General features: G+C 65.0%; 51 protein-coding genes, 2 tRNA genes and 1 pseudogene (1 of these 54 running past the window's edge). 24 read left to right on the top strand and 30 right to left on the bottom strand.

All coding sequences use genetic code 11. The features are described from left to right. Window positions 1–18: 18 nt before the first annotated feature. From SC1_RS06885 to SC1_RS06850, 8 genes are all read right to left on the bottom strand, one after another. Entirely contained in the window at window positions 19–354 is a 336-nt protein-coding gene (locus SC1_RS06885) for a hypothetical protein (protein WP_152682318.1), read from the bottom strand. 40 nt (window positions 355–394) lie between these two features. Then, window positions 395–1177: an SDR family oxidoreductase gene (locus tag SC1_RS06880; protein ID WP_062179320.1), complete on the bottom strand. Its 783-nt coding sequence runs from the start codon at window positions 1175–1177 to the stop codon at window positions 395–397. Continuing rightward, the gene (locus SC1_RS06875) at window positions 1170–2387 is read right to left on the bottom strand and encodes a zinc-dependent alcohol dehydrogenase (protein ID WP_062179317.1); all 1218 of its coding nucleotides are present in this window, start codon (window positions 2385–2387) and stop codon (window positions 1170–1172) included. The genes SC1_RS06880 and SC1_RS06875 overlap by 8 nt, the downstream gene beginning before the upstream one ends. Window positions 2388–2425: 38 nt before the next feature. After that, window positions 2426–3100 (bottom strand): SRPBCC family protein, encoded by a 675-nt coding sequence (locus SC1_RS06870; protein WP_238586600.1) that lies wholly within the window; start codon window positions 3098–3100, stop codon window positions 2426–2428. A 228-nt stretch (window positions 3101–3328) separates the two neighbouring features. Beyond that, window positions 3329–3985 (bottom strand): DUF6766 family protein, encoded by a 657-nt coding sequence (locus tag SC1_RS06865; protein WP_056350125.1) that lies wholly within the window; start codon window positions 3983–3985, stop codon window positions 3329–3331. Next, complete coding sequence (locus SC1_RS06860) at window positions 3966–4640, bottom strand: PRC-barrel domain-containing protein (protein WP_310256151.1); 675 nt, start codon at window positions 4638–4640, stop codon at window positions 3966–3968. The genes SC1_RS06865 and SC1_RS06860 overlap by 20 nt, the downstream gene beginning before the upstream one ends. A gap of 199 nt (window positions 4641–4839) precedes the next feature. Further along, entirely contained in the window at window positions 4840–5037 is a 198-nt protein-coding gene (locus SC1_RS06855) for a hypothetical protein (protein WP_062179314.1), read from the bottom strand. Beyond that, window positions 5034–5783, bottom strand: coding sequence for a Crp/Fnr family transcriptional regulator (locus SC1_RS06850; RefSeq protein WP_062179311.1), 750 nt, complete (start codon window positions 5781–5783; stop codon window positions 5034–5036). Before SC1_RS06850 ends, SC1_RS06855 begins: the two co-directional genes overlap by 4 nt. A 398-nt stretch (window positions 5784–6181) precedes the next feature. Here SC1_RS06850 and SC1_RS06845 point away from each other — a divergent pair. From SC1_RS06845 to SC1_RS06810, 8 genes and pseudogenes are all read left to right on the top strand, one after another. Next, window positions 6182–8257 (top strand): annotated as a pseudogene (locus SC1_RS06845) (catalase); the annotation flags it as partial. 119 nt (window positions 8258–8376) lie between these two features. Continuing rightward, window positions 8377–9495, top strand: coding sequence for a glycosidase (locus SC1_RS06840; RefSeq protein ID WP_062179308.1), 1119 nt, complete (start codon window positions 8377–8379; stop codon window positions 9493–9495). Then, window positions 9488–11710, top strand: a complete 2223-nt coding sequence (locus tag SC1_RS06835; RefSeq protein WP_238586599.1) for a hypothetical protein — start codon at window positions 9488–9490, stop codon at window positions 11708–11710. The genes SC1_RS06840 and SC1_RS06835 overlap by 8 nt, the downstream gene beginning before the upstream one ends. A gap of 130 nt (window positions 11711–11840) precedes the next feature. Next, window positions 11841–12128, top strand: coding sequence for a hypothetical protein (locus SC1_RS06830; RefSeq protein ID WP_152682317.1), 288 nt, complete (start codon window positions 11841–11843; stop codon window positions 12126–12128). A 10-nt stretch (window positions 12129–12138) separates the two neighbouring features. Beyond that, entirely contained in the window at window positions 12139–12459 is a 321-nt protein-coding gene (locus SC1_RS06825) for a hypothetical protein (protein WP_062179299.1), read from the top strand. After that, on the top strand, window positions 12456–13211 hold the full coding sequence (locus SC1_RS06820; RefSeq protein WP_062179296.1) for an SDR family oxidoreductase: 756 nt from the start codon (window positions 12456–12458) through the stop codon (window positions 13209–13211). Before SC1_RS06825 ends, SC1_RS06820 begins: the two co-directional genes overlap by 4 nt. Before the next feature lie 19 nt (window positions 13212–13230). After that, complete coding sequence (locus tag SC1_RS06815; RefSeq protein WP_062179292.1) at window positions 13231–13809, top strand: hemerythrin domain-containing protein; 579 nt, start codon at window positions 13231–13233, stop codon at window positions 13807–13809. Between the two features lie 121 nt (window positions 13810–13930). Continuing rightward, window positions 13931–14191, top strand: coding sequence for a hypothetical protein (locus SC1_RS06810; protein WP_054728047.1), 261 nt, complete (start codon window positions 13931–13933; stop codon window positions 14189–14191). A gap of 12 nt (window positions 14192–14203) precedes the next feature. Here SC1_RS06810 and SC1_RS06805 read toward each other — a convergent pair whose 3' ends face one another. Beyond that, complete coding sequence (locus SC1_RS06805; protein WP_062179289.1) at window positions 14204–15511, bottom strand: glycoside hydrolase family 130 protein; 1308 nt, start codon at window positions 15509–15511, stop codon at window positions 14204–14206. Beyond that, on the bottom strand, window positions 15465–17813 hold the full coding sequence (locus SC1_RS06800; protein ID WP_083435715.1) for a glycosyltransferase family 4 protein: 2349 nt from the start codon (window positions 17811–17813) through the stop codon (window positions 15465–15467). The genes SC1_RS06805 and SC1_RS06800 overlap by 47 nt, the downstream gene beginning before the upstream one ends. A gap of 384 nt (window positions 17814–18197) precedes the next feature. Here SC1_RS06800 and cphA point away from each other — a divergent pair, with 384 nt between their 5' ends. From cphA to SC1_RS06785, 3 genes are read left to right on the top strand one after another with little or no spacing between them, the layout of a single operon-like run. After that, complete coding sequence (gene cphA, locus SC1_RS06795) at window positions 18198–20927, top strand: cyanophycin synthetase (protein WP_152682316.1); 2730 nt, start codon at window positions 18198–18200, stop codon at window positions 20925–20927. Continuing rightward, a complete protein-coding gene (locus SC1_RS06790; RefSeq protein ID WP_062179286.1) occupies window positions 20920–21783 on the top strand; it encodes an isoaspartyl peptidase/L-asparaginase family protein in 864 nt (287 codons plus the stop codon). Before cphA ends, SC1_RS06790 begins: the two co-directional genes overlap by 8 nt. Beyond that, window positions 21773–22564, top strand: a complete 792-nt coding sequence (locus tag SC1_RS06785) for a cyanophycinase (protein ID WP_062179283.1) — start codon at window positions 21773–21775, stop codon at window positions 22562–22564. Before SC1_RS06790 ends, SC1_RS06785 begins: the two co-directional genes overlap by 11 nt. A 15-nt stretch (window positions 22565–22579) precedes the next feature. Here the strand turns inward: SC1_RS06785 and gntA are convergent, their stop codons facing one another. Beyond that, on the bottom strand, window positions 22580–23266 hold the full coding sequence (gene gntA / locus SC1_RS06780) for a guanitoxin biosynthesis heme-dependent pre-guanitoxin N-hydroxylase GntA (protein ID WP_062179280.1): 687 nt from the start codon (window positions 23264–23266) through the stop codon (window positions 22580–22582). Between the two features lie 197 nt (window positions 23267–23463). Further along, entirely contained in the window at window positions 23464–24015 is a 552-nt protein-coding gene (locus tag SC1_RS06775) for a type 1 glutamine amidotransferase domain-containing protein (RefSeq protein WP_062179277.1), read from the bottom strand. Between the two features lie 311 nt (window positions 24016–24326). Between SC1_RS06775 and SC1_RS06770 the strand changes: the two genes are divergently transcribed. The 5 genes from SC1_RS06770 to SC1_RS06750 all read left to right on the top strand — a co-directional run bounded on the left by SC1_RS06770 (window position 24327) and on the right by SC1_RS06750 (window position 31766). Beyond that, window positions 24327–24995 (top strand): thermonuclease family protein, encoded by a 669-nt coding sequence (locus SC1_RS06770; RefSeq protein WP_062179274.1) that lies wholly within the window; start codon window positions 24327–24329, stop codon window positions 24993–24995. A gap of 287 nt (window positions 24996–25282) precedes the next feature. Further along, complete coding sequence (locus tag SC1_RS06765; RefSeq protein WP_083435714.1) at window positions 25283–25864, top strand: RNA polymerase sigma factor; 582 nt, start codon at window positions 25283–25285, stop codon at window positions 25862–25864. Continuing rightward, a complete protein-coding gene (locus SC1_RS06760; RefSeq protein WP_062179268.1) occupies window positions 25861–26769 on the top strand; it encodes a FecR domain-containing protein in 909 nt (302 codons plus the stop codon). The genes SC1_RS06765 and SC1_RS06760 overlap by 4 nt, the downstream gene beginning before the upstream one ends. 78 nt (window positions 26770–26847) lie before the next feature. Continuing rightward, entirely contained in the window at window positions 26848–29784 is a 2937-nt protein-coding gene (locus tag SC1_RS06755) for a TonB-dependent receptor (RefSeq protein WP_062179265.1), read from the top strand. Beyond that, entirely contained in the window at window positions 29778–31766 is a 1989-nt protein-coding gene (locus SC1_RS06750) for an Atxe2 family lasso peptide isopeptidase (RefSeq protein ID WP_062179262.1), read from the top strand. The genes SC1_RS06755 and SC1_RS06750 overlap by 7 nt, the downstream gene beginning before the upstream one ends. Before the next feature lie 88 nt (window positions 31767–31854). Here SC1_RS06750 and SC1_RS06745 read toward each other — a convergent pair whose 3' ends face one another. From SC1_RS06745 to SC1_RS06690, 12 genes are all read right to left on the bottom strand, one after another. After that, complete coding sequence (locus tag SC1_RS06745) at window positions 31855–33474, bottom strand: asparagine synthase C-terminal domain-containing protein (RefSeq protein WP_137892486.1); 1620 nt, start codon at window positions 33472–33474, stop codon at window positions 31855–31857. Window positions 33475–33560: 86 nt separating this feature from the next. Continuing rightward, on the bottom strand, window positions 33561–34220 hold the full coding sequence (locus SC1_RS06740) for a lasso peptide biosynthesis B2 protein (protein ID WP_062179257.1): 660 nt from the start codon (window positions 34218–34220) through the stop codon (window positions 33561–33563). A gap of 42 nt (window positions 34221–34262) precedes the next feature. Then, window positions 34263–34397 (bottom strand): hypothetical protein, encoded by a 135-nt coding sequence (locus tag SC1_RS22535; RefSeq protein ID WP_274520227.1) that lies wholly within the window; start codon window positions 34395–34397, stop codon window positions 34263–34265. Window positions 34398–34494: 97 nt separating this feature from the next. Beyond that, a complete protein-coding gene (locus tag SC1_RS06735; RefSeq protein WP_062179254.1) occupies window positions 34495–35100 on the bottom strand; it encodes a GntR family transcriptional regulator in 606 nt (201 codons plus the stop codon). Window positions 35101–35114: 14 nt separating this feature from the next. Further along, entirely contained in the window at window positions 35115–36020 is a 906-nt protein-coding gene (locus SC1_RS06730) for a phytanoyl-CoA dioxygenase family protein (protein ID WP_238586598.1), read from the bottom strand. Between the two features lie 10 nt (window positions 36021–36030). Continuing rightward, window positions 36031–36645, bottom strand: a complete 615-nt coding sequence (locus SC1_RS06725; RefSeq protein ID WP_062179248.1) for an acyl-homoserine-lactone synthase — start codon at window positions 36643–36645, stop codon at window positions 36031–36033. 90 nt (window positions 36646–36735) lie between these two features. Continuing rightward, window positions 36736–37461 carry a LuxR family transcriptional regulator gene (locus SC1_RS06720; protein WP_193749120.1) on the bottom strand — a complete coding sequence of 242 codons (726 nt, stop codon included), beginning with the start codon at window positions 37459–37461 and terminating at the stop codon, window positions 36736–36738. 243 nt (window positions 37462–37704) lie between these two features. Then, a complete protein-coding gene (locus SC1_RS06715) occupies window positions 37705–38640 on the bottom strand; it encodes a DUF2493 domain-containing protein (protein WP_062179242.1) in 936 nt (311 codons plus the stop codon). Between the two features lie 313 nt (window positions 38641–38953). Continuing rightward, window positions 38954–39988: a toprim domain-containing protein gene (locus SC1_RS06710; protein ID WP_062183721.1), complete on the bottom strand. Its 1035-nt coding sequence runs from the start codon at window positions 39986–39988 to the stop codon at window positions 38954–38956. 1213 nt (window positions 39989–41201) lie between these two features. Next, window positions 41202–42797 (bottom strand): hypothetical protein, encoded by a 1596-nt coding sequence (locus tag SC1_RS06700; RefSeq protein WP_062179236.1) that lies wholly within the window; start codon window positions 42795–42797, stop codon window positions 41202–41204. A 786-nt stretch (window positions 42798–43583) separates the two neighbouring features. Continuing rightward, on the bottom strand, window positions 43584–44783 hold the full coding sequence (locus SC1_RS06695) for a site-specific integrase (RefSeq protein ID WP_062179233.1): 1200 nt from the start codon (window positions 44781–44783) through the stop codon (window positions 43584–43586). Between the two features lie 198 nt (window positions 44784–44981). Then, window positions 44982–45067: transfer RNA gene (locus SC1_RS06690), tRNA-Tyr, on the bottom strand. An 81-nt stretch (window positions 45068–45148) separates the two neighbouring features. Here SC1_RS06690 and rlmB point away from each other — a divergent pair. Further along, window positions 45149–45916, top strand: coding sequence for a 23S rRNA (guanosine(2251)-2'-O)-methyltransferase RlmB (gene rlmB / locus SC1_RS06685; protein WP_062179230.1), 768 nt, complete (start codon window positions 45149–45151; stop codon window positions 45914–45916). A 3-nt stretch (window positions 45917–45919) separates the two neighbouring features. On the opposite strand, the gene SC1_RS06680 is transcribed toward rlmB, so the two are convergent. After that, the gene (locus tag SC1_RS06680; protein ID WP_062179227.1) at window positions 45920–46237 is read right to left on the bottom strand and encodes a 2Fe-2S iron-sulfur cluster-binding protein; all 318 of its coding nucleotides are present in this window, start codon (window positions 46235–46237) and stop codon (window positions 45920–45922) included. A gap of 101 nt (window positions 46238–46338) precedes the next feature. On the opposite strand from SC1_RS06680, the gene SC1_RS06675 reads away from it, so the two are divergent. The 4 genes from SC1_RS06675 to SC1_RS06660 all read left to right on the top strand — a co-directional run bounded on the left by SC1_RS06675 (window position 46339) and on the right by SC1_RS06660 (window position 48932). Next, complete coding sequence (locus SC1_RS06675) at window positions 46339–46956, top strand: DNA-3-methyladenine glycosylase (RefSeq protein ID WP_062179223.1); 618 nt, start codon at window positions 46339–46341, stop codon at window positions 46954–46956. A gap of 112 nt (window positions 46957–47068) precedes the next feature. Further along, entirely contained in the window at window positions 47069–47467 is a 399-nt protein-coding gene (locus SC1_RS06670; protein WP_062183719.1) for a ketosteroid isomerase-related protein, read from the top strand. Beyond that, window positions 47464–48051 carry a GNAT family N-acetyltransferase gene (locus tag SC1_RS06665; protein WP_062179220.1) on the top strand — a complete coding sequence of 196 codons (588 nt, stop codon included), beginning with the start codon at window positions 47464–47466 and terminating at the stop codon, window positions 48049–48051. The genes SC1_RS06670 and SC1_RS06665 overlap by 4 nt, the downstream gene beginning before the upstream one ends. Then, entirely contained in the window at window positions 48048–48932 is an 885-nt protein-coding gene (locus tag SC1_RS06660) for a carbon-nitrogen hydrolase family protein (protein ID WP_202966787.1), read from the top strand. Before SC1_RS06665 ends, SC1_RS06660 begins: the two co-directional genes overlap by 4 nt. Window positions 48933–49019: 87 nt before the next feature. Here the strand turns inward: SC1_RS06660 and tig are convergent, their stop codons facing one another. Continuing rightward, on the bottom strand, window positions 49020–50627 hold the full coding sequence (gene tig, locus SC1_RS06655) for a trigger factor (RefSeq protein WP_062179217.1): 1608 nt from the start codon (window positions 50625–50627) through the stop codon (window positions 49020–49022). Window positions 50628–50714: 87 nt separating this feature from the next. Next, window positions 50715–50799: transfer RNA gene (locus SC1_RS06650), tRNA-Leu, on the bottom strand. Window positions 50800–50990: 191 nt separating this feature from the next. On the opposite strand from SC1_RS06650, the gene SC1_RS06645 reads away from it, so the two are divergent. The 3 genes from SC1_RS06645 (at window position 50991) to SC1_RS06635 (ending at window position 53845) form a co-directional block, all read left to right on the top strand. After that, entirely contained in the window at window positions 50991–51188 is a 198-nt protein-coding gene (locus tag SC1_RS06645; protein ID WP_062179215.1) for a hypothetical protein, read from the top strand. A 153-nt stretch (window positions 51189–51341) separates the two neighbouring features. Continuing rightward, window positions 51342–53024 carry an amidohydrolase gene (locus SC1_RS06640; protein WP_062179212.1) on the top strand — a complete coding sequence of 561 codons (1683 nt, stop codon included), beginning with the start codon at window positions 51342–51344 and terminating at the stop codon, window positions 53022–53024. A gap of 53 nt (window positions 53025–53077) precedes the next feature. After that, on the top strand, window positions 53078–53845 hold the full coding sequence (locus tag SC1_RS06635; RefSeq protein WP_062179209.1) for a hypothetical protein: 768 nt from the start codon (window positions 53078–53080) through the stop codon (window positions 53843–53845). Here SC1_RS06635 and SC1_RS06630 read toward each other — a convergent pair. The 3 genes in view from SC1_RS06630 to gatA are tightly spaced (at most 2 nt apart) and all read right to left on the bottom strand, a layout consistent with a single transcriptional unit that may run on beyond the window. After that, window positions 53842–55182: an amidohydrolase family protein gene (locus tag SC1_RS06630; RefSeq protein ID WP_062179206.1), complete on the bottom strand. Its 1341-nt coding sequence runs from the start codon at window positions 55180–55182 to the stop codon at window positions 53842–53844. The genes SC1_RS06635 and SC1_RS06630 overlap by 4 nt on opposite strands. Window positions 55183–55184: 2 nt before the next feature. Beyond that, window positions 55185–56651: an Asp-tRNA(Asn)/Glu-tRNA(Gln) amidotransferase subunit GatB gene (gene gatB / locus SC1_RS06625; RefSeq protein WP_062179202.1), complete on the bottom strand. Its 1467-nt coding sequence runs from the start codon at window positions 56649–56651 to the stop codon at window positions 55185–55187. Between the two features lies 1 nt (window position 56652). Beyond that, window positions 56653–56797, bottom strand: partial view of an Asp-tRNA(Asn)/Glu-tRNA(Gln) amidotransferase subunit GatA gene (gatA, locus tag SC1_RS06620; RefSeq protein ID WP_062179199.1) — the 3' portion only. The gene runs 1337 nt beyond the window's last position; the window shows 145 of its 1482 coding nt (coding positions 1338–1482); the start codon falls outside the window, past its right edge — the gene reads right to left on this strand; its stop codon occupies window positions 56653–56655.

Raw genomic sequence — 56797 nt, 5'->3', positions numbered from 1 at the left:
CCCGACCACCGCGAGGGCCTAACGGCTCCCGCCAACCGGCGCGTCCGCCCCCTTGCCGGGCGGGGGCGTATCGGGTTCGGCGGCGCGCCCGCCGCCGCCTTGCGGGTCGCTGTCATAATCCTCCGCATTGCCTTTGCCGCCGGCACCCGCGCCGCTTCCGCTGACAGGACCGCTGCCGGTGCTGCGCCGATGGCCGCGGTTGGCGGCGCCCGATACGTCGCCGGCCTCGCGCTCCCCGGCGGGATAGCGGTCGGGCGTCGTCTTTCCGACATTCTCCCGGCGTTCCATGGGCTCTTGCGGCAGCGACCCGTCCCCGGCGGAGCCCCCATCCCTGCTGTCATTGCGATTGTTCATGATCGTCTCCTCTTCACCAAATGATGCCGGATCGGCCAGATCAGCCTTGCGTCCCCGACCCCGGCTCGGCCAGCTTTCGGTGCATCTCGGCTGTCGCCGCTTCGCTGAGAACGCCCGATACGAGGACCTGCGCCTTGTTCTTGAGCCCGTGAACGACCGCATGCTCTCCTGCGAGGAGCGCGTCCCATCCGGTTTTCGCCACATCGGCGGGATCGTCTTTTTCCGATTGCCCGACCTTGGTGTCGAGCATGCCGGCCCGCTCGAAAAAGCGCGTCTCGGTCGCGCCGGGTTTGAGACAGGTGATGGTGACGCCGCTGTCCTTCAATTCATTGCCAATCGCCGCGGCGAAACTGTCGACGAAGGCCTTGGTGCCGTTGTACACCGCCTGGAAGGAGCCGGCGAGATGCCCGGCGATCGAGCCGGTGATCAGTACCTTGCCTTCGCCGCGCGCGACCATCGCCTTCAGGACCGGCTGAAGCAGCAACAGCGTGCCGGTGATATTGGTGTCGATGACGTGACGCCACGCGTCGACGGGCTGGTCGAGAAAACCGTGGCCGAGGCCATGACCCGCGTTGGCGACGAGAATGTCGATCGGCCTGCCGCCCGCAGCGGCAAGAAGACGTTCGACCCCGGCAGCAGTCGCGAGGTCGGCTTCCACCGCCTCGACCTCGACGCCCTTGGCAAGGAGGCCCGCGGCAGCATCGACGAGCGGCTCGTCGGCCGCGACGATGAGGTCGTAACCATCCTTCGCGGCGAGTAGGGCGATCTCGCGGCCGATACCGCTCGAGGCGCCGGTGACGACAGCGAGTTTGCGATCAAGCATGTTCCATCTCCTGCCGGGCCGAGACGGCCCCTTTTGCGAGGCCGGGCTTGAGTACGATCTTCGTGTAGAGGTCCTGCTCGTCGTGCCAGTGCCGGTACATCTCGGCCGCGTCCTCGAGCGATGCGTGATGCGAGATGAGCGAGACGGTGTCGAACTTGCCGCCCTGGATCATATCGAGAAGCTCGCCTGAATAGCGCTGGACATGCGTCTGTCCGCTCTTGACAGTGAGGCCCTTCTCCATGAGCTGACCGAGCGGGAATTTGTCGGCGAAACCGCCGTAAACCCCGGGAATCGAAAGACGGCCGCCCTTGCGGCACGCAAGGATCGCCTGGCGCAAGGCGTGGATGCGCTCGGTGGACGAGAGCAGTTTGACCTTCACCTGGTCGAGAATGTTGTCGACCGTGAACCCGTGACTCTCCATGCCGACGCAGTCGATGCACGCATCGGGGCCCACGCCGCCGGTCATTTCGGCCAGCGCCTCGCGGACATCGACCTTCGTATAGTCGAGGATCTCTGCACCATATTTCTTTGCGAGCGCGAGGCGCGTCGGAAAGTGATCGATCGCGATCACGCGCCCGGCGCCCAGCAGCAGCGCCGACTGGATCGTGAACAGGCCGACGGGGCCGCAGCCCCACACCGCGACGGTGTCGCCGGGCTCGATGTCGGCGTTGACCGCCGCCTGCCAACCCGTCGGCAAGATGTCCGAGAGGAAGAGCACGTCGTCGTCGGCAAGGCCGTCGGGAATGACCACCGGCCCGACATCCGAATAGGGAATGCGGACATATTCGGCCTGCCCGCCGGCGTAGCCGCCGGTGAGATGCGCATATCCGAACGCCCCGCCCATCGCATGACCCATCATCAGCTCGGATGCATCCCGCGTCTCGGACGGGTTGCTGTTGTCGCAGGCGCTATATTGCTGCTTCTCGCAGAAGAAGCATTGCCCGCAGCTGATCGTGAAAGGCACGACGACGCGCTGGCCCCGCTGCAGCGTCGAGGATGCGCCGGTCTCGACCACTTCACCCATGAATTCGTGGCCGACGATATCGCCCGCGCGCATGCCCGGAATATAGCCGTCGTAAAGATGAAGGTCCGAGCCGCAGATCGCGGTCGAGGTCACGCGAATGATCGCATCGCGCGGGTTGACGATTTCGGGATCGGGAACGGTTTCGACACTGATCTTGTGGCGTCCCTGCCAGGTAACGGCGCGCATGGCCTTCTCCTTGATGTGATTGTGCTGCGGTTCGGCGTTCAGATGTGCGGCTCGGCAGGGCTCTCGGCGCCTCGCGCGGAGGGCGAGGCATTGGTCGTCACTTCGCCCGTTTCCATAAGCTGCTTGAAACGGTGAAGGTCGCGCCGCGCCTGCACTTCGGGCTCGCGCTGAAGGAGCTTGGCGGCGAGGCGCCCGACCTTCCCGGCGGGCGGGTCATAGGCGAGGATCAGGCTGACATAGGTGCCTCGCCCCGCCGGCGCGTCGGTGAAGCGCACCTCGCCGCTGTTCGCGATGTCGGAGGCCGGCGTACTTTGCCAGTAGATCGATGTGTCCTCGACGCGCTCGGTGATGCGGTTGACCAGTGTCACCTCGCGCCCGGCGGGCGCCTTGATCGTCCACTGCGAGACATCGTCGCCGAGGTCGTCGACCGCGACCACATTCTCCATGAAGTCGGGAAAGCGTTCGGGCGTCCATGCCGCATAGAGCTCGGCGCGGGGGCGATTGATCAGCACCGACTTGCCGAACATCGTGCGGGAGGAGGCTTTGTCGAGCGTCCAATGCGGCGCGTCGGTCGCGATTGTTTCTTCCTGCCCTCGGCTCTCGCGGTGCCGACGGCGCTGCCAGAGCGACGCGACGGTTGCGAGCACGGCGATGCCCGCGCCAGCGGCGGCGAGAATCAGCGGATCGGGAAGGTCATTCTTGGATCTGGACATGGATCATCTCCCGCCCGGGCAGAGGCCGGGCGTCATCTGGGGAGCGTCGGCGGGGCCGGCGCCGGTCGGGGGAAGCGGCCCCGACTTCGGGGCGATGAACGACTGACGCCCGTCCGCTGCGATCGTTCCGCGGTTCGAGGATTAAATCGGCGCTCCGAGCGCCCAGCGAGACAGGCACCGGGGCAGCGGGGCCGTAACGCCCACGCCGGTTCGCTCGGCCATTCGCCGTCACGATCCCGTCTCCGCGTGCGGAGCGGCGACGGGCTTCGATTCGGGCGACTCTTTCTGACGAAGGAAGATCGACAAGAGCACCAGAACGGCGGTCGACAGAAATTCGCTCTGCCAATTCTGGAAGGATTCGAACCAGAGGCCGGGGTCGCCGAGATAGGCGAAGGTGGAAAGGGCGATTTCGCCATGCTCGCGCGCGTCCTCGGCGGCCGCGCGCGCGCTCTGCGTCCAGTGGAGGATGAAGGAGGCAAGAAACAGCATCGCGAGCACCAGCCCCAGCGACCGAGCATAGAGAGCGCGCGCGAGACGACCCTTGCGCAGCACCGCAGGGGCACCGGGCTTGCGCGCCTGCGCGGCAAGATCGGCGTCGCGTAGCGGCGCGTCGGGACCCCGCGATTCCGACGAGCCACGCTGAACGAGCATCGCCGTCAGCACGACATAGGCCGACATCTGGAGAAACTCGCTCTCCCAGTTTTCGAACACCGAGGACAGGAATTGCGGACTGCCGCCATAGGCCCAGAGCGAGAGACCGGGCTGATGGTGCCGCGCAGCGTCCGCGAGCGCGACGTGCCACCCCGTTACCCAATGGCCGACGATCGACGCTGCGAACAGCAGCAGAAGCACGATGGTGAGACCATTATCCTTGAGCCGCGTCATGGGCCCCTTCCTTTCTGGTACCCCTCGGCCCATCGCCCGCCGCCGCCGCGGGGGCGAGCGACGCCTCCGTGGCTATCTGTCCGCGTGGGGGCCGCGCAGGCCAGGCGGCGCCGTCGAGCGTATCGCGCTTCTCATATTCCGCCGCGCTCATCAGCAGCACGAGCCCGTCGGCATGACAGTCGAGCATCGCCGCCGGTACCGCGCGCAGCGTCTCGTCGATGCCGCCGAGCCCGCCGCTCGCGACGACGACATAAGAGAGGCATCCGCTTTCGCATTCGATCATCGCATCGACCGCCTGGCCGACAACTTCGCCGCGGATATCGCTCACCGGAAGACCGCCTAGCGCACTCGCGGCGAAGAGCGAGGGCGAGGCCGCGATCCGGCTTCGCTTCGCGGCACGCCGCGCGCCATCCTCATAGCCGCGCTGGCGGCCGAGCCATCGCCATATTCCGACGAGATTGACGAGCGTCAGGAACAGGTTCGTCGCAAGAAGATTGGTCTGGCCCGATGTGAACCCGACGACCGACCAGGCGAGCGAGCCCAAAGTGAACACGACGAAGCCCGAGCCGGTCACGCGCGCGCCGAGATTGGCTGCCGTCATCATCGCCGCGATCATCGTCGCGGCAGGCGCAATCAGTCCGGCGGCCTCTTCCACGTGCGGCTCTCCTCGGTCGGCGGCACCCGCTGGCGCCGCTCCCGGGCAGAACCCGCCGCCGTATCACTGCGTTCCCCCGGACGGCGGCGATGCAACATCGATCAATGCATTTATCGGCGCCGCGCGCTGTGCGTCGGCTCCCTGGCGCCAAATCGGCGACGGCCCCGTCGCCCCCGTACGGGCGCGATCAGGCGATCCTTCAGGACCGCCTGGCCGCGAGCTGTGCTTCCGCGCGCCTCGCCGCCTCGATAAGGCTTTCGCCGGTACTGCGCGCCGCCGCCGGGGTCATCGTCACCGCGACACCGTCGGGGCCATCGAGCAGGACAACGCCATCTTCGGCGGTGGCGACCCCCGCTTCCGTCTCGGGCGGCTGGGGGGAAGACAAATCGTCGGTCATCGGCGGGGCCTCTGGTCTGGGGGCGGCGGAGATGCGGGATCGTCGATATAAAGATAGGCGGGATCGAACTGGCCGCGTCGCGCCAGCTTCGCGGCATCGAGAATCTCGACCTTGCCGTTGCGGAACGTACAAAGCCCTTCCTCGCGAAGATGGCGTACGACCCGGTTCACATGCACGGTCGTCAGGCCGCAGATCTCGGCGACGTCGGCCTGCGTCAGTCCGAGCGTGAACTGGCGCCCGTCGCTCAGCCCCGCCGACTGGAGACGCACATTGGTTTCGCAGAAGAAATGCGCGACGCGGCCGATGGCGTCGAGGCGGCCAAGCCGGAAGAGCCAGGCGCGGTGGATCGCGGCGTCGAGCAAGGTCGCGAACCAGAGCTTGCGCGTGAGCTCGGGCATCTCCTCGGTGATCGCGTCGAGCTCGACATGCGGGACGATCGCGATCGTCGCCGGGGTCATCGTACCGACATCATGGTCGAGGTGTTTCAGCGGGTAGGCGTGGAGGTCGACAAAGTCGCCCGGCAGGTGGATCGCGACAAGCTGGCGAAGACCGTCCCGGTCGTCGAGATAGCGCGACATGATGCCCTCGACGAGGAGCGTGCTCTGGTCGAGCCACTGGCCGGCGCGCGCGATGATCTTGCGGGCCTCGACGGTCGAAGTGGTGCTGATGGCGGCTTCGAGGCGCGCGCGCTCGCCGGCGTCGAGGCTTACCCCGCGACGGTCTCTCAAGAAGCGATCGGTTAACATCACTGACGTTCCCTGTTTCGTCCGAAATGCATGAGCGGGCCTGCTCGACTGCGAACATTCCGAAAGCCCGGCAACCCCTCACAAGGGAAGCGGAATCGTCATGATCGAGGTTAATCGCAAACCCGGTGCAGCAACTTTCAAAGCGCGAACTCGTTCCATCGCCGGGTCCGGAGGGCGTGCTTGCACGCCCTCCGGACCGCGTTCCGCCCAACTGCTGCGCCCCTTCAGACAAAGCGAGATCCGACATGGCCAAATCCCCCACCGCCCCCTCTTCCACCCGCGCGGACGCCGCGAAGCCGAAGCCGCGCCGTGGGCAGAGCGCCGCTGCGATCGCGGGCAAGGACATGGGCGGGGAATCGGTTCGTAAAGCGCCGGTCTTTCCGGCCGATGCGCCGATCATGCAGAGCTATGGCGAGGATCGTGGCACCGGCGGCGAGACGCATCAGGCGGGCGCCGGCCATGCGCCGCTCACCACCCAGCATGGCGTGCCGGTCGCCGACGACCAGAACAGCCTCAAGCAGGGCGCGCGCGGCCCGACGCTGCTCGAGGATTTCCATTTCCGCGAGAAAATCTTTCACTTCGACCATGAGCGCATCCCCGAGCGCGTCGTTCATGCACGCGGCTATGGCGCGCACGGCTATTTCGAGCTTACCGACAGCCTCGCCGACGTCAGCCGCGCCGACATCTTCCAGCGCGTCGGCGAGCGCACGCCCGCCTTCGTGCGCTTCTCGACCGTCGCGGGTTCGAAAGGCTCGTTCGACCTCGCACGCGACGTGCGCGGCTTCGCGGTGAAGCTCTACACCAAGGAAGGCAATTGGGATCTCGTCGGCAACAATATCCCGGTCTTCTTCATCCAGGATGCGATGAAATTCCCCGACCTCGTCCATTCGGTGAAGCCCGAGCCCGATCGGGCCTTCCCGCAGGCGCAATCGGCCCACGACAATTTCTGGGATTTCGTGAGCCTGATGCCCGAGAGCTTCCACATGATCATGTGGGTGATGTCGGACCGCGCGATCCCCCGCTCGTTTCGCACGATGGAAGGCTTCGGCGTCCACACCTTCCGCCTCGTCGACGCGAAGGGCAAATCGACCTTCGTCAAATTCCACTGGAAGCCCAAGCAGGGCCTCCAGTCGGTGGTGTGGAACGAGGCGGTCAAGATCAACGGCGCCGACCCCGATTTCCATCGCCGCGACCTCTGGGATGCGATCAACAGCGGCGATTTTCCCGAATGGGAACTCGGCGTTCAGCTGTTCGACGACGCCTTCGCGGACAAGTTCGAATTCGACGTGCTCGATGCGACCAAACTCATCCCCGAGGAGCAGGTACCGATCCGCACCGTCGGCCGCCTCGTTCTCGACCGCGTCGTCGACAATTTCTTCGCCGAGACCGAGCAGGTCGCCTTCTGCACGCAGAACATCGTCCCCGGCATCGACTTCTCGAACGATCCGCTGCTCCAGGGCCGCAATTTCTCCTATCTCGACACGCAGATCAAAAGGCTCGGCGGCCCCAATTTCACCCATATCCCGATCAATGCGCCCAAATGCCCGATGGCGCATTTCCAGCAGGACGGTCATATGGCGATGCGAAACCCCGTCGGCCGCGCCAATTACGAGCCGAACAGCTGGGGACCGACGGACGGCGGCCCGCGCGAGGATCCCGCGCGCGGCTTTGCGAGCTTCCCCGAAGAGGCCGAAGGCGCCAAGCGGCGCATCCGCCCCGAGAGCTTCGCCGACCACTATAGCCAGGCGCGGCAATTCTTCGTGAGCCAGACCCCGATCGAGCAGAAGCATATCGGCGACGCGCTTGTCTTCGAGCTGTCGAAGGTCGAACGCCCCGACATTCGCGCCCGCACCGTATCGCATCTCCTCCATATCGACCGCGGCCTCGCAGCCACGGTTGCCGATGGCCTGGGGCTGCCGCTTCCGGCGCCCGCCAAGGCCGCAACAAAGCCGCTCGCCGACCTTCCCCCTTCCCGGCCGCTCAGTATCCTGCTCAACGGCCCGGCGAGCTTCGCCGGACGCAAGCTCGGAATCCTCGCGACCGACGGCGCGGATGCGCGGGTCTTCAAGGCGCTGACCAAGGCGGTCGACGCCGCCGGCGCTGTCTGGGAACTGGTTGCACCGAAGATCGGCGGGATCACGCTCTCGGACGGCACGAGCGTCGCGGGCCGGCACAAGATCGACGGCGGGCCGTCGGTGCTGTTCGACGCGGTCGCGCTTCTCCCGAGCGACGACGGGGCGGCACTGCTCGCAGGCGATGCGGCGGCCAAGGACTTCGTCAGCGACGCCTTCGCGCATTGCAAATTTATCGGACATGGCGCCGAAGCGGCGCCGCTCTTCGCGGCCGCCGGCCTCGCCGACAAGCTCGACGACGCCTGCATCGCGCTGGCCAAACCTGGCGATGTCACCGCCTTCCTCGATGCCTGCGTAACGCTTCGGCACTGGCCGCGTGAAGCCGGCGTCGACCTCGACGCAAAAAGCGGAACGAAGGAGGCGGCCGAGACATCGGCATCGCGCAAGGCGGTATCCGCTCCGGCAGCGAAACCGGCTTCCAAGCCGGCACACTGACCGGCCTGGGCGAAGGAGCGGTACCCATGCAATTCGCGACCGATCGGCTGGTCTTCGGCCCCGACGATGTCGATCTGTCGCGCTCGCCGCTCGCGGGTCAGCTCGGCCGCGAGACCTATGTGCTCGGGGCCTTCAACCCGGGCCTGCTGCGCCTCGCCTCGGGCAATCTCCTGATGATGGTGCGCGTCGCCGAGGCGCTCCGGGTCCCGATCGAGGATGGTCATGTCCATTCGATCCGGTGGGAGGCTGGGCGCTACAAGGTCGATAGCTGGCCGCTCGAGCTGTGCGATACGTCGGATCCCAGAAAGTTCATGGTGCACGGCGGTAGCTGGCGGATCATGGCACTAACCTCGCTTTCGTGGCTGCTTCCCGTCGAGCTCTCGCCCGACGGGCTCGAGATCGTTGCCGTCCATTACGACAAGGCTGTCGATCCGGGCGCGGATTTCCAATGCTATGGCGTCGAGGACGCGCGCATCAGCCGGGTCGGAAGGCGCTGGTTGATGACCACCTGTTCGGTGAGCCCCGAGCGCCACTCGACGACGCTCTACAGTTCGGCGAACGGCCTTGACTGGGTCTTCGAGGGGATCGTTCTCGATCATCAGAACAAGGACATGCTGATCTTCGAGGGCCTGATCGACGGCCGCTATTGGGCGCAGACGCGGCCGCTCGGCGATCTCTATTTCGCCTATCCGCCGGGATCGAAGTGGCGCGCGGGCCCCTCGATCAACCTCGCGACCTCGCCCGATGCGCTGCACTGGAAGCCTCATGAGGCCCCCGGCATCCGTCCGCATGCCGACACGGTGGCGACCGCGCGCATCGGCGGCGGCACCCCGCCGATCCGTACCGACGCGGGATGGCTCACGCTCTGGCATGGGGTCGAGCCGAAAGAGATCGTCGGCATTTACCGCACCTACTGGTCGCTACTCGATCTCGACGATCCCTCGGTCGTCCTCCGCACCGATCACCGGCCGCTCCTCGAGGCGAACCCCGAGCTTACGCGTCCGCTCGAAGACAAGCTCTATATACGCGATGTCGTCTTCACGACGGGCATCGCCGATGGCGGCGATCATTATATCGTCGCGTCGGGGGAAGCCGATCTTGCCTGTCGGATCACCCATGTTCCCAAGGCCTGTTTCGGTGACTGACCAACGCGTGGAGACGCGCCACGACACGCCGCTGACGCCCGATCTCGTTCGCGTTCGCGGCGAGCTCGCGGTCGCTACTCCGATCGTCTCGCAGAGGCTCGACGACCTCTCCGTCGAACTTGCTGCGGGCGGCGAAGCGCTCTGGCTGTTCGTCCGGCGCGCCGACAGCGGCGGCGTCGCCCTCCGCGCGGCCTCGTGGCCCGGCGCGGCGAAGGTCCGCCGCGTCAAGCGCGCGGGCGGCGAGCTCGCCCGCGTGCATGTCGAAAGTGCGATCGGCGCGCATGAGGTCGCGCTCGAGGCGCGACCCGGGCCGCTCCCCTGCCTCCGCCTTGTCTCGACACTCCGCCCCTCGGCGCCGCTGCTCCTTCCGCCCGGAGCGCGCGATCTCTTTCCGTTCGACGCCCAGGACGATCCGATGGGGACCCGCGGAACCGTCGAGGCGGTGCAACGCGGTCTCAACGCCGGGCTCCTCTATGGCGAACTTACCGACCCCGCCTTCGGTACCTTTTTCTATTTCCAGGATTTCACCGCGCTCAATCCCTATTTCCAGGCGACTGGCACCAATCCGGATGCCGCGGTGGGAGGCATCTGGCCGGGGCTGGGCTTCCGCCTTCCCGGCCAGACGCTCCACACGGCCGGCGAAGCCGCGCCGCTGGCGCCCGGGATCACTTATACGCTGAGCGATGCGAGGCTCGTCGTCCGCGACGGCTCTCCGGCAGACGAGCGCGACAGCGCGCGGCGATTTCTCCAGATGCTGGGCGCCGCCTATCGTTCGCTGTCTCTGCCGCCGACCGACTATCGCGACTGGCGGCAGCGGGCCGCGCGGACGGCGCGACATCTCGGCGCCGCGCCGGAGGCGACCGTGCGCCATTATGGTCATCGTTACATCCACCCCTATACGGATGCCGAATATCCGGACGCCATGGTCCAGATGTCGATCGTGCAGGCACTGCACGACTGGGGGAAATGGCGCGGCGAGATTCATCCCCTCGAGGAAGAGTTCAAGGCCGGCCTCGGCAAATTCTACGACCGGAAGCTCGAGACGCTGCGCCGCTATCTGCCCAATGTCGGTGACGACAAGGATGCCGATGCCGTCGACAGCTGGTATCTCTACCACCCGCTGCTGAACCTCGGAAAACTCGCTCTCGATGGCGACGCGAAGGCGCGGCGGCTGTTTCTGAAATCGCTTCCTTATGCCATCCGCGCAGCGCGGCATTTCACTTACAAATGGCCGATCCAGTACAAGATCACCGATTTCTCGGTCATCACCGAGACCGCCGGAGCCGACGGGCGCGGCCAGACCGATGTCGGCGGCATCTATGCCTGGGTGATGCTCGAGGCGTTCGAGCTCACCGACGAGAAGCTGTATCTCGACGAGGCGTGCGCCGCGATCGACACCGCGGTCGGTCTGGGTTTCGACATCAATTATCAAGCCAACCTCACCGCCTGGGGGGCTGCCGCCTGCATGCGCTTGTGGCGGGTCACCGGCCGCGACGTCTACCGCGAGCAGAGCTATGTCTATCTCGCGAGCTTCTTTCATCACACCGAGATCTGGGAAAGCGAGATCGGCCTCGCCGTTCATCACCGCAACTTTCTGGGCGCCACCTGTCTGCAGGACGCACCCTATATGGCGATCTACGAATGTTTCGACAGCTTCGCCGCTTTCGAACATTATCTTGCCGACAGCGGACCCGACCTCGAGCCTGCGGCGCGCATGCTGATTTCGGAATATTGCCGCTATGCGCTCGATCGGGCCTGGTTTTATTATCCCGACGCCCTGCCCGCCGAGGCCGTCTCGGACGAACAGCGCCCCGGTAACGGGCGCATCGACCCCGCCCTCTCCTTTCCCGTCGAGGATCTTTATGCCGACGGTCAGCCCGCGGGCCAGGTGGGGCAGGAAGTCTATGGCGCCGGGGCCGCATTCATCTTCGCGACCCGCGCCTTTCACCGCGTCGACGGCGCGCCGTTCGACCTTTATTGCGATCATTTCGTCCGTGCCCTCGAGCGCATGGCGCCAGCGCGGCTCTCGCTTCGCCTCGACGGCGGCGAAGGGTGCACGGCCCGGCTCAGCTTCGTCCGGAAGAGCCAAGGCGAGCTTCCCGCGATACGCGTCGCCGCGGCGGACGGCGATGCGATCCGGCCCGATGGGAACAGCGGCGACCGCCTCGATTTCCTCGTTCCGGCGAACGGCAGCCTCCTTCTCAGCTGGAACTGAGGCGTCCGCCACGCACGCCCGGTACAAACAGCGCAACATTTGTTAATCGGTGCGGCGCCGCGGCAACTTTGAGGCCGCCCCCCCGTTGCCCTTTCAGCCTCCCGGATTTTTTCTCAAGCTGGAGACAGACATGGCACACGCAATGACGGCGCCCCGCCGTTCGTCGGGGTTCGGAAAAATTCTCGGTATCGGCGTCCTCGGGGCGCTGTTCTGGTTCACGCGCAAGCAGGCGCCGGCCGATGTGAAGGACGACGGCCATTCGGCGGCCTTCGCCGACGGCGAGACACATCCCGAAAATTTCGATCAGACCCGCTCGGCGGGACCGGACGGCATGCGCGACGAGGTAAGGCGTAAGTGGGACCGCGTCGACCAGGCCGCCGACGAATCCTTCCCGAGCAGCGATCCGCCAGCTTACTGAGGGACTGACGATGAACGCTCCCGTCACCGGCCAAGTCGCGGCAGTAACATCGGACGACCCGGCGCCCGCACGCAAGCCGACGCTCATGCTGCACTATGCCGAGGATCATATCGGCCTCGAGAAGCGCCTCCTCTTCGAGGCGGCGAGCCCCGCAAGCGCGCTCGATATCGCCGCCGGCGAAGCGGCCGGCCGCTCCGCACGGCTGTTCGTCGACGGCGCGCCGCTATGCAGCCTGCTCAAGGCCGACGATGACAATCCCTACTGGGTCGTCGCCGCGCCGTCATTGCGAACGAGAGATGAGCCCACCACGACGTTCGAGGAAATGCCATGATCGACGAAGCCGACGCGCATACCGAGGCTCCCGACATCAAGGGCCGGCGCGCGATCATAACCGGGGGCACGACCGGGATCGGCCGCGCGATCGCGGTCCTCTTGGCAAGTTACGGCGTCAAAGTGTTCATCTGCGGCCGTACCCCCGAACATCTGGAGGATGCGCTGCAGCGCGTCCGCGAAGTGGGCGAAGGCGACGGGATCAATGTGGATCTTTCGGTGGCGGAAGACGTCGACCGGTTTTTCGAGGCAGCGCGAGACTTTCTCGGCGAAATCGACATTGCGGTAATCAACGCCGCCGTCCCGGCGGCGGCGCTTGCCGACGCAGGCGAGAGTGAGGCGCGCTACCAGCTCGAGACCGACTTCACCGCCTATCTCGTCTGCGCCCAGGAAGCGGCGCGCTGCATGTCGGCGGGCAGCGACATCATTATGATCGGATCGATGACCGCGGTGTCGCGCGGTCCGGGCAGCTCGATCTACGTCGCGGCGAAAAGCGGCATACAGGGCTTCGTCCAGTCGTTCCGCAAGGAGCTGGCGGAGCAGGATATCAAGGTCGGACTGATCGAGCCCGGGTTTACCGGTGCCGACTTCCAGTATCCCGAATTCCCGCCCGAAAAGCAGAAGGAACTGATCGGCAAGCATCAGATGCTTCGCGCCGAGGACATCGCGGTCGCGGCCCACTTCATGCTCGTTCAGCCGCGACGCACGGCGGTATCGCTCATCCGCGTCGAGACCCGCCTCGACCATCCCTGACCTTCCGAAGGAGCCTTCCATGTCCCTCAACATTTTCGCCAACGCGCGCCAGCCGCTGGGCAACCCGGCCTTCCTGCTCGGTGCGGCCGCGGCGGGGTTTGCCGTCGGCCTCGTCGCCAACCTCGGCCGAAAGGCCGCGGTGCAGAGCCTCACCGCGCTCAAGGGACAGTGGGACGAGGGCCTCAAGGCCGAACACCGGTTGACGATGACGCTGTTCGACGCACTCGAGGCGACCGACGAAAGCGACGTCAAAAAGCGAAAGGCGCTGCTCGTCCAGCTCCAGCACGCGCTCGCCAAACATGCGTTCGAAGAGGAGAATGTCGTCTATCCGGCGATGCGCGACCATGGCCAGATCGAGGACGCCGACAAGCTCGTTCACGACCATGGCTATGTGAAGCAATATCTTTTCGACCTCTCGGAAATGGACGCCGCCGACCCCGCCTGGATCGCCAAGGTCCGCGAATTTCGCAGCCAGATCGAGGCGCATGTCGAGGAAGAGGAACAGCGCCTTTTCCCCCGTCTCAGGGCTGCGCTCGGCGACGACGGCAACAAACATGTGACCGCAGTGATGAACAAGGCTGGATTTGCCGCCGCCTGAGCGCCATAGGCGGGTATGAGGCCCCCCCGATCGGCATGTGTCGTGGTGCAGTGACGAAGGGGCGGTGGCCGGATCGAAACCCTAGGCAGACTTGTGAGTTGCCGAAGGTGGGAGAAGTTGGATGCCCCGTTATTATTTCCACAGCAGCAGCGGCCAGCGCGAGCTCGACGATGAAGGCGTCGATCTGCCCGACACGGCCGCAGCCCGGGTCGAGGCGGCCCGCTATGCGGGGCACCTCCTCGGGGACAATCCCGAACTCATCAACGATGTCGATACGCTCCGGATCGAGGTGACCGACGAGGATGGCTGCCTGTGTTGCGCCGTGCTCGTCGCATCGGTCGATGCCAGGCGGAAGATCGAGCGTCCCGCGCCCTTTAAATAAGGCGCCCGGCCTCTAACGCATGCTCGCGAGCAGCCGCTCGATCGGCGTCGTCGCAAAACCGATCGCGCTGTCCGAAATCCCGTAAGGTATGAACAGGTCCCCGCCGACGCGCATCGCGCCGCAGGTATAGACCACATTCGGAACATAACCTTCGCGGTCGCTCTCGGCGGCCGATAGGATCGGGCACTCGGTGCGCGCGATGAGTTTGGTCGGATCGTCGCGGTCGAGCAAGGCCGCGCCAAGGCTGTATTTGCGCATCGCACCGACGCCGTGCGTGAGAAGGATCCAGCCCTCGTCGCATTCGATCGGGCTGCCGCAATTGCCCATCTGGATGAGCTCCCACGCATAGGCGGGACGCATGAGGATCTGTCCCTCGTCGTCCCAGTCGGTGAGACTGTCCGACGCGATGATGGTGATGTTCTTGCCGTCCTGCCGCGCGATCATGAGATAGCGGCCGCCGACCTTGCGCGGAAACAGCGCCATGCCCTTGTGGCGCGCGGCGCGCCCCGACAATGGTTCGAGCGAGAAGCCCGAGAAATCGGTCGTGCGCAGGAGCTCCGAGCGGATCGCCTGCCCCGAATAAGCGGTATAGGTGCCGATATATTCGGTGCGACCGTCGTCGTGCACGAAGGGCACCAGACGCAGATCCTCGATGCCGCCGCGCTGCGCCTCGGTCATCGGAAAGAGAACGCTGTTCGAGATCGCACTGTCGGGCTGGCGGTGGACATTCACTTTGCCGTCATCGCCAAGCCGATGGCGGTCGTCGGCAACCGCCGCCATCGCGGGCCCCGACTGGGGCCAAAGCGTGAAGTCGCCGCCCTCGCCGATGATTCCCTCGCGGAAGGCGACCGAGCTGATATGGCCCTCGCCCACCGCGCGCATCGACATGAGAAAGCGTTGCTGGTCGGCGGCAAGCCCGCTCTGGTCGGGATGCGGGACGACGCTCGGGTTCATGAGCGCGGCGGCGGCATAGCTATATTCGTGACAGAAATAGGCGCCGATCAGCCGCCGCTTGACGGGCGAGACGATGCCGGGATCGAGCTCCAGATCTTCCGCGACCTCGGCGAAGCGTTCGTCGAAAATCCGCCCGATCTGCCAGTGGCGCTCGGAAAAATCCTTCCACACGAGGCCGAGCTGTGCCTCGGCCTCCTCCTCGTCCATCGCCAATATGTCGGCGGCGAGCTGCGCCGCCCGCGACGGCTCGGACACATTGGACTGCCAGGCGAGGTGGAAGGGCCTGAGCACGACCCGCGCAGGGTCGGCCGCAAGCTTGTCATGAAGAATGTGCAGCGGCGTGTGGTTCGGATTGCAGATCAACATCGCTGGCGCTGGTGTCCTTCGCTATCCCCCGCGTCCAGAATGTATCGGCCATCGCGCGGTGCGCAAGGTGAAAAGCCAGCGCGGACTCGGCCCCGACGTTCGAATTGACCCCGTGACGGGTCAGCCCGTCGCAGCAGCGCCCCGTTGCCGAACTCGCGATCACCGCACCGCGGTCGTTCGCGCCGAGAAACCAGCCATAGGCCCGCTCCGCCCTGTCATGCCAGCGCAGCTTGCCCGTCAAGCGGTAGGCGGCGGCGGCGGCATCGACCGTCGCCCAGGCTTCGAGCGGCTGTTGGTCGAACGGAAAAAGCTCGCCCTCGGCGCCGAAGCCCTCGCAGCCCATCGGGCGGAAATGCCCCTCGCTGCTCGTCTGGATGTCGCAGAGCCAGTCGAGCGCCCCGATGCCGGCCTCTTCCATCGGAACGGTATCCGTCCGCCGCCCGGCGCGCAGGAGCGCCTCGGCGAGACGCGCATTGTCATAGGCGAGAGTGGGTTCGAACCACTCCCAGCCGCTCCGCCGCGCGCTTCGCCAGAGGGCGTGCAAAAAGGCGCCGCCGCGCTCGACGATCGCGCCTGCCGCGGCATGCCCCGACTCGCGCGACAGAAGTTCGTCGGCTCCGAGAAGTGCGAACGCGATCGCGCGCGGACTTTTGAGGCCCGCCGCGAACGGGGCGGTTCGCGAAAACAGGTCGGCACACCATGCGCGAAGCTCCGGCGTGCGCGCGTGCGCTGCGCCATGGCCGAGCGCCCAGAGCGTTCGCCCGTTGCTGTCCTCGGACCCTTCATCCTCGAGCCAGCGCCGGTCATAGGCCATGAAGTTGCGGAAGCGCCCGCGATCGGGATTCCAACCATGGTGAAGGAAGGCGGCGTAGCGCGCGAAGAGCAGGCCATATTCCTCCTCGCCGAGCGACGGGCTCGCATTGACGAGCATTAAAGCGCGGGCATTGTCGTCGATGCAATAGCCGTGATTCCGGTCGGGAATGAGCCCCGTCCCGTGCTGCAATATGCCGACATCGTCCGAGAGCGCGCGGATCGCGGCGAAGGAGGGGAACATCCGCCGCGGCTCGCGCCGCGCCGGCACGGCCGCGACGGTTTCGATCAGCGATGCAAAGCGCGCCGCGATGACCGGCCAGGCGGTGGACCGGCCGCGCGCATAGGCGCGCTCCTGGAGCGCGCGCCGTTCGCCGGGGTGCGCGAGCAACAGCAACACCGCCTCGGCGATCGCGTCGCTGTCGGCCCCGCCGAGCAGGATGCCCACGTCATCGGCGAGCAATTCGCGCGCATGCACGAAGGGCGTCGATACGACCGCGCGGCCGAGCGCCACCGCATAGGCGAGCGTACCCGAAGTGATCTGCGCGAGATTGGGATAAGGCGCGAGATAGATGTCGCAAAGTTCGATCTGCTCGAGGAGTTCGGGCAGGTCGAGAAAGCGGTTTTCCCAAGCGATATTGTCCGCGACGCCGAGCTCCTCGGCGAGATCGGCAAGGCTCTGCCGATAGGCTTCGCCCTCGGCAGCGACGAGATTGGGATGGGTGGCGCCGACGATCCGATAGAGAATGTCGGGATATTGGGCGGCGATCGCCGGCAGCGCGCGGATGGCCGCTTCGAGCCCCTTGCCCGGTCCGAGGAGGCCGAAGGTCGAGACGACCGGACGGCCCGCAAGGCCGAGCCGCTCGCGAAGCGGCGAACATCCCTCGAAGGCCCGGTCGGGGGTGCCATGCTCGATGAGCTCGATGCGCTCCGCCTTCGCGCCATAAACGCGGATCAGCGTCTCGCGGCCGAAGGCGCTCATCACGACGAGCTTCGCCGCCTTCGCGACGAGATGCTCCATCACGCGCCGCTGGTCGGCGCTCGGCTCGGCGAGGATGGTATGGAAGGTGACGATCAGCGGCGCCGCAACGCGGTCGACGAGTCCCAGTATCATGTCGCCCGCGGGACCCCCGAAAATCCCGAACTCATGCTGGAGCCAGACCGCGTCGGCGCCGCTCGCGTTAATCGCCTCCGCGGCAGCGCGATAGCCATCGGCATCTTTCTCATCGATGCCAGCAACGGCTGCGAAATCGCTCGCATCGCCCGGCCTGGCTGCCATCGCATAGACATCGATTGCCATGTCGGGACGCGCGGTCGTCAGATGGTCGTAAATGTCGGCGGTAAAGGTCGCGATCCCACACTGGCGCGGCCGGAAACAACCGATGAGCGCGAGGCGACGGGCGCGCGCGGCAATACTGGCAACGGGGCCGCCGTGGCGACTCTCTTCACTGTCGAATGCGGTAAGGAAGCTGGTCTCGCTGTCGAATTTCATCGTTGTGCCTTCTGTCCGGTCCCCCCGAATGAAGAACAGGCGCGCGCATCGACCTTGCCCTTCTTCCCCTCGAGACGGGATTCAGTGGAGAACGGTCGAGCCCTAAGGGCGCGCCCCGCTCTGGCAGGAGATGCGTCACCGCCTGCTTCCCCAACGCGCCCCCGCGCGTGCAGTTGCCGACCCGCCGGCAACAATCGCCATGATCCAGGTTAACTCCGGCAACCGGGCCCAGCCGCTCGCGTTGGCAGCTGCAGGACCCAACCCAAGGACAAGCATGCCGCGCTTCCCCCTCTCCCCTCCCGGCCCCATCTTTTCGCGCGCCCCGGCTCGAACCGCGCCCCTCGACCGCGGCAACCGGTCGCTGCCCCCTGCAAGGCCGGCGCATTGAGTTCCGCCCAGCTGCGCGTGCTCGAACGCTCGGTCTATAACGGCCCCAACCTCTACAGCCGGCGTCCGATGATCCGGATCCGCGTCGATCTCGGGATCCTCGACGATTATCCGAGCGACCGCCTCCCGGGTTTCGACAATGCCCTGCAATCGCTACTTCCCGGCCTCGTGGACCATGGCTGCAGCTATGGCGCGCCTGGCGGCTTTCTCCGCCGGCTCGCCGACGGAACCCGCCTCGGCCATATCATCGAACATGTGGCGATCGAGCTGCAGACCAGCGCCGGGGCCGCGGTCACGAGGGGCAAGACGCGCAGGGTGCGCGGCAAGCCGGGCCAATATGATATTCTCTACTGCTACGCCGATGCGCCGAGCGGCTTAGCCGCCGGGCGGGCAGCCATAGAACTCGTGAACGCGCTGCTTCCGACTGCGATGCAGGGTGCCGAAGGGCTCGATCGTATCTCCCCGGAGCTCGACGGCAGAGCGACCGATACAGACACGAGGGTGAGCGCGCTTCGAGCGATCGTCCGCAAGAACGGGCTCGGCCCCAGCACCGCGGCGCTTGTCGCCGAAGCGCGGCGCCGGCATATCCCCGTCCTGCGGCTCGACAAGGCAAGCCTCATCCAGCTCGGCACCGGCCACCGCCAGCGCCGCATTCGGGCGAGCGTGACCGGCGCGACATCGCTGATCGGCGCCGAACTCGCCGCGAACAAGCAGGCGGCGAAAGAGATGCTCACGAGCATCGGTATCCCCGTACCGCGCGGCGAACTCGTGCGGACGGTGTCGGAGGCGGAACGCGCTGCCGCGAAGCTCGGCTGGCCGGTCGTTGTAAAACCGCTCGACGGCAATCAGGGCCGCGGTGTCACCACGAGCGTCGCCGACGATGGAACTCTTTGCGACGCCTTCGAGCGAGCGCAAGCCATCGCACCGCGTGTCATCGTCGAGCAGCAGCTCGTCGGAGCCGATCACCGCATTCTCGTCGTCGGCACAGCCGTGGTCGCGGTCGCCGAGCGCGTCGCCGCGCATGTGGCCGGCGATGGCAGGAACAGCATCGCGGATCTGATCGAGGCGGTTAACAACGATCCACGCCGCGGTGTCGGGCATGAGGCCGTTCTCACCCGGATCCGCATCGACGCCGCGCTCGAGGCCTTTCTCGCCGAGGCGAACTTCACTCTCGCGAGCGTGCCCAAGGCAGGCGAGATCGTGACGCTCCGCGGCGCCGCCAACCTCTCGACCGGCGGGAGCGCGATCGACCGGACCGATGTCATTCATCCCGAAAATGCGGCGATCGCAATCGACGCCGCCGCCGCGCTCGGACTCGACGTCGCCGGCATCGACATGATCGTCCCCGATATCGCGCAAAGCGTCCGTGCGTCGGGGGGCGGCATCGTCGAAGTCAATGCCGCGCCCGGGCTTCGCATGCATCTTGCTCCATCGGAAGGGACGCCGCGCGACGTTGCGCGGCCGATCATCGCCTCGCTCTTTCCGAAAGGCCAAAAGAGCCGTATCCCCATCTTCGCGGTGACCGGAACGAACGGCAAGACGACGACGGTGCGCATGCTCGCGCGAATCCTGGAACACCATGGCCTCACCACCGGCTTCACCTGTACCTCGGGCGTCTATGTCGGCGAGACCCGCAGCGCCGGGGGCGACGCGAGCGGTCCCAAGAGCGCGCGCATGCTGCTGCGCCACCCCCGCGTCGAAGCGGCAGTTCTCGAGACCGCGCGCGGCGGAATGCTGCGCGAGGGCCTCGCTTTCGACGCGTGCGACGTCGGGGCAGTCCTTAATGTCACGCCCGACCATCTCGGCCTCAAGGGCATCGAGACGCTCGCCGACCTGGCGCGCGTCAAAGCGATCGTTGCCCGCAACGTCAAAAAGAGCGGCGCCTGCGTTCTCAACGCCGCCGACCCGCTCACCGTGCGGATGGCACGCCGGGCCCGCGGACGGATCGTCTGGTTCACCGGCGGAGCGGTAGCGGCTGCGTTGGGACCGATCCAAGCGCATCTCGAGAGCGGCGGACTGGCGGTAAGCTGCGAGCGCGGAACGCTCATGCTGCACCGGGGCAGCGAATCCATGCCGATCATTCCCATCGCGACTATTCCCGTGACGCTGAACGGGACGGCCCGGTTCAATGTCGAGAATGCCGCCGCGGCCGCCGCGATGGCCGCCGCCTATGGGATTGCTCCAGATATGATCGCCTCAGGCCTCGCCTCCTTTCGTCCAAGCTTCGAGGATTCGCCGGGGCGTCTCAGCCTTGCCGAGGCGCACGGGGTGCGGATCGTCGTCGATTATGCCCATAACCGCGCCGCGCTCATCGCGCTCGCCGAGTTGCTCGGCTCGATGCGCGGCGACAGCGATGCCCGTGTGATCGGAATGATCGGAATTCCGGGGGACCGGCGCGATTGCGATCTCGTCGATATCGGCGCTCTCTCGGGCGGGATGTTCGACGTCCTGATGCTGCGCGAGAATGTTGACCTCAGGGGACGCCCACCCGGCGAAGCCAATGCCCTGATGCGCAAGGGCGCCCTCGCAGCGGGACTCGATGCGGCCGCGATCGGCATGCACGATGGTGAGTATGACGCTGCCTCGGCTTGTCTTGCGGCCGCGCGCCCCGGCGATATCGTGGTACTCACGCCGACCGACGTCGACGGAATATGGAGGATCGTCGAAGCCTGGGCGGCGGGCGCCGGTCCTGAGGACGCCCGATTGCTGGAGGCGGCGCATGGCTGACGGACGTTGGGCGATCGCGGTCCACGGCGGAGCGTGCCGGATCCCTCCTGCACTGGAGGCGCCGCGCCGCGAGGGGTGCGCGGCAGCCTTGGAAGCCGGCAGGATGATATTGGAGCGCGGCGGCAGCGCGCTCGAGGCGGTCAAGACCGCGGTCTGCCTGCTCGAGGATGATCCGCTGTTCAACGCGGGCCGGGGATCGGTGGCGAATGCCGACGGCGAGGTCGAGATGGACGCGGGTATCATGGATGGCGCCACGCTCGACGTCGGCGCGGTTGCTTGCGTGCGGTTCCTCTACAATCCCGTCGAAGCGGCGCATGCCATGCTTAGGAAGCCGCCCGTGCTCCTCGTCGGTGCCGGAGCCGAGGCGTTCGCACGAGCGAGCGGTATCGCGGAATCCATGGAAGCCATGCGCCCGGCGACAGCGGGCGAGAGCGACCATGATACGGTCGGCTGCGTTGCGCGCGACCGGGCGGGACATGTTGCCGCGGCTACATCGACCGGCGGACTGGCGGGCACGCTCGCCGGGCGCGTCGGCGACGCACCGCTTCCCGGCTGCGGCTTCTATGCCGAGGACGGCATTGGCGCGGTGTCGCTTTCGGGCGACGGTGAGGCGATCGCACGGACGCTGCTTGCCGCGCGCGTGATGCGCGCGCTCGAGACAACGGGCGCCAGCGCGGCGGTTACAACGATTTTCGAACCGATGGCGCGCCTCCGAGCCGAGGCGGGCGTCATCCTTCTCGACCGCGACGGCGCGATCGGCATCGCGCACAACAGTCCGCATTTCGCCGCCGCCTATGCCCGCGAGGGAATGTCCGCGGTTTCCGACATCGTCTGGAAGGATCACCATGCCCATTAATCGCGGCCCCCTTTTCCTAATCGGCGGCCATGAAGACAAGGATGGCAGCCGCAAGATACTCGGTGCAATCGCTGCTGAGCTGGGCCAAGGCACGCTCGTCATTGCCACTATCGCCAGCGCGAAGCGCGATGGATATTTCGAGGCCTATTGCGAGGGTTTTGCGCCGCTTGGGATCGGCCGGCTCGTCGAGCTTTACCTCGACGATCGGGATCAAGCCCGGGATCCGGCGCGCGTACGGATGATCGACCAGGCCGACGGTATCTTCTTCACCGGCGGCGACCAGTCGCGCCTCGTGAGCCTCACCGGAGACACGCCCATCGAGGCGGCCATTCACGCGCTCCACGATCGCGGGGGACTTATCGCGGGAACGTCGGCGGGAGCCTCGGCGCAGGGCGAAACGATGCTCATCGGCGGAAGCGGCGAAGAGACGCCGCGCATCGACGACATCGAACTGGTGCCGGGGCTTGGCCTCATCCCCGACTGCATCATCGACCAGCATTTCGCGGAGCGCGGGCGCATCGGGCGGCTTCTCGGCGCGGTCAGCCGTCGTCCCGACTGTCTCGGAATCGGGATCGATGAGGACACCGCGCTCCGGATCGAGGCCGGCACCGCGCGGGTGATCGGAAGCGGCGGCGTCACGATCGTCGACGCGTCGCGGGCGAGCCATTCCGCCGCGGCGGGCGCCTCGTCCGGCGGCATCGTATCGCTTCACGGCGCGACGCTTCACGCGCTGCGCGATGGGGAGAGTTTCGACCTGGCGCCGCGCCGCCCGGCAAAATAGGCTGCGCAACGGCGCTCAGGGCGCCGCGTTACGTCCGGAGAAGGGACACCGCCAATCGGGTCCGACAGCCCGCCCCGAATATTGCCGTGCCTCCGACACGTCGCCGTGACGGGCAAGCATGGGGTTCGCGCTTCCGGCCAAGGCGATGTCGCGTGCGATGATCTTTCCGCGCATCGTCTCATAGACCTCGGTCTCGCGCAGCTTCTCGAACTGGTCGTGGAGGTTGAACACCAGTGCGGGGCGTTCGAAGCGGCGCGCGGGACGGCTGGCTCGGGGGTGGAGGCCGACGACGAAAAAGGCCTCGCCGCCGAAGCTCAGCGAGAAGTGCGGATCATCAGGGCTGTGACTGACGCGCGGATCGGGCGGCTGGCCTGCCCAGTCGTCCTTCCGGCTCAGCGAGTCGATGCGCTCCCACAGACATGTCTCGAACGCTTGCTCGTCGAGCCCGCCATCCTCCTCGAAGATCACCACGAGCGAATGGAATAGGCTCGGCGAGCGCGCATAACTCCAGGCGAGATCGAGGAGATTGGGGTAGATGCGCAAATCGTCCCAAGCCGAGCGCATGTCGCGGCCGACGACGAAGCGGATCTGGCTTCGCGCAAGCGCGGACTTCGCTCCGACACAGGGAAAATCCGTGGCGCGGATGAAGTCCCGGAAGCGTTGAGCCAGAGGATGGGAGCTGTCGTCGGTTGGCGGTAGCATGCTGCTGAAACCGACCTCTCTTGCCGCGGTTGCAGCGAGTTAACCTGGGTTGCGTCGATTTTTCGGTCGCCTCGCCTCCGCTCATTTTCGATCGGTGGCCTGCAGCCGTAGTGTATAGCTTAGCCCCTCTAAATATCTCAAAGCCCGGTTATTCCACGCAATCGAGGGGCGCTCACAAACGCAACTTCTCAGAAATTTCAGCTCTTGTCCTGCAGCGCCTCTACGATCGCGTCGCAAAATGCAGGCAAATCGTCGGGGCAGCGGCTGGTAATGATGTTGCCGTCGATCACGACCGCCTCGTCGACCACCTCGGCACCCGCGTTCGCGACGTCGGTCCGTATCGACTTATAGCAGGTCAAGCGCCGCCCCTTTGCCAGCCCCGCTTCGATCAGAAGCCATGGCGCGTGGCAGATGGCCGCAACCGGTTTGCCGGTCGCGGCAAAGTCACGAATCAACGCCACCGCGTCGTCATCGACGCGCAGAAGATCCGGATTGATCTGACCGCCCGGCAGTATGAGCGCGTCGTAATTGTCGATATGGACATCGGATATCTTGAGGTCGACCTCGATCTCGTCGCCCCAGTCATCTTCGTCCCAGCCGGTAATATCGCCCATCTCGAGGGACGCGATATCGATCTTGGCTCCAGCGTCCTGAAGACGCTCAAGCGGGACCTCAAGTTCGGATTGTTCGAAGCCGTCGGCGGCCATGATGAGGATACGCCGGGACGATAGGGGTTCGGTAGTTGCCATGAGGGGAGCTCCTTTGCCTGTTATCCAGACAAATGCGCCGCGCCTTCATATGTTGCCTGCCTCGGCCCATGCCTGCCATGCGAAGCTACAAATGAAAAAGGCGGCCCCGAGGGGCCGCCAAGTCAGTGAATGAAGGGAGCCCTCCATTCGGGTCGCGAGCCGGCGGATAGACGATCGCGCAAAACAGGCGAGAAAAATCTACCATGCCGTAGCGTTATGCGGCGGCGATGATGCATCTCGGCAACAGGTTGCAATGGCTCGGGTCCGATCCTGCAAGGACCTGGTAAGCCGAAGCGGTTATCCTCGGTGACATGAGACATATCATCGCCGCCTCGCTGCTGCTGCTCGCAGTCCCTGCTCTCGCCCAGGATATCAGTGGAGTGGCACGCGCCGCCGACGGAGATTCGCTCGACTTCGGCGGGATCGCGGTCCGGCTTCACGGCATTGATGCACCCGAACTGTCGCAGACTTGCGAAAGGGCGGATAGAAATTGGGCCTGCGGCAAAGCTGCTGCGGCCAAGCTGGCCGCGCTCGTCGGTGGACAGCAGATCATTTGCGAACAGCACGACATCGATGCTCATGGACGCACCGTCGCCGCCTGCCGCGCCGGGGCCACCGACCTTGCCGGCGCGTTGGTCGACGCCGGGCTTGCGGTAGCCCTCGCGGACTTCTCGGACCGTTATGTCGCGCATGAGGCCCGGGCCAAGGCTGCGCGCCTTGGTCTTTGGGCCGGGACATTCCAAATGCCCGCAGACTACCGCGCCGCGCACTCTCACACGGTCGCCCGCGACGCCCAACGGCGCCGGGAATCAATCCCCTCACCCGCTCCGCGCGCGGGGCCTACGACCACATATTATAGTAACTGCAAGGAGGCTTGGGCGTCCGGCGCTGCCCCCCTCCGCCGCGGGCAGCCGGGCTATCGTCTCGAGATGGACGGCGACGGAGACGGGATCGCCTGCGAGCCCTATCGGCGCCGCTGACAAGCGAGGGTTCAAAGGAAGAATCCGATTCGATTTGGATGCAATTGCTCCGGGGACTCTTGCCCTGACGCACCGTCGGGCTATGCTTGCCCTGCATCGGGCAAGAAGGCGCGCGGTGCCGGGTCGTAAGAAGCCTCGTCGGAAAGCCTTGTGAAATTTCCATCCGCTGCCGGGTGGCCGACGCGTATGTCCAGGCCCTCGGGCTAAAGGCGGCGGCGCATATTTCCGAATATGTTCTTACCACTCCGGCAGACTCGCTTTCCGGCTCGACCGGTAGGCGATATGGAATGGACTATGACGACGCCCCCTCGGCAGGCCGCGGCCTCCCGTCGGGAACTCCCCTTCCCCCCGACGACTGGGCCGGTCATGGCCATGACGCTCGGATGGAGAATCTCTACGCTTCGCACCATGCACGGGTCGCCGGAATCTTCCGACGCAATGTGCCGCCGCAGGAGGTGCCGGATCTTGTCCAGGAGACGTTCCGCCGGCTCATGTCCGCTAAGGGGTATGGCGCCGGATTTCTGGAAGCGCCCGCCGCCTATCTGGCATCCGCCGCGCGCAGCATTCTCAAGAACCGTGCGCGTTCGGGCGTGCGCAGTCATGTACAGGCCCATGACAGTTTCGAGGACCAGCAACTCGCCGGTCCCGATCCCCACGCCGTTCTCGAACAACGCGACCTTCTGCGCCGCGCCGAGGATGCGATCGCTGCGCTGAATCCCACCACACGGGATGTATTCCTGATGCACAGGCTCGATGATCTGAGCTATTCCGAAATTTCACGAATCAAAGGCATGAGTCTGAAACGCGTGGAAAAACATATCGCCAAGGCCCTCAAAGCGATCCGCAAGGCGCGAGACGCACAGCTGTGAGGCGGGCGGACAGCGAGGCGGCCGACTGGGCCGCCAAGATGCACGGCTCGCCCACCGAAGCCGAACGGGCCGCATTCGCCGCGTGGCACGCGAAGCCCGGCCATGCGGACGCCTATGCCGAGGCAGAGGAACATTATATGCTGGGTGCTAGCATGTCGCGTCAACGCATCGGCGCCCAGGCACGTCCGTCGCAAAGCGCACCGCGCCAGCTTCGCTGGGCGGTCGCCGCGGTCGCGGCTGTGAGCATCGCGATCGGCTTTGCCTGGCACCTCGGTAAGCCTGTCGACGTCGAACAGATTGCCGCCGGGCCAATGTTGCCCGGCCAACTTCGCCTTGCCGACGGGTCGACGGTGACGCTGGTGGACGGCGCATGGGCTGAACCGCAGTTCACGACAAGCGAGCGGCGCGTCCGCCTGCACGGCGGGCGCGCCCGCTTCGAGGTCGCCCATGATGCCGGCCGGCCATTCATTGTCATCGCAGGGCGATCCGAGACCATCGCGCTCGGCACGGTGTTCGAGGTTGATGCCCGCGCGTCCAGCCCGAAGATCAAGCTGGTCTCGGGCTCGGTCGAGGTTCGGCTCGGCGGCACCGCGAAAGCAATCCGGCTCGCTCCGGGCGAAAAGGCGGAAGTGTCCGAGACCGGCCCGCGCCTTCTTCCCGAGATGACGCCCCCCCTGCCGTCGACGATGCTCGCGGCCAATAATCTGCCGCTCGGCGCGGTTCTCGACGCGGCGAACAAGACCGGCGGCAAGCCCATCCGTCTTGACGATCCCGCCCTTGCCTCGCTTCCCGTCACCGGCCGGTTCGACGTCGCCGACGGCGACAGCCTCGCGCGCAAGCTTGCCGCTGCGCTCGGCCTTACGGCCGAGGACAAAGGCAACGAAATCATCCTCCGGAAAAAATAGTTCGATCGGGAGGGGGGATCATCCTCTCCCGGTGTTTTGCACCCCAGACGGCCAACAGTGGCCGCTTGGGGAGGTATCATGAAGACCAAGTTTATTGCGGCGATGCTCGCATCGGGCACTGCGGCCATCGCGATCCAGGTGCCGAGCGCGCAGGCCCAAATTCAGGCTCGGGTGGGACAGCAAAGCTACAACCTCCCGGCGCAGGATCTTGCCACCGCACTCCAGCGATACTCCGAAATCTCCGGCCGCGAGGTCATCGCCTCCGGCACGATCACACACGGCAAGCGCAGTTCTCGCGTGACCGGCCGCCTGAACGCTGACGCTGCCCTATCCCGCCTCCTCTCCGGCACCGGTCTCATCGGAGAACTCATCGACGGCGCCCTGGTACTGCGCGAGGGAAACGACGGTGCCGCGGCAGCGCAATCGATTGACGGCCGTGACGAGGCGATCGTCGTAACCGGAACCCGTATCCGTGGAACGGGCCCCGTCGGCTCGGCCGTCGCCACCATCGATCGCGATGCGCTCGATCGCAGTGGGCGAGCAACGCTCGCCGATTTCATCCAGACGATCCCCCAGAACTTCTCGGGTGGTCCCGCCGAGGCCAATGTCGGGTTCAGCAATCGCGGCAAAGCCTCATCGAATATCGCCTATGGGAGCGGCTTCAACCTGCGCGGCCTCGGGCCCGGCGCCACGCTCACGCTGTTCGATGGCGCGCGGCCCGCGCTGGGCGGCGGGTCGGGCGCCTATGCCGATGTATCGCTCGTGCCCTCCGTCGCCATCGACCGGGTCGAGATTCTCACCGACGGCGCGTCCGCAATCTATGGTTCGGATGCGGTCGCGGGGGTGGTGAACATCCGCTTTCGCAACCGCTTCGAGGGCGCCGAGACACGGCTGCGTGCCGGGACCGCCGATGGCGATTATGGCGAGGTCCAGATCAGCCAGATTTTCGGTACGGGCTGGTCTGCGGGCCACCTCGTCGTCGCAGGGGAATATAGCAAGCGTGGCAATCTTGAGGCGACAAAGCGACCTTTTGCTACCGAGGATCTTCGAGCCTTCGGTGGCCCCGATCTGCGCTCGAACTATAACAGCCCCGGGACCATCGTGGCCGCAAACGGCCAGCGTTTCCTCATTCCGCGGGGCCAGAATGGTCGCGGGCTGACGGCAGCCCAACTGACGCCGAGCGCGGATTTCAACCGCGGCGACGCGCGGCGTCACACCGACATTCTGCCCGAGCAGGAGACAGGGAGCCTCTATGGAAGCGTCGAGCAATCGCTCGGCTCGCACGTCACATTATTCTCGCGCGCCCTGTATTCGGAGCGGCGTTTCGAGGCACGACGCCGCGTCAGCGGCCCGACGCCGGTCCGCGTTACAAGTGCGAATCCCTTTTATGTCGACCCGATCGGAACGGGTCAGCCGATCAACGTCTATTATGATCCGGCAGCGGACTTCGGCCCGGAAAGCCTGCGCGGCACGGCAAAGGCCTTCAACAGCCTCGTTGGCGCACGCGCCGACATCGGGACCTGGTCGATCGAACTGACCGGCGGGTTCGGACGCCAGAAGGAGCGTTATGACAGCTTCAATCTGGTCCACAGCCTGCGCTTCTCGCGCGCGGTCGCCTCGACGAACGCCCCGCAGGCGATCAATGTCTTCGGCGATGGCGCGGTCAACGACCCGGCGCTGATCGACAGCCTGCGTGGTACCATCACCGCCAAAACCCGGTTCGAGGTTTGGACGGGAGCCCTCCGTGCCGACGGCACCTTGTTCGCGCTGCCCGCGGGCGACCTCAAAATGGCGGTGGGCGCCGAGTATCGCCGCGACCGCTTCACCTTCGAGCAGGTGCTCGACCTCGTCACCGACACGCCGCTGGTCATCGGCATCCCGGGTCTGCCAGACAAGCGCGTCGTCAAGGCCCTCTACGGCGAACTGGTCGCCCCAATCTTCGACAGCGGCGCCAGCTTTCCCGGCGCGCTCACCGTGTCGGCTGCCGGACGCTATGAGGATTATTCGGACTTTGGCGACACCGCCAATCCAAAGTTCGGCGCACGTTGGACGCCGCTCCCTGGGCTGGCGTTCCGCGCTTCCTATGGAAAGTCGTTCCGCGCGCCTTTCTTCGACGAACTGGTAGGCACCGCCAACGCGCTCTACCAGACGCTCCGGGTCGCCGATCCCTCGTCGCCGACCGGGCAAACCGTTGTCCTCGCACTCTTCGGCTTTCGTCCCGACCTGCAGCCCGAGCGCGCCGAGACCTGGACCGCCGGCATTGACTTCGAGCCTCGAGCGATCCCGGGCACGAAGCTGTCGCTAACCTATTTCGATATCCGCTACCGCGACCGAATTGCGTCGGCATCGAGCGATAGCCGGAATATCCTGAACCGGCGCGATCTTTATGCGTCCATCATTCAGGACAATCCGGACCTCGCGACGGTGAACGGCTATTTCACTGGGCCGAACTTCTCGAATGGACTCGGCGTAACCCCAGCCGACGTCCGCGCCATCATCGATCTCAGGACCCGCAACCTATCAACTTCGGCGATCCGAGGTCTGGATTTCGACCTTGGCTACAGCCGCCCGGTTGGCGGCGGGAGCATCTCGCTCAGCCTCGGGGGTACCAGACTATTCGCGATCGACAACCAGATCACCGAAAGCGCGCCGCGCGAGCATGTGGTCGGAACCCTCGGTAGTCCGGTGAAGCTTCGTCTTCGCGCGCGGGCTGGCCTAACGCTCGGAGCCTTCGATGGTGGCCTCGCGGTGAACCACGTGGGCTCCTACCGCAACCTCACGGTCACGCCCGTAGAGCGCGTCAGGAGCTGGACGACCTTCGATCTCCAGCTCGGCGCGCGGATCGGCGATCCCGATCGACGCTCGCTGCGGATTGGTTTCAGCGTCAACAATCTTTTCGACAAGGATCCGCCCTATGTGCAGTTCCGTGGGCCGAGCTATGCGATGGGCTATGACCCCGAACAGGCTAGCGCGATCGGCAGGAACATGGCGCTTCAGGCGGTCATTACATGGTGATTGCCGCCGCGTTACTGGCCGCCGCTAATCCGATAGCGGCGGCCCACCGCAAACCTGTCGCGGCTACTGACCTCGTCGAAGTCGCAGAGATCGGCGGCCCGACGATTTCGCCCGATGGGACGCATATCGTCTTCCGTGTCAGTCGGCCCTCGCTCGAAACCAACGAAACGAGCCTCACATGGTATATCGGCGCGGTCGACGGGTCCGAGCCGGAGTTCGCGGCGGACGGCGGCCTCGCTCGCATCGACGGCGCGGGCCTCGTCGCCGACCAGACCCCGGTCTGGGACCCCGACAGTCGCGGATTTCGGTTCCTTGCGTACCACGCCGGGGCGATCTCGCTTTGGCACTGGAGAAAGGGTGCCGGCGCGCGCGAAGAAATCCGCGAGGATGCAGATATAGTCGAGTTTGCGCTGTCAGCGGACGGCAAGAGCCTTCGCTATACGGTCGGCGCGACACGGGCGCAGATCGAGCAGGCGGAGATGAAGGCCTATGAGGAGGGTGTGCTGGTCGACGCCGCCGTCGATCTCAACCAGGCGATCGCCGGCGGCGTCATCGACGATGGCAAAAGGATCATGCAGCGCTTCACCGGCCCCTGGTTCGACCGTCGACGGATATTGTGGGATGCGCCGCGCCGCGAGAAAGCCGTGCAACTACAACCGGCCGCCACCCCTCTCTCCGGCTCGCTCAAAACGGAGACCCGTACCCCATCGCAAGGGGTCTCGGTCGCCTCGGACGACGGAAGCGTTGCGACCGTAAAACGCGCGGCGAAGCGCACGACCTTGACCGTCACCCGCAAAAATGGGGCGACAATCCTCTGTGCCGCTCCCATCTGCCAATCGCCAGGATTACTGGTGACGGCGTGGAGGCCAGGCCGGGACGCCTTGCTGCTCTTCCATGATGCCGGCAGCGCGCGCGAGGATGTGTGGGAGTGGAGCGTCGGCTCTCGCACAGCACGGAAGATCGTGACGACCGATGGTGCGCTTCGCCTGACCGACCGCCCGCTTCGCTGCGCCGTGGCGCGCGACGCACTCCTCTGCGCCGAAAGTCAGCCCCTCATTCCGCCGCGCCTTGTCCGCATCGCCCTCGCGGGGGCGAAGCATAGCGTCGTTTTCGAACCCAATGCCGCACTTGCGAGGCGCGTACGCGCCGAGGCCATTCCGCTCGCCCTCCCGGGCAATCGCTCAGCCATCCTGCTGAGGCCTGCCGGGACGAAAACTCCGACACCGGTCGTCGTCCAGAATTATCATTGCGCCGGGTTCCTGAAAGGCGGCACTGGCGACGAGCTTCCGATGCTGCCGCTCGTTGAACATGGCATCGCCGTCCTGTGCATCGATCCGTTTCGCGGACCACCGCGTGGTGGGCAGGAAGGCACCTACGAACTAGCCCGGACCGTCATCGCCGCCGCAATCGAGGATCTTGCCAAGGAGGGCCTCGTCGACCCGAACAAAGTGGGGATTGCGGGGTTCAGCCATAGTTCGGGCGTCGCGCTCTGGGCTCTCCGCCATAGCAAAGCATTTGCAGCAGCGACGATCGGGACCGGCCAAATTTCGCCCCATTACTTCTGGACCAATGCCGTCCCTGACCGCGGCTTTGCGGCAACGCTGGAGGATTATTGGCGCATGGGCGATCCGGACAGCGACCCGGCGCGCTGGAAGATCGCGTCGGCGGTTTACGATATCGCCGCGATCGACACGCCGATTTTGATGCAGTTGCCCGATGCGGAAGCCCCTTGGACCGCGGAGTTTCACACCAAGCTCAAGCGCGCCGGAAAGCCGGCGGAGATGATCGTCTATGCAGATGAGCTCCACAATAAATATCAGCCGCGACACAAGCGCGCCGTCTATGACCGCAATCTCGACTGGTTCCGGTTCTGGCTGACCGGTGAGGAGGACCCGGCTCCGGAGAAATCCGCTCAGTATGAGCGCTGGCGCCATTATCGCGCCGGAGGTCCACAGGAGCCCTTGCCCGTGCCTGCGCGATAGGTTCGTGTCGGGCGGGCCTCCCCCGGGGACCGCCCGGCACGACATCGCAGTCAAAGCATCAATCGCATTCGATGACGAACATCCTCTGCTATTCTCCTCCAGAATGCGGATGTGCGACCGAACGCGCCCATCGCTCGATATCCGCGAAGCTCAATATCCGGGTCACCATGACCGGATCGGGCCTTGTGTCGTCGGCGAAGAGCGCTGCGACCGCATCGAGATCGAGGAGTCCGGCTCCAGCCAGCCATCCGTCCAGCAGAAACGAGCGAAGGCGCTGGCGATGGGTTTCAAAGGCAGGAAGGAATACCGACAATATGCGCCCCTTCCCCAGACGTTCGATCACCATCTCGGGCAGGTCCTGCCGGAACGCCTTGCGCGCAAGCGCGCGGTTCTGGCCGCCCTCTCCCCACTGCCAGCTCGGGACGCCGAGCGTATATTCGATGATCGGTTGCGACAGCAGCGGCGCGATCATCGGCATGGATACTGCGCGGTCGTAGCCATCGAGAAATGGCTGCACGATGAGGAGTTTTATCGCGTAGACCTGCTGGCCCGGCGAGGCGCGATGTGCCTCGACCATCCAGGGATGCTCGGGATGATCGCGTGCGAACCGCCGCGAGAGCAGGCTATGATCGACTGGCCAGAGCGGCGGCGGCTTCAGCAAGCGCTTCATGGCATAGCCCAGCGCGCGCCACATATTGTCGTTTGCGAGTTGCGCGAGATCTCCCGCCGCGCGCCATCCCGAAATCGGCCCTTCGTAGCGCAGGGCATCGAGCACCGGCGCGGCCGAGGTAAGATAGCCGAACACATTGTCGCCGCCGGTACCAGTGAAGATCGCGTCGGCCTTGAACTCGCGCGCACCTTCCAGATAGGCGCCGTCGCTCGGACCGAGCAGGCCAAAGCCCCCTGGCCTCGCGCGGAGTGTCTGGGGCGGGGCCATCGGGTCGCCAAAGGACGGACGCTGCCACTCGGCCAGCGGCGCGCCGACATGTTCGGCAACCGCTCGGGCATAGGGCCGCTCGTCACCGTCGGGGTCGGTCGTCGCCATCGTGAGCCCGCGCCAAGGCCGACGGCGTCCGCTGAGGCAGGCCGCCATAATGCTGCTGTCGATCCCTCCGGAGAGCTCTAGCTGCACGCGCTCGAACCGCATGCTCCAGGCCGACACTGTACGGCTGACCTTGTCGCGAAGCTCCTCAGGATCGATCCGCTCGGGAGGTCTTTGCGTATAATCCCATGGCGACCAGCTCGCCGGCCGCGTCATGTCCTCGCCAAGGACTGCGATCTCGCCGGGCAATAACTCGCGGACACCGCGAATCTCGCCTGCTGCCCCGCGAAGCAGGGGAAAGCGCATCCAGGCATCGATGCGTTCGGGGTCGAGCGTGTCGAGCGCGAAGCCCAGCGCGCGCGCGAGCGGCAAATCGGTGAAGGCAGTACGAACCAGCCCTCCAGACCCATCCTGGGTGAAGCAGAAAAGTGGAGGGCCGCTCATAGGGGATCGCAGGAGAAAAGTGCTGCCGTCCTCTCCGGCCCAGAAGAGAAGAAAATTACCCCAAAGCTGGCTGATCGCCCAAGCTCCTTCGCTCGCTACGATGCGCTCGACCTCGGGGGGCGTCAGCGCCTCGCAGGGAGCATATCCCTGGCGATGAAAAGCCCAGCCGACCAGCGCCACGCCGTGACTAATCCAGGCGGTCGTGCGGGCATCGACGATCAACCTGGCCCGCCCGATGCTGCCGGCGTCGTGGAACCCGCCCGGCAAAACCGGGGTATGAGGCCCCGCGACAAGAGCGCAGCGGATCGTCACAACCGGAAAACCGGCGTATAGTCCGCCACGGCATTGATATTGTCGGAAAGTAGCAGCTCTCCCTTTTGGACCCAGGCATGGGCAGCAAAGGGATCGATGCGCACGCCGAAGAGGACGTCGCAATCGACGTCGCGCTTCCAAAGAAATCGCGCAAGCGCCAGACTGTCGGGCACGCAGAGGCGGCGCCAGGGTAGCTGCACCCGCGCTGCCGCATAGCCGCGAGCCATTGCTCCCGGATCCGTGGCCCGGTCGGCGCGGCCGCGAAGGTGTCGTGCTTTCAGGGCACGCCAGCGGGCAACCGTTGCACCAATCCCCTGGAAGCGAAGGCGCAGCGAGGCTCCGGCGCGATATCGACCGATTTCGAGCGCGCTGGCGCGCTCGGCCTTGCCCGCAAGCTCCAGCGCGCTTGCCGTCGGTGCCGGCACCGATATGGGCAAAACGGCTGCGCCGGGTCCCTTCGCAAGGAGTCCCCTTGCCGTGAGACGGTCAAGGGCCGGGTCCGCGCCAGACCTTGGTGCTCCGCTGGTGCCGAGAGCGGCAAGCGCTCCGGCTTCGGCGCCGCGAAGCATCAGGTAGCGGTCGGCCTCAATATCGAGGAGCACCGCGCCTCCGCCGACGAAGCCGAAGCTGACATGGGATGGAAGATGATAGCTCATGGCGATACGGACGCGGCGCCGCGCGCCGCGTCCGCCATCCCGTCAGTCGGCGGTGATCGCGCCGTCCGGCTTGAAGTGGATGACCGAGCCATCCTCGGGATAGGGCAGAAGCCCGCCGAGCGTTTCGACGCTGGCGATGCCCAGTTCTTCGATTTCGGCGTTGTCGATGCGGTCCATGGGACCCTCCTTTGCTGACGCCGCGGAATTGCGGCATCATTAAAGCTACGCCCTTGAATCGGTATAGGAATTTTATAATTCTCGAATATGTCGAATATTATCTGAGCGGGTCCGAACGCGGCTTGAGTTCCGCGACGACGCGGCCCGCCTGGGCCATGCGGCGCCGGTGAAAGGTCGTGATCTTGCTGCGCAATGCCGTCCAGCGGCCGAAGCGATAATCGTCCTCCATCGCCGCGAGCACGACCCTCAAGCCGCCATCGATCCGCGCTTCGGCCACGCGAAATCGCTGACAACGCTCGACCACATTGATGATCGCGTAGCGCAGCTCGCGGTTCGGGCTCCCCATCGCGATTGCACGGAACAGCGAATCGACGGCTTCCGGATAGGCCGACACATGCGCGAGCTCGACGAGCATTCCGGGCGGATCGGGGCGCGGCGACTGCCCCTTCAACGCGATGCCGAGGAGCGATCCCGCCCACGCATACAGATCGTGAAGATCGGCCTCGGCGAGGAGCGGCTGGCGGAACCCCTCCTGATGCCAGCTTTCGACGATCCTCTCGCCCGACAGGCGGTGCAACGCATCGCGAACTGGGGTCGCGCTGGCGTCGAAGGACTTCGCCAACTGCGTCGGATCGAGGCGCGTGCCCGGTGGATAGCTCCCTGACAATATGCGCGCCTTCAGCTCCAGGTAGACGCGCTCCATGGTCGTGCCCGGGCTCACGTCGCCAGTGCCCCGCCCTCAGCCCGCTGCGCCGCGACATGTTCGGCGAGCAGTGCCTGCTGATCGGGCCGGAGCGCGTCGATCGCGGCAATCGGATCTTGCGGATAGCCATCGAACAGGACCGACGGGCACTGACCCTCGAAATTGCCGAGATTGGGCCGGTGCTGGGCATATCCCGCAAGCGCCGCCACGCCGGGCGAGAATGCCCGCGCAATCTCAGGCGGATAGGCCAGCCACTGATTTTCATAGGGCTTGAGCCAACCGAGGCAGTAGCTGACGATAATCCCGCGGCGGACGTCGCAGCTCCGGTTTCCGCCGGCGCCGTGCAGCGTCGAGCCGAGGAAGACGATCGCGTCGCCGGGCTCGGCCTCCGCAATAATCGGGGCCTCTTTGGGCTCCTCGACCAAGGCTTCGACGCCATGGCTGCCGGGCCAGATGATCGTCGCGCCATTCTCCTCGGTGAAGGGTGTCAGCGGCCACATGACATTCACCAGATATTCGACCTCGCCCAGCGCACCTTGCCACATATCCTGGTCTCGGTGCGGGAATTGCGCGAGCGCGCCGGGATGCAGCTCGATCGCCTGCGCGAGATTGAGCTGGATCCGCTCGCACCAGTTTCCGAGCGCAGTCTCAGCCAATTCGAGGATCGCCGGGTTCATCACGAGATCGGCCATATGCCGCGAGCGGATCAGGAGGCGGCCGAACCGCTTGGTCCGCTCGCCGTAGAAACCGCCCTCGCAGAAGGGCGTCGCCTCGTAGCGTGGTCCGAGATCCGCGGCGATCGCTTCGATAAGCAATGTCGGAGCGGCGCCCTGCAGAACCGCATAGCCGCGGTCCATGAGGGCATTTGCGGCAGGGGATCGATGAGATCGCTCGTCGAGGGCGGCGTGGTTGATCAGCATCTTACCCTCCTTAGGCTGCGCAGGCGGCCGAGGCCGCGATTGCATTGCTGACGATGCCTGCGGCCGCGAGTTTTGCGACGGTGGAGGCATCGATATCTATGCGGAGGCCAACGAGCGCCTGCCCACGGTGGAGGAGCGGCTCGCCGAGTGAGTGACAGTCCCAGCCGAAGGTCTGGATCTGACGGAACCAGGGCAGTTCGGCAACGCCGGTATAGGTGCTGACCTCGTTGGCGAGCGCGAACTCTGCAAGCCCGACCAGCAGCGCGTCGCGCGCGATCCGCCGCTGCCGCGCGCCGATGCCCGGCGATAGGCAAAAGCGGGTGATTTCGAGGACGTTGGGGCCCTGCGGCACGTCCCCTGCGACCAGCCCCGGGAAGAGGCTGTCGAGGAGGGCAGGCCGGGTGGTGAGTAGCAACCGCGCCGAGGCGAGATGCTCGCCGTCCGGATCGGTCACGATCAGATAGGTGGCATCGACGTTATCGAACTGGTCCAGCTCGAAGCGATCGGCCAGCGCAGGAATATCCCATTTCAGAAGATCGATGAAAACGCGCTTGCGCGCCTCGAACATCGTGCGCATCGCCTTGTGCTCGAGCGCCCGGTTGGTGGAATCGACAATAAGCAGCATGGATTTGCCTCCGTTTGAAAAGAGGCGTTCCAATTGAAGGGCTTTTCGCCGCTGCACCATAGCATGATCGGGGGGTGTCCCCAATTTTTCTCAGCGCTTGGCGATGTCCTCGAAACTTATGTCGCCGTCGTACAGCGCGCGCACGGTAAGCGTGATACCGCCATTCGCCTCGTAGCGCTGGCGGGCATTGCGCAGATGTTCGCGCACCGTGTCCGGACTGAGACCAAGTCTCAGCCCTATTCTGGGCACGGACTCGCCCTTGGCTGCCCATATCAGCACCTCGCGCTGCCGACGGGTAAGGCGTGGCCCGATGTGCGCGAGATCCGGATAGGCGATAAGGCGCGCCGCATCGAAAGCGGGACCGCCAATCATCCGCGCAAATTGCAGCGCGTCGGCACTCGCAGAACTACCCGGCTTCCACGCAAACGAAACAGAGCCATGCGCATGGCCGGGAAGATGCGCCGGCACGGTGAGACCGTCACCGATGCCGTGCCGCCGCGCCTCGGCAAGAATGACTTCGTCTTCGGGCCGCTCGGTCTTCATATCGTGCCACAGGAAACCCGACATACTGCGCTGGCTCTCGCGGTGAACGGGATCTGTTACACCCAGACGTTGCTCGTCGAACCAGAGAGCCCATTCTTCCGGATAATTGTGGACGCGCACGCCCCGATCCGGAGCCGCCAGGAAGTCGATATGGTGACTAAGTGCGAACCACGAGCAGCCCATTCGCGAACACGCTTCCTGCAACAGGTCGGCGAGACCCGCCTTGTCCTTCACCCGGCTGACGTCGAGCGCAAATGCATGCGCGGCGTCCATCGTCGGCATTATGACCCTTGGCGCGCCGACCGGCGTTTCCGACCTGCCGGGTCCGCGAGCCCCTCGTCAGTGCGTGCGGCCTTGCCCTCTTACAAGGCTGGCCGGCCCGCGACGGCCGATCACCGCTGGTCCAGGCGATCTTGGGAGAATCTGAAAGTGCGGGCTAACCCCATATTATTCAAATATATTCCAGAGATAGAACCAGATTGAGGCAATTTACGCAAAGCCGCGGAAATCCGCGGCTCAGCCACCGCCCTTGCGGAAGTCCCACAGCGGAATGCCCATTTTCATCGCCTTGTCGGCGAGATTGTCCTGAATTCCAGTTCCCGGAAAGACGATAAGCCCCACGGGTAGCGCCTCGAGCATCCGGTCGTTGCGTTTGAACGGCGCCGCCTTGCCGTGCTTGTTCCAATCGGGCCTGAACGCCACCTGCGCGACACCACGGTTGTCGGCCCAGCAGGCTGCCGCTCGCTCGGCGCCGGTCGGCGTTGCGCCGTGGAGGAGGATCATATCGGCATGCCGCACGCGAGCCTTGTCGAGTGCAGCCCAGATCGCGTTATGATCGTCGCTATCGCTCCCGCCGGTAAAGGCGATCCGCGTTCCTTCGGGCAGCAAGGTCGCCGCCTTTTCGCGAAGGCGCGCGTCGAGGAAGTCCCGGCTGTCGACGACCGATGCCGTCAGCGCTCTGTGATGCGCGCGGGAACCGGTGCGGGGCATCCAAGCCTTGCGCATGTGAGTGCGGAATTGATCGGCGGCGGCCTCGCGGAAGAATTCCATGGCGTCGCGCCTCTCGATGAGCGAGATGCCTTGAAGGGTCGCGCGTTCGAGCTCGACCGAGCGGATCTCACTGCCATCCTGTTCGCGTTGCAGCTTGCGCTGGAGCTGCTCATTTTCGTCGAGCCGGCGCTCGATCCGATCGCCGGCGCGGTGGAAGAGGTTGACCAGATTCCAGAGCAGGTCTTCGAGATCGGGTTCGATACGGGTCTCGGCGAGGCAGCCCGTGAGCCCGTCGAACATATCGGCGATGGCGCCTCCGGCAAGCCGGGCATCCGGTAGAGGCCGCGGGTCGGGTTCATCCTCATAGGGCCGGTAGCCGAAGAGCTGCATTTCCTGGAGGAGATAGGCAGTCGAGCCGGGTTCGGCAGAAGCTGAGGCGGGATGGTCGTTTGGAACAGTCATTTCGGGTCTCCTGGCCTGGCCGCGCCCGCGCGGCCTTCGCGGCGATGAGGTGCGGCATGCGGGACGGGACCGCACCCCGCCGGCGGGCGGGGCCGAAGCGAAGCGGAGGATGGCGCGCTCGCGGCTATTTTGCTTCGCGATGCAAAGGGGCCGACGGCCCCGGCGGAAAATAGCCGCTTGCGCCGCCATTGCGGCTCCCGCCCCGCCTGCCGCAGTCGCCCTCTTGCGAAGGCCGGGGCACGGCCCCGACGGGCGTCCGCGATCCGGTTTCATGTCCTCCCTTTCGCTTCCCTTCTCCGGTTCATCTCTGGCCTCAGAGAAAGAACTGACGGTCCGACGGGTGAAGCTGGCGCTCAAGAGACCGGACGAGGCGATCGCGGCCAAGAAGCATAAGATCGGAGTTGAAATCGCCGCGCTCGGGTTCGAGCGAGATGATTTCGATCCCGACCGGATCGGCGCGCTCTGCCAGTGCTGCGGCCGCTCCGGCCCCCGCGGGATCGTCGTCGCGCGCGACGTATAGGCGACGCAAGACGGGCGGAAAGGCGATCGCCGCGAGATGCGCGGCCGACGTTGCGGCAATCAGGGACATGGTCGGCATCGGCTGGCGGAGCGATAGCAGGGTCTCTATCCCCTCGCCCGCTGCCATGACCGGCGATGCCGGCCCGAAGCGGACGCCATGACCGAGAAGCAAGCCCATGGCGCGGCGAGGATAGGTAACCGGCGCCTTGTCGGCGCCCCCCTTATCGAGCCAGGTCCGATGGACGCCGGTGACATGGCCGTCCTCGTCGGTCACTGCCGCGATCATCGCAGGCCATGCGGACCGACCTCCGGGCTCATCGTCCTTCGAGGGACGATAGAAGCAGCGCGGATGAAAGCGCAGCGGATCGCACTCGCGCACGTCGTTAATCGCCCGGGCAGCGAGATAGTCCCGGACCAAAGTGCCGGCTGTCGGTCGACAACTCGCCCAAAGCCGCTGTGCCGCTTCGGGCGACCCTTGCGCCCCTTTTCTGGCTTTCGGTCCCGCAGGCGTCATCTCCGGCATCGGCAGGCTCAGGAAATGCCGCGCTTCATTAAGCGTGTCGCGAAACCCCATGTGTGCACAACTCGCAGCAATGACGTCGAGAAGATCGCCATGGTCTCCGGTCGCGGCATCGGTCCACTTGCCTGCCGCCCCGCCGCCCGCGGCGCGCGTGGCGAGCCGGACATAGAGACTTCGGCCCGGACTATTGCTTATGTCGCCAACCATCCAGTAATTGCCTTCGCGGCGGCCGTTGGAGAGATAGCGGCGGCACACCGCTTCGGCATTGTCGGCAAGTCGGCGCGCGATATCAGCGGCGGAACTGGTCATGCGGGGCTCCTTCAGGCGGCCTTGCATTCGAGGGCTCGCGCGATCGGAAATCGATCGACGAGCGCCAAGAACACTTCGGCGCCAGCAGCCCCTGCCGGCACGTAGAACTTCAATTTTCACGAGACGATCTCCAAAATCAAGCCCCCAGCGCTCTGCCGATAAGAATCAGCGCGGTCCGGCCCAATATCGGTGAGCCCGACTATCATGCTGCGCTCCACCTGATCGCTGACGAGAGGCACCAAAGCGATATCAAGACGACACCAGCGGACGATAAGGCCCGCCCTCGTCCATATCCTCCGCCCAAACTTCCATTTGGAAGTCGTCGAGAGTGACACCGCACTGCTCAAGCATCCAGGCTGCGAGGGCCGGATGGTCGGCAACGGCCTCGGCGAACGCGTCGCCATGGCTGCGGCGATCGAACCACCAGCGATCATCTTCGACAATGGACGGATCGCGTTCGATCACGAGCTTCGACGCATCGATTTCGAGCATGGCGGCGAGCAGTTTCTCGCAGTGGACGACATCCAGCGTCTCGCGAGGACCGTGCTGGCGTTCATAGCCGACCGAGAGGTTTGTGCATTCGGGAATGATCCCGGCATATTCATTGGTGTCGGTATAGACGCCCGTATTGTCGGGCCTGTAACCGAAGTCCCGGTTGAGCCCATTGAGCTCCAGTGCGAGGCTCGATGCGAAGGCGTCGGAGCATGTTCGACCAAAGCTTTGATGGGTGATCACGTCATCCACTCCGGCACGATCGAATGCGATGGCCGCTTCGATGCCGCAAAGCAGGTCCGGGCTGTTCCGCTCGATCCAGCGAGATCCCAGGCAGCCCTGCTCCTCTCCGCGATGGAAAAGATATCGTCCAGGGCGGGCCGCAGCGATCATGTTGATCATGATCCATAATCCGGCCCCGTCGTCGGCGCCCAGCGACATGCCGGCCTTGCCGTCACACAATGACGCGACGCCATTCTCATCGATCCCGACAGCCTGCTGCCCGCCTTTGGCAGCTACGGTATCGACGTGGCAGCTCCACAGGACGTGGGGCCGGTCACCGACGGTCAGCATTCTATTTCCGAAGGCATCTGAGCGCATGCCGGTAATTCGGTCGAGATATTCGCGGCAGAAGGCGCGTTCGGTGGCGCTGTCATGGGGGCGAGCCCATGAGAGGATTTCTAGCAGGCCCGCTCGGCCCGACAGGTCATAGGTCATGGAATCAAACTCCTGCGAAGAGTGGAAGTGCGGCAGCAGCCAATTGCGGTGCAGGGACGCGTGACGGATGACCGTCGCCCCGAGACACTTCGAGGTTGGCGGAGACGCAATCGTAGCCGGACCGTTCATGCGATGCACAGCAGGGCGCGTTTTGAAGAGGCTGCTCCCCAGGGTGCTGCGCACGCCGGAGCCACTCTGCGCGCGCCCGATCGCCGGCCGCCTGCCATTTGGCGACCTCAGCCGCGATGCCCGCCATATCCTCTTGGAACTGGCGGAAGGTCAGGACATGAGCGTTGAGCAGGAACGCGTCGTCGTCGGCGAATGCCACGGGAAGATGGTCGTCGCAGAGCCATTCGCCATGATACTCGGTAAGGTCGTCGGCATGGTACCAGTCGCCGCTGGCGTCGCATTGTCGGCAGCAGGTCGCGAGCCACCAATCACCACGATCTTCGACATAGACAGCCCCGAAAGCGTCGACATCCTCCTCGAGCACATCATGCTCGTCGCCATCGGCGAACACGGTGATGAAGGTTTCCGCGTCGCTGTATGGGCGCTCATTGTGGGCGCAGAAGACCGTGTGATCGGTGAAGCAGTGATAGCACCACTCCTCCGACGATCCGTCCCTAAAATAGACGATGTCGTGCTCGCTGCCATCTTGCTCGCAGCGCGGGCAGTACCAGATTCTATCGCCTAGGCCGTTGGTGTTTTCCGACGGAATGCTTCCATGTCCGACAATGAGGAATTTGCCGTCATCGGCCAGATCGTCTCCAGCATCGATGTAGGGGACGACGAAACTGTCGCCGTCCACGATACGCCGAATGCGTGCGCCATTCAGGCTGCCTTTGGAGTACCCCGCATTTTCTAGAAGCAGCTTGAGGCGAGATACGTCACCATAGATGCTGGTATAGATTTTCAGCTCAGGCCAGACCACGCTGCGAGCTCGCGCATCCGCCCGTGAGCCGATGTAGGCGATGGCGGTATCCGGACCGGCATAAACCCTCGTCGGATGGCAGAAGCTGTCGAACTCGTTCGTCTCATGCGCCATGCAGCTCGACGGTCCGCCGACATAAACATCTTCTATTTCGTCAGCATCTTGCGTGATTTTGAGCGTGTCTTCATCGAGCTGCACCGAGAGCCGCGCGCACCAGCCCTCAATTGCGTTATTGTCGAGGTCTGAGGAGAAAAAGCGGTGAAGATAGCGCCCGGGCGACATAACTAGCTGGCGATCGACCTGCCCCTTGGCCGCATTTTCCGTGAAAGCAATTTTCCCGAGCTGTTCAGTTGAAACGTGGCAAAAATGCTCTTCATGCCTTGCTTGGTACCAGGCCTCTTCGTGCCAGGGCGTCGGCGCATAGGTGCCATCGGCAAATCTTAGCTTTTCTCGAGTGGGCCAATCGACGTCGCCGATGTCGGCACCCGCAAGTGCGATCCGAAGCTGGGCGCCCGGCGAATTTGCAAGCAATTGGCGCCGGGCCGCCTCAGCCTCCTCGAAGGAGGGCCAAAGATATTGCTGATCGCCTGTCGGAGCGAAACGGAAATCGATGGTTATCGGCCGCCACTCGTTTTCCGAGTGGGGGCACAGGATTTGAAACTGGGCCATGGACGTGACTCCGCGCAGCCGCGCGCATCAAGGCGCGGGCTGGTCTGATGTGTGAGATTTCGGAATGGTGCGGCGGCGCGAGATCAGCCCGCCGGCGGCGACCGCTGGATCTTGCGGGGTGGGCTCAATCGCTCGATAGGAGCGTCAGGAGGCGGACGCGGGGTGAAGTTTGATACCGAGTGAACCATGGGTTTTCTCCATGGCGAACCGCCACAAGACTCTCTCTTGGCCTCAGGCTCGCCACGAGAATCCCCGTCTTCTCTCACTCTCGGCCTCGCAGCGCGGGGCCGGCGGCGGGGAGGCACGGCTTCTCGCGGCGGGGAAGGGCTGAATGTGATTACGCGGCCAGCGGCAAACCTCGCCACTGGCCGCCGAACTGACAGGCTGCCGGGGGTGTCGCGGCGGGGCACAGATTACTTGAGAAACAGCATTCGCTTTGAATTCAGCTTCCCGCGAAATGCTTCGGCGCGGATCGCCGGCGCGGCAACGAGCTTCGCCCGGCGGTCACGCTGCCTTACGGCGCAGCCGGATCGGAGCGGGCCAAATAAAGCTGTTGCAGGACCCGCACGACCAACCTTTATCGGGCAGTGGCATGGCGCCAAAACGTTCTACGCGATGCCGCGTGTCTGGATCACCGAGCAGTTCCTACACTCAGGTTTCTCTGGAGCATTGAAGTGAATTGGCTCGCCGCTTGCGATCCAAGCGTCGATGAGAGCGCGGTTCGAATACAAAGAGGACGGGCTAGGCTTCCACCATTAGCTGCTGCGCTTCGACACTTTTCCCACACTAGCCGTTTTCGTCGCCCGCCCCACGAGCGAGGCAATAATTTCCCCATGCGCGCATGAGATCGATACGAGCTCCCGGTTTGTCAGCAGTGCCAAGATATGTTGTGCGGCGATAGGCCGCTTGCACGGCATCGGGGGTCTTGTGGGCGAGCGCCGCTTCCACAACAGCATCGGGAAAACCCTCGTTCGCCGCCCAATCGGTGAATGTCGAGCGAAAGCCATGGACATGAAATGGCTCAGCCATGTCACGTAGCACCTTGAGCAGCGTCATATCGGACATCGTCTTCCCACTCGCACCGGGGAAAATCACGTCTGTGTCCGGGAGCCTGAAAGCATGCGCTTTTGCAATCACTTCCAGCGCGGCATCGGACAGCGGCACGATATGCGACTTGCCACGCTTCATATGATCGGCGGGCACAGTCCATAGCCGCGCTTCGATGTCGAGTTCGTCCCAGGTCGCCAGACGCACCTCCTGGCTGCGCGCACCGGTCAGGATGAGTAGTTCCAGCGCAAGCCTGCTGTAGGATGGCTTGCGCTGCAGTGCAGTGATGAAACCGGGCAAAGCCGCATATGGCATAGCCTTGCGATTCTCGGTCTTCTTGAGTTGCCGCGGCAAGCCACGCCCCGCTTTCAGGCTGCTATTACCTGAGGGAGCCTCGCGTGAACGCCAGCCCTTTGCATGCGCATAATCCAGCACGGTGCAGATCCGGTTGCGCACCTGACGGGCGGTGTCGGGTATCTCCTGCCAGATCGGCGTGAGCACGTTTATGATGTCAGCCGCGACAATCGCACCGGTCTGCTCGTCGCCCAGTTTCGGGAAGGCGTAATTCTCAAGGCTGGAAAGCCATTGGCGGGCGTAGATCTCGCTCTTCCATCCCGCCTCGTTCTCGGCGTGATATTGCCTCGCCGCCTCGCGAAACGTCACCTTGGCAGACGCCTCGTCCTTCCGCTCAGCCAATATGTCGCGCCGGTCGACCTTGACCGCCTTGCGAAGCTCACCGGCCTTCTCGCGGACCTGCGCCAAAGTGAACAACTTCGCGCTGCCCAGCCCGATGTCCTGACGCTTGCCGTCGCGCTGCAGGCGAAGGGTCCAAGACGCCCCTCCCCGCTTGTCGACCTTCAAAAACAAGCCGTCACCATCCTGATAGGTGCCCGGATTCGCAAGAGCGGCCTTAACCGCAACCGCCGTGAGTTTGCCCATGGGAATCTTCCCCCACACTTTCTCCCCACATTCTGGGGAACACGAGTGTGGGGGAAAGACAATCTTCCCCCACACTTCCCCCACACTACGCTCCGGCTGCAGGCAAATTGCCCCGGACGCATGCGGACGATGCGTGGATGATACGCTAGGTTTTCCGGGATTTCTAGGGGGTTCGGCGGACACCCTCGGATGGGAGGATGGTGGACAGGGCTGGATTCGAACCAGCGTACGGAAACCCGGGCAGATTTACAGTCTGCTGCCTTTAACCACTCGGCCACCTGTCCATTGGGGCCCGCTTTGGGAAGTGGCCCAATGGCGAAACGAGGCTTGCCTGTCAATGCCAGTCATGGGAAAGGCGCGCCATCATGCGTCAATTTTCTCGTCATCGTCGTCCGGCCGGTCAAAATCAGCGCGGACAAGCCATTCGTTTCTGGGGCCGCCACGCCGTATTGGCCGCGCTCGCCAACCCTGAACGCACCGTAAAACGCATCTGGGGCACCCGTGAGGCGCTGGGCCAGCTCGACCTGCCGCCGGTGATTCCGATCAGCTACGCCGACGTCACCGACCTGGCGCGACTCGTCGCGCGCGATGCGCCGCATCAGGGACTGGTGGTCGAGGTCGACCCGCTCGAGGACATCTATCTCAGCGACCTTCTGCAGGAAGAAAGCGATACGGACAGCAAGCGTCCGCTGATCATCCTCGATCAGGTCACCGATCCGCACAATATCGGGGCCGTGCTGCGCTCGGCGGCGGCGTTCGATGCTGCCGCGATCATCACGCAGGATCGCCACAGCCCGCCCGAAAGCGGCGTCATCGCGCGTTCGGCATCGGGCGCGCTCGAAACCGTGCCATGGGTGCGCGTCGTCAATCTGTCGCGCGCGCTCGAAGAAATCGCCGAGGCGCAATATTGGCGCATCGGGCTGATGGGCGACACCGAAACCACGCTGGGCGAGACGCTCGACGGCAGCAAGGTCGCGCTGGTGCTGGGGTCCGAAGGCGACGGCATGCGCCACAATGTCATGGAACATTGCGACGTGCTGGCCAAGCTCCCCATCTCGCCGCGGATGGAGAGCCTCAACATCTCGAACGCCGCGGCGATCGCGCTCTACGCGGTCGCGACGGCCGGCCAGTAAGGCTCAATCCTCGGCGGCGATCCGCACGCGGAGGCCGTCGAGCGCATCGCTGAACGGAATCTGGCACGACAGGCGCGAACTGTCGTCGCGGTCGGTCGTCGAATCGAGCAGATCGTTCTCGTCTTCGCTCATCGCGGGCATCGCGGCGCTGTCGCCCGCCTCGACATGGACATGGCACGTCGCGCACGAACAGCAACCGCCGCACAGCGCGAGCAGTTCGTCAAAGCCGGCGTCGCGGATATTTTCCATGACCGTCAGGCTGGTGTCGCCCTCGATCTCATGCTCGGTCCCGTCACGCGTCACGACAATCAGCTTGGCCATGCTAGTCCCCATAGGTTTCTTGTTGCTGGCGCTATGTCGCGCGTTGCGCGGCAAATCAAGCGTTGCTAGTGATAGCCTCCGGAACAAAAGGAGAATATGCGATGGGGCTCAGCCAGCAGCAGCTGAACGCGGGAATCGACGCGCTTGCCGCGCGCGATGCCAATTTCGCACGCGCGCTCGGCAATGCCGGCTATCCCGAGCCGCGCATCCGCGCCCCCGGCTACACCACATTGCTCCGCACCATCGTTGGCCAGCAGGTAAGCGTCGCCGCGGCGAACTCGATCTGGAACAAGCTGGAGGCGCAGTTTGGCGAGGGTTGCCCGGCGGAAACGGTTGCCGCCGCCGACTTCGACACACTGCGCGCGTGCGGGTTGTCGGGCCAGAAACAGGGTTATGCCAAAAGCCTTGCGCAGTTGATCCTCGACGGCGAACTGAAATTCGACGCCCTCCCTGCCGACGACGAGGAAGCGATCGCGCTGCTCACCAAAGTCAAGGGAATCGGCCGCTGGTCGGCCGAAATCTACCTCCTCTTTGCCGAAGGGCGCCCTGACATCTGGCCCGCGGGCGATCTCGCGGTGCAGGAAGCCGTCGGCCGCATCCTCCAACTTGGCGCGCGCCCCGGCGAGAAGCAGGCGCGCGAACTGGCGGAGGCGTGGCGCCCGCACCGCGGCGCGGCTGCGATCTTCAGTTGGCACTGTTACAATATGGATGTGATCTGAGGATCAGCCCTCCCTCCGCGTCATTGCGGGCGTAGCGAAGCAATCCAGAGTTAGGTAAACCGCGCTGGATTGCTTCGCTACGCTCGCAATGACGCACTTGAAGGACGCAGAAATGACCACCCGCGATATCGTCACCGCCTATTACGCCGCGTTCAACGCGGGCGACACCGACGCCATGCTTGCGCTCGTCGCCGACGATATGCGGCATGACGTCAACCAGGGCGAACCGCGGCACGGCAAGGCGCTGTTCGCCGAGTTCAACGCGCATATGACGCGCTGCTACCGCGAGCAGCTAACCGACATGGTGATCTTTGCCGAGGGCAATCGCGCCGCCGCCGAGTTTGTCGTCAACGGCACCTATCTCGCGACCGACGAGGGCCTTCCCGAAGCCAATGGCCAGACCTATCGCCTCCCCGGCGGCGCTTTCCTCTCGGTAAATAACGCCGGGCTGATCGACCGGGTGACGACCTATTACAATCTGCAGGACTGGCTGAAGCAGGTCGGCGCATGACCGTAACCGTCGCGCCGGTAACGGGCAGCGGGTTGGCGGAGGTCATCCCCGCCCTCGCCCGCCTGCGCACCACCGTTTTCCGCGACTTTCCCTATCTCTACGATGGCGATGCCGCCTATGAGTCCGGCTATCTCGCCACCTTCGCGGCGGCCGACGGCGCGGTGATCGTCGTCGCGCGCGATGGCGACGACATTGTCGGCGCCGCCACCGCTGCGCCGCTCGCCACGCAGGACGCGGCGTGGCAATCGCCGCTCGCCGCCGCCGGTTTCGACGTCGCGCGCACCTTCTATTTCGGCGAATCGGTGCTGCTCGCCAGCCATCGCGGTCGGGGCATCGGCCACGCCTTCTTCGACCATCGCGAAGCGCAGGCGCGCGCACGCGGCGCCTCGCACGCCGTCTTCTGCAGCGTGATCCGCGCCGACGATCACCCCGTCCGCCCCGCCGATTATCGCCCCCTCGACAGTTTCTGGCACGCGCGCGGCTATGCTCCGCTCGCCGGGGTCATCGCGTCCTTCGACTGGAAATGCGTCGGCGAGGATGCCGAACGCGCGCACAGTCTCCAATATTGGACCCGCACGCTATGATCCGCGTCGCAAGCGCCGCCTGGCCGATCGATCGGCACCCCGACTGGGCAAGCTATGCCGCCAAGCTCGAAGCCTGGGTGACCGAAGCGGCGGGCAATGGCGCGCGCCTGCTCGTCTTCCCCGAATATGGCAATATGGAGCTCGCGTCGCTGCTCGATCCCGCGGTCGCGCTCGATGCCGCAGCGCAGGTCGCGCCGCTTGCCGCCATGGCGGACGAGACCGCGCGTCTCCACGCCTTTCTCGCGCAGCGCCACGGCGTCCACATCCTCGCCGGGTCGATGGTCGAACGCGACGAGCGCGGCCTGATCGTCAATCGCGCGCGCCTCTTCGGGCCGGAGGGCGGCGCGGGCTTTCAGGACAAGCTGATCCTGACGATGTGGGAACGCACCCACTGGACAATCGCCCCCGGCGAGCCGCAAGTGACGCTGTTCGATCTCGGCATTGCAAAGGTCGGCGTGATCATCTGTTACGATTGTGAGTTTCCTGCGGCCGCGCAGGCGCTCTCGGCCGCAGGCGCCGACATTCTGCTGATCCCGAGCTGCACCGACAGCCTCGCTGGCTATTGGCGTGTCCGCGTCGGCGCGATGGCGCGCGCTCTCGAAACGCAATGCTTCACCATCCAGTCGCCGACGGTCGGCGCCGCCCCCTGGTCGGCGGTGGTCGACATCAACGTCGGGGCGGCGGGCGTCTTTGCGCCGCCCGACCTTGGCATGCCCGCCGACGGCATCATCGCGCTCGGCGAACTCGACGCGCCCGGCTGGACCTATGCCGACATCGACCTTGAGGCGCTGGCCGAGTTGCGGCGCAATGGCGCGGTGCGTGGGCCAGCACATTGGAGCGAGCAGCCGCAAGCTCCGCCCCTAATGCTTCAGATTCGCTAACGGCCCCACAGTCGCCCCCCGCGATGGAAAACAAAAAGGCCGGGTGGATCGCTCCGCCCGGCCTTTTGTTTCAGCCCTGAAGTGGGCTTATTTCTTGGCGGCTGCCTTCTTGGCCGGAGCCTTCTTTTCGGCGGGCTTGTCTTCGGCGGCCTTCGCCGGAGCAGCCTTCTTCGCCGCAGCCGGCTTTTCTTCCGCCTTGGCTTCAGCCTTCTTGGCCGGCGCCTTCTTGGCGGGAGCTTCCTCGGCCTTGGCCTCTTCCTTCACCGCGTCCTTCTTGGCAGCCGGCTTCTTTGCGGCGGCCTTTTTGGCGGGCTTGTGGTCGTGATCATGGTCGTGGCCGCAACCCGGGCCATGGACATGGCCGTCGTCATCGGCTTCGATCGCGGCTTCGATCTCTTCGCGCGTCACTTCGCGGTCGCTGATCTCGGCCTTTTCGAACAGGAAGTCGACGACCTTGTCTTCATACAGCGGGGCGCGGATCTGCGCTGCGGCGAGCGCGTCCTGCTGGACATATTCGACGAAGCGCTGACGATCTTCGGGGCGATATTGCTGCGCCGCCTGCATGACGAGGCGCTGCATTTCCTGCTGCGAGACCTGCACGCCGTGCGCCTGACCGATTTCCGACAGGAGCAGGCCAAGGCGGACGCGGCGGACCGCGATCGAGCGATAATCGTCGCGGTCGTTCTCGAGTTCGGCCTTCGCCGCTTCGGGATCTTCCTCGTGGCTCGCTTCATGCTCGAGCTGCTGCCAGATCTGGTTGAACTCGGCCTCGACCATCGTCGGCGGCACGTCGAAATCGTGGCTGGCTGCGAGCTGGTCGAGCAGCTTACGCTTCATATAGGTGCGCGTCAGGCCGTTCAGTTCCTGCTCGACCTGATCCTTCATCAGCTCTTTCAGCTTGTCGAGACTTTCAAGGCCGAGCGTCTTCGCGAATTCGTCGTCGATCTTCGACGCCGCCGGAACCTTCACTTCCTTGACCGTCACGGCGAATTCGGCGGGCTGGCCCTTGAGGTCCGCGACCGGATATTCGTCCGGGAACGTCACCTTCAGCACCTTTTCGTCGCCGACCTTGACGCCAACGAGCTGGTCTTCAAAGCCCGGGATGAGCTGGCCCGAACCGATTTCGACCGCCATGTCCTCACCCGTGCCGCCGTCGAAGGCGACGCCGTCGACGCTGCCGGCGAAGTCGATGATAACCTGGTCGCCCTGGGCGGCCTTCTTGGTCTTCGGCGCTTCTTCGAAGCGCTTCATCTGCGCGGCGAATTCCTCGATCTTGGCCATCACGGCCTTGTCGTCGGCGGGAACTGTCAGGCGTTCGAGCTTCAGGCCTTCGATCGACGGCGCCTTGATTTCCGGCAGCACTTCGAGGCTGACGGTCAGTTCGGCGTCCTTGCCGGCTTCATAGCCTTCGTCGAGCGACACGGCGGGCTGCAGCGCGGGGCGAAGCTTTTCCTTCGTCATCAGGTCGCGCACGCCGGCGTCGATCGCCTTGTTCAGCGCGTCGGCCGACAGCGCCGGGCCGTGCATCTTGCGGATCAGGTTCGGCGGAACCTTGCCGGGGCGAAAGCCGGGCATGCGGACGGTCGGGGCGATGCTCTTCACCTCGTCGTCGACGCGCGCGTCGATATCCTTGGCGGTGATGGTCACGCGATATTCGCGCTTCAGGCCTTCGTTCAGCGTTTCGACGGTCTTCATTGCCTTGGTCTTATCCTTGCTCAAAATCTCGTATCGAACCCCGCCAGCGCGGCGGAGTTCCCTGTAATCCCGGCCTGCATTGCAGATTGGTGCGGGCGAAGGGACTCGAACCCCCACATCTTGCGATACTGGTACCTAAAACCAGCGCGTCTACCAATTCCGCCACGCCCGCAGGTGCTTTTGGCCGGGTGCACGAAGTCGCGCGCTGCCGCGCACGCCCGTGCGGGCCGCGCGGGGCTATAGCAGACGCGTCGCCGAGGGCAAGGGCGGAAAGCCGCCCCGTTCCGCTGGCGGAACATGCTTGGTACCCGCTGGCGGAACATGCACCGCGCCCGTTCGTTGGTTAACTCAAGGAGAGTGACAATGACCAACGCAGCCGACCCGCTTCCCAAGCCGAAGCCCGACACGATCGAACCTCAAGCGCCGCCCGAACAGCCGGTGCAGCCGACCCCGGTCGAGGACCCGGCCGGCCAGCCGACCGAAATCCCCGGCCGCCCCGGCGGCGGCGACATCGACCAACCCGGCCGCGGGCCCGACGAAGTCCCACCGCAAGAGATTTGACCTTATCCGTCATTGCGAGCGTAGCGAAGCAATCCACAGCAGGCGCCAACCGCACTGGATTGCTTCGCTACGCTCGCAATGACGATGGGTTGCATATGCAGACTTGACCTCACCCCGCCGAAATCGCCACGATGTGCCGCAGGGGAGAGAAATATGAAAATCGCCGCCGCCATCGCGCTGCTCTTGGCAACCACCACAGCCGCCATGGCGCAAGAGACAACTCTTTACCGCGGCGGCCCCATTATCACGATGGATGGCGACGCGCCGCAGACAGTCGAGGCGGTCGTCACCACCGGCGACCGCATTACCTTCGCCGGCCCGGAGAAACAGGCGCGCAAAGCCGCGGGTAAAGACGCGGCGATCCGCGATCTCAAGGGCGCAACCCTGCTCCCCGGCTTCATCGATGCCCATTCGCACTTCACCGTCGCCACGATGAGCGCGGGCGGTCTGGACCTCCGCGACAAATCGCTGGGCCCGATTCCTGACATCGCTGGCGTTTCGGCAGCGATCCGCAATCATCTCGCCCGCACCCCAGCCGCCCCCGGCCGCTGGGCCACCGTGTGGCAGTTCGATCACGAGACGCTCGCCGAAAAACGCTACATCACGCGCGCCGAACTCGACGCGCTGGCGCCCGACCGCCCGCTCGTCGTGCTCCACGTCTCGCTTCACGGCGCCGTCGCGAACAGCGCGGCGCTGAAAGCCGCCGGGATCGACGAAAGCACGCCCGTCCCGCCCGGCGGCATGATCCTGCGCGACGACGCCGGCAAGCTCAACGGCGTCCTCCTCGAAAAGGCGATGTTCCTGATGCTCGCCAAGATGCCGCAGCCGACGGCGGAGCAAAAGCTTGCCGCCCTCGACGCGGCACAGAATGCCTATTTTGCCGAGGGCTATACGCATGCGCAGGACGGCGCGACCCTGCCCCCCGACGTCGCGTTCCTCACCTCTGCGGCCGCACGCGAAAGGCTCAAGATCGACCTTGCTTTGCTCCCCTTCTCGACCGGGCTCGACGGCCTGCTCGCCCAGCCCGAGCTTAAATTCGGCAGCTACCAGGGCCATGTCAAACTACAGGGGATCAAATTCGTCCTCGACGGGTCGGTGCAGTCGCGCACCGGATTTTTCACCCGCGACTACAAGCGCGGCAGCCCCGAAGGGCATCACCCCTGGCACGGCGAACCCGTCCTCTCCGAAGCCGAGTTCATCGCGCAGGCAAGGAAAGTCCATGACCGCGGTTGGCAACTGTTCGTCCACGCCAATGGCGACGCCGCGATCGACATGGCGATCAAGGGCTTCGACGCGCTCGGGATCAAGGCGGCGGACGACCGCCGCCCGATCGTCATCCATTCGCAATTCCAGCGCCGCGACCAACTCGCCGCCTATAAACGGATCGGCGTCGGCCCCGCCTATTTCTCGAACCACACATGGTATTGGGCCGATGTCCACCGCACCAACTTCCCCGCGGAAGTCGTCGATTTCATCAGCCCCTTTCGCTCGGCCCGCGCCGCGGGCCTGATACCTTCGAACCACAGTGACTACAGCGTCACCCCGCTCGACACGCGTTTCATGCTCTGGACCTCGATGGCACGCACCTCGCCCACCGGCGTCGTGAGCGGCCCCAGCGAACGCCTTACCGCCTATCAGGCACTACAGGCGCTCACCACCGGCCCCGCTTGGCAGGCGTTCGAGGAAGATCGCAAGGGCCGCATCAAGCCCGGCCTGCTCGCCGATTTCGTCATTCTCGACCGCAATCCGCTGACAACGCCGGTCGACGGGATCAAGGACATCCAGGTCCGCGAAACGATCAAGGAAGGCCGCAGCGTCTGGCGCGCAAACTTCTGACACGATATCATCACATTGGCGGGGTTATCTCGGCAGCAACAGGAGTCTTCGTCATGCGTCATGGTTTCGCTCTTCTCCTCTTCACCGCCGCGCTCCCCGCGCCGGCCTTCGCCCAACCGGCGGCCGATGTCGCAGACCTCGCCGGCGCTCGCGCGGCAGGCGACGAAACGCAACTGCTCGCGCGGGGTTATGTTTCGCGCCGCTCCACCACCGTCGGCGAACAAAGATATAGCTTCTGGTGGAACCAGCGCCTTGGCCGCTGCCTCTCGGTCTCCACGGTCGACGGCCGCTATGGCGCGCTGATCTCCGTGCCCACCGAAAATTGCGACAATGGCCCGGCACGTGACGCCTATCCGACGGAACAGCATTCCTATGACCGCCCGGCAGAATCCGGTTACGCCGATCCCGGCTCGCTTGTCCTTGTTTGCTATGGCGCGGGCACCCGCCCGACCGTCACCACCAAGCCGACCTATAAATGGAACCCGTGGAACCATAAGTGGGAATGGAGCAACGAGGTCGGCAACAGCGCGCAGGGCTTCAACAGCGACGTCCAGATCGAACTTTACGGCGATCAGGGCCGCATCCATCTGGGCCCAAAGCTCGTCGCGCCGATACATAGCGGCGACGATCATGGCTGGTGGGATCTCGACAATCTGGTCGTCACTGCCGACCGCATCACCGCCAGCTATCGGATCAACGGGCTGAACAAGCCGAAACTGACGGTCGATCGCCGTTCGGGCCGCATCACGATCGACGCGATCACCAATTTCTCGGGCCAGTGCGACGCTGGCGACTGGGCCGCCGGGCAGCGGCGCTTCTAGGGGGCGGCGCGCGCCGCCGCGACGCTGTCGAGCATCGCTTTCAGCGCCGGCGCATCATACCAACGCCCGCCCGCCATCACCCCCAGCGGCGCCCGTAAGGTCGCGGGCTTTTCGAGCGGGTTCTCCGCCACCAGCAACAGGGCGGCGCGATAGCCCGGCGCGATCACGCCGAACTTCGCGGCACCCGGCACCGTCTTCGCGATAAACTCGCCGGGCGTGCGCGTCGCCGCCGACAGCGCCTGCCACGGTGTCAGCCCCGCCGTCAGCATCGCGTCGATCTCGTCATGCAGCGCGAACCCCGGCACCAGTCCGGGAATCGACGGCGCATCGCCCCCGGCGATCAGCGGCACGCCCGCGTTGGCCATCGCCTTCACGAAACGCCCCTCGAACGCCACTCGTCTGGACAGGTCGACCGTCTTTTTCTGATAACCCGACCGGGCCCAATCGATACGGTCGCCCGGCGACAGATAGCGCGCCTCGGGCGCGGCGAGATACGCCTTCACCACCTCAGGCTTGCCGAATTGCGCCGCGATCGTGCGATAGGTGAAGAGGTCGGACGTCACGAACGTCCCGCGCGCCTTCACCAAGGCGATCGCATCGGCGATCCGCGCATCGGCGGGCGGTGCCTGCTGGTCGTCGGCGGGCGGCTGGGGAAAGAAGCCGTAAAAAAACTCCTCGACATGCGCGACCATCGCCTGCCCTGCCGAAAGCTGCTTCGCCAGACCGACCGCGGCGACATTATGCCCGACGATTCCGATGCCCTGCGCCTTGGCTTCCTTTGCCAGTGCTGCAAACGCCTCGGCCGACAAATTGGTATAGACTTTCAAGAAGCTATAGCCGTTCGACTTGGCAATCCCGACGATCGCGCGCGCATCGGTCGGCGTCTTGATCACCAGATGCCCATATTGCGGGTCGCCATCGACCGCGAGCGCGGTAAATATCTGCGGCCCCGGCACCTCGCCCTTGTTCACCGCGATCCGCGTCCGCCCGGCAAACGCGTTGGTCGCCTCGCCCATGTTTAGCATCGTCGTCACGCCATTGGCGAGCAGCAGCGACAGATCGTCGCGGCTCGTCACATGATTGTGCATGTCGGCAAGCCCGGGCACCAGCCAGGCGCCCTTGCCGTCCACCACCGGCGTTCCGGCGGGCAGCTTCGCCATGATCCCGATGCTCGCGATCACGCCGTCGGTGACGATCACCGTCGTCCGCGGGATCACGCGTTCGCGGTCCATCGGCACGACGTTGACGTCGGTAAAGACAATCGTCTCCGCCCGCGCGAGCCCCGCGCAGGCGATTAGCAGCCAGAAGGTCAGGAGCGCGCGAAGAGCCGCGCGCATCCTCAGCCCAGCGCCTTCTTCAGAAGCTCGTTCACGACCTGCGGGTTCGCCTTGCCCTGCATTGCCTTCATCGTCTGGCCGACGAAGAAGCCGAACAACGCCTCTTTGCCGCCCTTATACTGCTCGACCTTGTCGGCATTGGCGGCCAGGATTTTGGCGATTTCAGCCTCGATCGCGCCGGTGTCGCTCGTCTGCTTCAGGCCGTCGCGCTCGACGATCACGCCTGCGGCGTCACCGCTTTCCAGCATCTTCTCGAACACCTGCTTGGCGATCGTGCCCGAAATCGTACCATCAGCGACAAGGCCAAGCAGTTCGGCGGCATGCTCGGGCGAAACCGGCGAGTCCGAAATGTCGCGGCCCAAACGGTTGAGGGCGCCGAACAATTCGCTCGTCACCCAATTTGCCGCCGCCACGGGCTTCACGCCCGCTTCGAGCAGCGTGTCGAACCAGCGCGCCGCCTCGACCTCGGCGGTCAGCACGTCGGCGTTATAGGCCGAAATGCCTTCGCTCAGATAACGCGTACGCTTGGCGTCGGGCAGCTCGGGCAGGCTCGCTCGGCATTCGTCGAGGAATGCATCGTCCAGCTCAAGCGGCAGCAGGTCGGGATCGGGGAAATAGCGGTAATCATGCGCATCTTCCTTCGACCGCATCGAACGCGTCTCGTTGCGGTCGGGGTCGTAAAGCCGCGTTTCCTGCACCACCGTGCCGCCGCCTTCGATCAGTTCGACCTGACGCTTCGCCTCGCCCTCGATCACCGCCATGACGAAGCGCACCGAATTGACATTCTTCGTCTCGGTGCGCGTCCCGAACTCATCGCCCGGCTTGCGGACCGACACGTTCACGTCGGCGCGCATCGAGCCTTCTTCCATATTGCCGTCGCACGATCCGACATAGCGCAGGATCGAACGCAGCTTGCGCACATAGGCCCCCGCTTCGGCCGGCGAGCGCATGTCGGGGCGCGAGACGATCTCCATCAGCGCGACACCCGAACGGTTGAGGTCGACGTAGGACATCGTTGGATGCTGGTCGTGCATCAGCTTGCCCGCGTCCTGCTCGACATGGATTCGCTCGATCCCGATGCGCTTGGGCTCCGGAATGCCCGCCTTCTCATCTTCCTCGATCATCAGCGAGCCTTCGCCGACAAGCGGATGATAAAGCTGTGAAATCTGGTAACCCTGCGGCAGATCGGCATAGAAATAATTCTTGCGGTCGAACCGCGACCATTTGTTGATCTGTGCCTCGATCGCCATGCCCGTGCGCACCGCCTGGCGGATGCACTCACGGTTCGGCACCGGCAGCATGCCGGGCATCGCGGCGTCGACCAGCGACACCTGCGTATTGGGTTCCGCCCCGAACGCCGTAGCGGCGCCAGAGAACAGCTTGGCGTTGGAGGTGACCTGCGCATGGACCTCTAGGCCGATCACGACCTCCCACTCGCCGGTTTCGCCCTTGATGCGATAATCGCTCATCTTACCACCACTTCTCGGCGCGCGCCGTAAAGCCCGCGCGCTCTTCAATAGCCAGCCCGGCGTTCAGCACGCCCTGCTCGTCAAATGCCTTGCCGATGATCTGCAGTCCCAGCGGCAGCCCTTCGCGGTTCAGCGCGGCGGGGACC

The sequence above is a fragment of the Sphingopyxis sp. C-1 genome, from assembly GCF_001047015.1.
Classification (GTDB): Bacteria; Pseudomonadota; Alphaproteobacteria; order Sphingomonadales; family Sphingomonadaceae; genus Sphingopyxis.
The sequence above is the reverse complement of the archived record's forward strand: the minus strand, read 5'-3'. Positions and strand labels throughout refer to the sequence as shown.

Excerpts from the sequence above, each read along its gene's own strand:
- SC1_RS06885 (WP_152682318.1), bottom strand. The coding sequence starts at position 354 with ATGAACAATCGCAATGACAGCAGGGATGGGGGCTCCGCCGGGGACGGG.
- SC1_RS06880 (WP_062179320.1), bottom strand. The coding sequence starts at position 1,177 with ATGCTTGATCGCAAACTCGCTGTCGTCACCGGCGCCTCGAGCGGTATC.
- SC1_RS06875 (WP_062179317.1), bottom strand. The coding sequence starts at position 2,387 with ATGCGCGCCGTTACCTGGCAGGGACGCCACAAGATCAGTGTCGAAACC.
- SC1_RS06870 (WP_238586600.1), bottom strand. The coding sequence starts at position 3,100 with ATGTCCAGATCCAAGAATGACCTTCCCGATCCGCTGATTCTCGCCGCC.
- SC1_RS06865 (WP_056350125.1), bottom strand. The coding sequence starts at position 3,985 with ATGACGCGGCTCAAGGATAATGGTCTCACCATCGTGCTTCTGCTGCTG.
- SC1_RS06855 (WP_062179314.1), bottom strand. The coding sequence starts at position 5,037 with ATGACCGACGATTTGTCTTCCCCCCAGCCGCCCGAGACGGAAGCGGGG.
- SC1_RS06850 (WP_062179311.1), bottom strand. The coding sequence starts at position 5,783 with ATGTTAACCGATCGCTTCTTGAGAGACCGTCGCGGGGTAAGCCTCGAC.
- SC1_RS06840 (WP_062179308.1), top strand. The coding sequence starts at position 8,377 with ATGCAATTCGCGACCGATCGGCTGGTCTTCGGCCCCGACGATGTCGAT.
- SC1_RS06830 (WP_152682317.1), top strand. The coding sequence starts at position 11,841 with ATGGCACACGCAATGACGGCGCCCCGCCGTTCGTCGGGGTTCGGAAAA.
- SC1_RS06825 (WP_062179299.1), top strand. The coding sequence starts at position 12,139 with ATGAACGCTCCCGTCACCGGCCAAGTCGCGGCAGTAACATCGGACGAC.
- SC1_RS06820 (WP_062179296.1), top strand. The coding sequence starts at position 12,456 with ATGATCGACGAAGCCGACGCGCATACCGAGGCTCCCGACATCAAGGGC.
- SC1_RS06815 (WP_062179292.1), top strand. The coding sequence starts at position 13,231 with ATGTCCCTCAACATTTTCGCCAACGCGCGCCAGCCGCTGGGCAACCCG.
- SC1_RS06810 (WP_054728047.1), top strand. The coding sequence starts at position 13,931 with ATGCCCCGTTATTATTTCCACAGCAGCAGCGGCCAGCGCGAGCTCGAC.
- SC1_RS06805 (WP_062179289.1), bottom strand. The coding sequence starts at position 15,511 with ATGTTGATCTGCAATCCGAACCACACGCCGCTGCACATTCTTCATGAC.
- SC1_RS06800 (WP_083435715.1), bottom strand. The coding sequence starts at position 17,813 with ATGAAATTCGACAGCGAGACCAGCTTCCTTACCGCATTCGACAGTGAA.
- SC1_RS06790 (WP_062179286.1), top strand. The coding sequence starts at position 20,920 with ATGGCTGACGGACGTTGGGCGATCGCGGTCCACGGCGGAGCGTGCCGG.
- SC1_RS06785 (WP_062179283.1), top strand. The coding sequence starts at position 21,773 with ATGCCCATTAATCGCGGCCCCCTTTTCCTAATCGGCGGCCATGAAGAC.
- gntA (WP_062179280.1), bottom strand. The coding sequence starts at position 23,266 with ATGCTACCGCCAACCGACGACAGCTCCCATCCTCTGGCTCAACGCTTC.
- SC1_RS06775 (WP_062179277.1), bottom strand. The coding sequence starts at position 24,015 with ATGGCAACTACCGAACCCCTATCGTCCCGGCGTATCCTCATCATGGCC.
- SC1_RS06770 (WP_062179274.1), top strand. The coding sequence starts at position 24,327 with ATGAGACATATCATCGCCGCCTCGCTGCTGCTGCTCGCAGTCCCTGCT.
- SC1_RS06765 (WP_083435714.1), top strand. The coding sequence starts at position 25,283 with ATGGACTATGACGACGCCCCCTCGGCAGGCCGCGGCCTCCCGTCGGGA.
- SC1_RS06755 (WP_062179265.1), top strand. The coding sequence starts at position 26,848 with ATGAAGACCAAGTTTATTGCGGCGATGCTCGCATCGGGCACTGCGGCC.
- SC1_RS06750 (WP_062179262.1), top strand. The coding sequence starts at position 29,778 with ATGGTGATTGCCGCCGCGTTACTGGCCGCCGCTAATCCGATAGCGGCG.
- SC1_RS06740 (WP_062179257.1), bottom strand. The coding sequence starts at position 34,220 with ATGAGCTATCATCTTCCATCCCATGTCAGCTTCGGCTTCGTCGGCGGA.
- SC1_RS22535 (WP_274520227.1), bottom strand. The coding sequence starts at position 34,397 with ATGGACCGCATCGACAACGCCGAAATCGAAGAACTGGGCATCGCCAGC.
- SC1_RS06735 (WP_062179254.1), bottom strand. The coding sequence starts at position 35,100 with ATGGAGCGCGTCTACCTGGAGCTGAAGGCGCGCATATTGTCAGGGAGC.
- SC1_RS06730 (WP_238586598.1), bottom strand. The coding sequence starts at position 36,020 with ATGCTGATCAACCACGCCGCCCTCGACGAGCGATCTCATCGATCCCCT.
- SC1_RS06725 (WP_062179248.1), bottom strand. The coding sequence starts at position 36,645 with ATGCTGCTTATTGTCGATTCCACCAACCGGGCGCTCGAGCACAAGGCG.
- SC1_RS06720 (WP_193749120.1), bottom strand. The coding sequence starts at position 37,461 with ATGGACGCCGCGCATGCATTTGCGCTCGACGTCAGCCGGGTGAAGGAC.
- SC1_RS06715 (WP_062179242.1), bottom strand. The coding sequence starts at position 38,640 with ATGACTGTTCCAAACGACCATCCCGCCTCAGCTTCTGCCGAACCCGGC.
- SC1_RS06710 (WP_062183721.1), bottom strand. The coding sequence starts at position 39,988 with ATGACCAGTTCCGCCGCTGATATCGCGCGCCGACTTGCCGACAATGCC.
- SC1_RS06700 (WP_062179236.1), bottom strand. The coding sequence starts at position 42,797 with ATGGCCCAGTTTCAAATCCTGTGCCCCCACTCGGAAAACGAGTGGCGG.
- SC1_RS06695 (WP_062179233.1), bottom strand. The coding sequence starts at position 44,783 with ATGGGCAAACTCACGGCGGTTGCGGTTAAGGCCGCTCTTGCGAATCCG.
- rlmB (WP_062179230.1), top strand. The coding sequence starts at position 45,149 with ATGCGTCAATTTTCTCGTCATCGTCGTCCGGCCGGTCAAAATCAGCGC.
- SC1_RS06680 (WP_062179227.1), bottom strand. The coding sequence starts at position 46,237 with ATGGCCAAGCTGATTGTCGTGACGCGTGACGGGACCGAGCATGAGATC.
- SC1_RS06675 (WP_062179223.1), top strand. The coding sequence starts at position 46,339 with ATGGGGCTCAGCCAGCAGCAGCTGAACGCGGGAATCGACGCGCTTGCC.
- SC1_RS06670 (WP_062183719.1), top strand. The coding sequence starts at position 47,069 with ATGACCACCCGCGATATCGTCACCGCCTATTACGCCGCGTTCAACGCG.
- SC1_RS06665 (WP_062179220.1), top strand. The coding sequence starts at position 47,464 with ATGACCGTAACCGTCGCGCCGGTAACGGGCAGCGGGTTGGCGGAGGTC.
- SC1_RS06660 (WP_202966787.1), top strand. The coding sequence starts at position 48,048 with ATGATCCGCGTCGCAAGCGCCGCCTGGCCGATCGATCGGCACCCCGAC.
- tig (WP_062179217.1), bottom strand. The coding sequence starts at position 50,627 with ATGAAGACCGTCGAAACGCTGAACGAAGGCCTGAAGCGCGAATATCGC.
- SC1_RS06645 (WP_062179215.1), top strand. The coding sequence starts at position 50,991 with ATGACCAACGCAGCCGACCCGCTTCCCAAGCCGAAGCCCGACACGATC.
- SC1_RS06640 (WP_062179212.1), top strand. The coding sequence starts at position 51,342 with ATGAAAATCGCCGCCGCCATCGCGCTGCTCTTGGCAACCACCACAGCC.
- SC1_RS06635 (WP_062179209.1), top strand. The coding sequence starts at position 53,078 with ATGCGTCATGGTTTCGCTCTTCTCCTCTTCACCGCCGCGCTCCCCGCG.
- SC1_RS06630 (WP_062179206.1), bottom strand. The coding sequence starts at position 55,182 with ATGCGCGCGGCTCTTCGCGCGCTCCTGACCTTCTGGCTGCTAATCGCC.
- gatB (WP_062179202.1), bottom strand. The coding sequence starts at position 56,651 with ATGAGCGATTATCGCATCAAGGGCGAAACCGGCGAGTGGGAGGTCGTG.